This is a genomic window from Actinoplanes sp. NPDC004185 (assembly GCF_053603475.1).
On record NZ_JBSGFR010000004.1, the window covers coordinates 64,071 to 121,542 of the forward strand.

Genomic DNA, 57,472 nt, shown 5'->3' on the forward strand with positions numbered 1-57,472 from the left:
TCCGGGCTCCGGGCTCCGGGCTCCGGGCTCCGGGCTCCGGGCTCCGGGCTCCGGGCTCCGGGCTCCGGGCTCCGGGCTCCGGGCTCCGGGCTCCGGGCTCCGGCAATTGTGACAGTGCCTCTGTTTCACGTGGAACTGACGACTGCTTGCCGTCGGTCGCTTGGGCGGCCTCTGACTGCCCAGCCTTTAAGACACCGACCCGGGCTCAACGTCACGGCAGCCATGGCTCCTCCACGGAAGTCAGCCGAGATACGAACTCAAGCTCGACCTGAGACGTGACCCCAGGGCTGCGCGTGAAACGAACGCCACAGCGGGGGAGCGACATCGTTGAGATTTGGGTGGCCGGCGTCAGTGGCGTTGCCCTAGTCCTCAATACCAACACCGAAAGCTGTTGGCGCGACAACAGCACAGAGCACGGGTGGCCCGGAGTCGGATTAGCCCCGCCGCGCGAGAATCCAGGCATTGCCGCACAGTTTCACGTGAAACCTGGCGCTGCGGCTGCTCTGTTCTGCAGCTCCAGCTCGGAGCCCTCTGTCGACTGGAGCAGGCAAGGCGAGCCGTCGCCATTTGGCCGAGCCGCCCTTCGGCATAGCCCAGTCATTCGCCAGACGGGTGCCCAGCCTTGCCCGACAGCCGCCACGAGAGACGGAGCAATGACGGTCCTCCTGGCGTTCCGTGGCAATCTCATCACCGCGCTCGAGCCGCTCGGCTCTCAGCGATGCACAGCCTCCCAATGCGGTCCGACGGCTGGCATCCTGACCGCAATTGGCTAACCCGAGCGGTATGGATTGTTGGGCAAGCATCTCCGCGGTTCTCAAAGTTCTACCGACTTCATCAGCTCGTCGGCCAGACCGGTCCCTGGCTCACTCGAGTCCCGTTGGCCAGGACACCTGGCCCACCACAGATTGGTGCTTGAACAATCGCATGCCAGTCCGAAGCTGAACCGGCGCCCCACGACTACTCACCGGGGTTGAAGATCTGACTCGAGGTCGCGAGCGGGAACTGCCTCGCGTCGAAGCGCCTTAGCCTGTTTCACGTGAAACTAGCCAAGGCCCCATCCGCTCGCGCATCATCAACCCGCTTCTGCCGAAAGCCAGCGGAGTTGGCCTCGTCAGCAACCAACCCTCGCTTGGATCAAGAGGATGCCTTCATAGCTCACCCCGTCTCATCCCCAATCCTTCAAGGGCGTCGACTCTGCCGGGGCGGACTACGGCTGTCAGAACTGAAGTCGCTTCCGGCAGCCATTTCGGATCACGCCCAGCGCCTTCCTTCTCTAAAGATGCGCGACCCGGCATTGCTCATGGCGGGTCCTCGCTAGAGACCGGGCTTCCTCGCTGCGCGGACGACCCGAGTCGATCACGCTCCCTCAGGTCCACAATATTTGACGAAGTTAGACCCGCGAGCACTCTGTCTCTACGCCCTTCATTCCAGCGGCTCATCGACGCGATCACCTCAGACCCCAGCCACAGCACGACGTTCCGAGGGAAAGCTGCATCTCAGCACGGAGCCTGCGATCACAGGAGCACGTCGAAAGTTGGGCAGCGAGAGGGGCTGTCCGACCCACCGGCCGCGCCCCCGGAAACAGACGAAGGCGATGAACGGTCGCCAGCGCACCGACACCGAAGTTGAGCACCAGTGACTGTCGTGCTCAGCAGCCGGCATGGACTCGGGTCAAACCGCGGCCCGAGCCACGGCGCAACAGTTGTCCTCAAGCGCACGGAGGACCGGACCGAGACCAAGGTCCTGGCAAACAACGACGGCACCACACGGCCCAACTCGCTACACCTCGGCGAGCAGTCCGCACCTCGCTCGGCACAACCACCCGACCGGCGGCGAGGATCGATCCGCTCAAGCGATCCGAAGGGGAAAGACTTTCGCCGACACCTCCTGGACTTCCATGCGACGTCGCGGTTGGCCGAAATGGCCCTTGGGGCGACCGAGCCACACAGAGCTGCGGCACTCGAACATCGCCCGGCGTCCTTCGGAGGTGCTGAGCCGACAAGCCTGCGGCATTCCAAACATGAGCTGAAATCATGATCAGAGCCGAACGAGACGCCTGATCGAGACGGAGCCGCGAACCGGGGCGAATTGGGCGTCAGATTTCGCCCATCTCGAAGATCCACCCCAACCAAAAACCTCAGGAGAATGGCTCTGACAGAACCGATTCGTCCCTCCACGGCGGCTCCGAAGTCACCCTTAGTAACGAGTACGCTCCACCGAAGCCAGGACATGAAGAAGGCACGTGATCCGCCGAATCACGTGCCTTGCATTCCACAACCCCACAACCGCCACCCAGCCGTGGCGGCGAACGATCAGTCAGACTCGGCGCCTTCTTCTTCCACGCCGATCATCCCCACGATCCGCTCCAGGTCGTCAACCGTCGCGAACTCGATAGTGATCTTGCCCTTGTTCCGGCCGATGTCGACCTTGACCCGCGTATCGAACCGGTCTGACAGCCGGTCAGCCAGATCGTTCAGCGCCGGCGCGTGCACCTTCGCCCGACGCGTCGGCGCCGACTTCTTCACCGGCCCGTCCGCGATCGCCAGCGACACGAGCTCCTCGGTCGCGCGAACCGAAAGCCCTTCCGCCACGATCCGAAGCGCCAACTGCTCCTGCGCGTCGGAGTCCTCGAGCCCGAGCAATGCCCGAGCGTGCCCCGCGGACAGCACTCCAGCCGCGACCCGTCGCTGCACCGGCGCCGGCAGGTTCAACAGCCTTATGGTGTTCGATATCTGCGGGCGGCTCCGGCCGATTCGCCGAGCCAGCTCCTCGTGCGTGGCGCCGAACTCCTCGAGCAGCTGCTGGTACGCAGCCGCCTCTTCGAGCGGGTTCAGGTTGGCCCGGTGGATGTTCTCCAGCAGCGCATCCCGCAGCATCGCATCATCGCGAGTGTCGCGGATGATCGCGGGGATCGTCTCCTTGCCGACGGCCTGGGCGGCACGCCAGCGCCGTTCACCCATGACCAGTTCGTACCGGCCGCCGCCGACGTCCCGGACCACGATCGGCTGGAGGAAGCCGACCTCCTGGATGGAGGTCTTCAGCTCCTCGAGCGCTTCCTCATCGAAGACGTGCCGCGGCTGCTTCGCGTTCGGCTCGATCGCAGTGACCGGCAGCTCCGCAAAGCGAGCGCCGGGCACCGGAGCGAGACCACTGTCGTCCTCGGCTACCGGCGCCGACGCGGGCGGCTCAGCCGGCGCAGTGAACTGCGGCGGCGCAGTCGCCTCAGCAGCAGGCGGCGCCGAAGCCGGGGCTGAGGTAGGCGCCGGTGTCGGATCCGGAACAGCAGCCGGGGGAGGCGGCGGCGGCTCCTCGGTCGTCGTCGTGCCACCGGCCGCCGGGGGAGCGGTGGGAATCAATGCGCCGAGGCCACGCCCCAGGCCGCCCCGTGGACGGTTCTTCATGCCGCGCCTCCCGTGTTGACCCCGCGCATCGCGATTTCCAGAGCTGCCTCGAAGTAGCTCGTGGCGCCCCGCGAACCCGGATCGTAGGTCATCACGGACTGGCCGTAGCTCGGAGCCTCCGACACGCGGACGTTGCGCGGAATCACGGCCTCGAGCACCTTCGAGCCGAAGTGGTTCCGCACGTCCTGCTCAACCGCGTCCGCCAGGCGGGTCCGGCGGTCGTACATCGTCAGCAGGATGGTGGAGACGTCGAGAGTCGGGTTGAGGTGCTGACGCACCAGGTTGATGTTGTTGATGAGCTGGTTCAGGCCCTCCAGCGCGTAGTACTCGCACTGGATCGGGATGAGCACTTCCTGCGCCGCGCAGAGCGCGTTGACCGTCAGCAGGCCAAGCGATGGCGGGCAGTCGATGAAGACGTAGTCGAACTTCTCCGGGTGCCCGGCGATCGCGCGCTGCAGCCGCGACTCACGCGCCACCACCGACACGAGCTCGATCTCGGCGCCGGCCAGGTCGATGGTGGCCGGGACGCAGTACAGGTTCGGGATGCCCTCGACCGGCTGCGCCACCTCAGCGAGCGGCACGTTGTCGATCAGGCAGTCGTAGACGTCGGGCACGCCGGCGTGGTGGGGGACGTTCAGGCCGGTGGATGCGTTGCCCTGCGGGTCGAGGTCGACTACCAGTACGCGGTTGCCGTGCAGGGCCAGCGCCACCGCGAGGTTCACCGTCGTGGTCGTCTTGCCGACGCCGCCCTTCTGGTTCGCGACGCAGAGCACCCGCGGATGGTCGGGGCGCGGCATGTGGATCTCGCCGCTCGGGTTGAGGATCTGCACAGCTCGCAACGCTTCCATGGCGAGGGGCGGATCGTCCTCATCCCGGTCCGGCGTTTCACGTGAAACATGCTCGTCTGCCGCCGCGCCGTCCGCGGACGGCTGCGTCGCCACGGCCGTCGGCGCGGCCGGTGCCGCAGAGACAGGAGCCGACGACGGTACGGTCGCAGAACCGGAAACCGGCGCCGACGAAGGCCCCGACCGTGGCGCCGGAGCAGGGCGTCGAGGCTCCGACGCGCTGACCTCGGGCTCCGTCACCGGGGTGCCGTACACCTGCCCGCCGTTCCCCGTACGTGGTTGCGGCACGCCTTGCTCCCCACTGTCGAAGCTCACACTCAAGCTTCCGCTTCGATCCGAGCCGGCGTGTGGATCGGTTTCACGTGAAACACGGTCCCAGCCTGGGGCACCGTCCGGGCCCCTGCCATACTCATGCACCGTTTTGTCCCTGCCTGCTTGGATTGGGTCGGCACCGCGAGCGTGCGGTCCGGCAGGAAGCGGCGGGGCGTCTGACACTCCCACCGTCCGGTCCACACTATCGACGCGCGGCCAGCCTACGGCCGCCGGGCGAGCGTCGCCACGGTTGTCCGCCTGATGAGTTGATCCCAACAGCCCATCGGACGCCTCGAAGACCATGAATCCGGGCACCAACCGCATCTTCACCCTGTCGCCGGCGGTCCCAGCACCATTCTCGTCCAGTCCGGATACCTCTATTACATCGCGTCCCGCCCCGAACTGTGGTCCCCCAAGCGAGCGCACATAGTCCGCCGACGGTCCGGCGTGGGGCTCATCCAGAGCGCTCCCGTCAGCATGGGATAGGTCGCGGAGGACCGCCGCCGGGTCCTTCCCACCTCCTACGCCCGGCAAGATGCACACGGGATCGGGCGGCATGCTGATCGGGTTGGTCGACAAGGTCGGGGGCGTTAAAGAGGCACCCTCCGAGGAGGTACGACCTGTTGAGGATTCTCCGGGCGGAGAAGCAACGCCTAGATCAGAGGAAGAGCCCGGAGGCGCCGAGGAGTAGCCAGGGCGAGAAGTGCTCGCTCCAGAAGGAAGATGGGAAGTGCCCGCGTCCGCAGTCGAGTGAGCGACTCGACGACCACCCGGTGATCCTCCGGCGTACCGATCGGACACGAACGCGTCACCGGACCCGACGGCGTCGCCGGACCCGACGGCGTCACCCCTCGAGGAGCCGCCGGTCGAGGCAGTATCAGTCCCCGAGCCAAGACGAGAGGCGCCAACCGCCGAAGCCGAGCCACGACCAGAGCCCGCCGAGGCGACGCCGCCCGGGAGTGGACCAGCAGCAGAACCAACGCCCGGCCCACCAGAACCATCAGTAGGGGAACCAGCAACAGGCCGGCCCGTATCCGGGCCTCGCTGGGGTCGTGGGAGCTTTCCCGTTCGTTTCCGCACGCCCCGCCTGGCCATCTATCCCCTCCGCGATCTCCTTTTCCCGGAGCCGCGCCCACCGGCGGAGCGGCCCGGGTCGGCCGTCCTTCCGGACGGCCTCGGCCTTGGTGCCACGACGGCCCGCTCCCGCACGATCTCGACGACCGTGGTCGGCGGATCGATCAGTCCGGCTCCGCAGAGCCGGACGACCGGGTCGCCACCACCGAGCCGGCTGATCGCCTGGTGGTGTTCTGCCACCTCCTCGGCGGCCGAGGCGCCTTTGAGCGCCAGGAGCCGGCCGCCGACGGCGGCGAGGGGCAGGCACCAACCGGCGAGCCGGTCCAGTGGCGCGACCGCGCGTGCGGTGACGATGTCGGCGGCGGCGGGGGGCCCACCGGCGACGTCCTCAGCGCGGCCCCGGACGACTGTGACAGTCGGGTCGAGGCCGAGAGCGGTCACCGCTTCGGACAGGAAAGCGGTTCGTCGTGCCAGTGGCTCGACCAGCGTGATCGTGAGATCCGGCCTAGCCACTGCCAGCACGATACCGGGCAAACCGGCACCAGACCCGACGTCGGTTACTGAAGCACCTAACGGGATCATCTCGGACATAACGGCACAGTTGATCAGGTGCCGTTCCCAGACCCGCGGGGCCTCGCGCGGGCCGATCAGGCCCCGGACAACGCCGTCGGTGATGAGCAGCTCCGCATACCGCGTGGCCAGAGCGAGCCGGTCGCCGAAGGCGCTCTCGGCCGCCGCCGCGAAAGCAGGCGGAACGTCAGGAGAAGGGGAGACAGGCGCGGACGACGACGGCCCGGGCACCACAGCGCCCGGGCCGTCGTCACCCGCGCCGAAGCGTGGGTCGGTCATGTCAGCTCAGTCAGCCGGACGGACCACGATGCGGCGGCTGGGCTCGACGCCCTCCGACTCGCTCTGCACGCCGGGGATCGCGTTGACCACGTCGTGCACGCACTTGCGCTCGAAGGCCGACATCGGCTCCAGGCGTACGGGATCGCCGTGCTCTTTGACCTTTTCGACCGCGTTGCGGGCGACCGCCGTCAGTTCCTTGCGCCGGGTCGCCCGGTAGCCGCCGATGTCCAGCAGCAGCCGGCTCGGCGAGCCGGTGGCCCGGAAGATCGCCAGGCGGGTGAGCTCCTGGAGCGCCTCCAGCGTCGCGCCGCGCTGGCCCACGAGCGGTTGCAGCCGGCCGCCGACGACCTCGACCATCGGGCGGCCCGCCGACACGAGCTCGTCGATGTCACCGTCGTAATCGAGGATGTCGAGCAGGCCCTCCACGTAGTCGGCGGCGATCTCGCTCTGCCGGAACAGGTCGGAGTCCGAGGTGACGGTCTCCGACTTCTTGGTCTCCTCGGTACCGGCGGACTCCGCGGCAGTGGCGGAAGCGGTCTCCTCGGTGGACTGCTCTGCGCTGGGAGTGCTGGTGTCGGTCACGGTCTCATCTCCGTACTCACTCGGGCCGGACCTGCTCGGTCCGCTGTTTCCCGCGCCGGTGCCGCCTGGGAACGATCAGGTCGGCGCCGGCGCGAGGAGGTCTTTGTCGCCGCCCCGGCAGGGCCGCGCGCGGCCCGGGCGTGGCCCGGACCGCAGCTGCGTCATCCCTGTGGTTTGTTCGCGGGTCGCGCGCCCTTCTTGGGGTTCACCGGCTTGGCGCCGGGCTTCGGCGCGAGGGCCTTGGTGTCCACGACCGGGGTGCTCGGCTCCGGCTGGGCGGCCGGCTTGCGGCCGAACAGTCCACCGGTACGGCCGTTCTGCACCGGGTTCTGCGGGCCCTTGGCGCCGGCCTTGGCGCTGGTGGCACCGGCCGGACGGGCCGACGACGCGGTGGTCTTGGCGTTCGACATCTGCGGCGGCGGGAACTTGCGGAGCACCCACTGCTGCTGGGCCAGGCTGAACAGGTTGTTCGTGACCCAGTAGATGACCACGCCGATGGGGAACAGCGAGCCGGAGACGAGCAGCGACAGCGGGATGCCGTACAGCATCAGGCGCTGGATCATCTTCTGCTGCGGGTCCTCGGCCCAGCCGGTCTTGAGGATCATCTGGCGGCTGGTGAGGTACGTCGTCGCCATCATGGTGAGGACCAGGATGGCGGCGATGACCTTGACCACGGTGCCGTTCGACGCGCCGAGCCGGGCCAGGTCGGCCGCGGACGAGCCGAACTGGGCCGGGAGCGGCGCGGTGAACAGCGCCGAGTGGGTCGCCTCACGGAACTGCTCGGCGGTCCAGCCGTACAGGGTGGGGTTGGCGTTGTCCGGGTTGAGCCGGCGCAGCACGTGGAACAGGCCCAGGAAGACGGGGATCTGCAGGAACATCGGGAGGCAACCCATGAGCGGGTTGGCCTTCTCGACCTTGTACAGCTCCATCATTTCTTTCTGGAGCGTCTCCCGGTCGCCCTTGTGCTTCTCCTGCAGCTGCTTGACCTTGGGCTGCAGCGCCTGCATGGCGCGCTGGGACTTGATCTGCTTGACGAAGACGGGGAAGAGGATCACCCGCAGCGTCACGACCAGGAAGACGATCGACAGGATCCAGGACCAGTTGGTGCCCAGCACCCTGCCGTCGGAGACGCCGATCGCGTCCCAGAGGTCATGCCAGCGAAGAAGGATCCACGAGATCGCGATGTAGATCCAGTCGAGACTCAATTCATGCTCCAGTCACATCAGCAGGACGGTGACGGATCGGGTCAGGCACCGGATCGAACCCGCCAGGGTGGAAGGGGTGGCAGCGCGCCAGCCGCCAGATCGCCAGGGCGGTCCCTCGGGAAGCGCCGTGCACCGCGAGCGCCTCCTGGGCGTACGCGCTGCACGAGGGGTAGAACCGACAGCGGGCCGGCAGTGCCGGGCTCAGGTAACGACGGTACGCGACGATCCCCCACGTCAGCACCCGGGCGACCGGCCCGCGTGGCGTGCTCATCGCCGCCGCCGGCTCGACCGGGCCGCGGCCAGGGCGGCATCGAGGTCGGTCCCCAGCGTTTCGAAGGACGCCGACGCCGAGGCGGGCAGTGCGCGAACCACCAGCAAAGTGCCGTCCGGGAGATCGGCGAGGCGGGGCCGCACCAGGTGCCGCAGCCGCCGACGGACCTTGTTACGGGTCACCGCGTTGCCCACGGACTTGGACACGACAAAGCCGGCGCGCGCCGTGGAGGCTTGCGCCGGCTCATCGATAAGAAGGTGGACGACCACCGTGCTGCGCCCGGCCCTGCGCCCACCGCGAACCGCTGCGGCGAAGTCAGTGCTGCGCCTCAGTCGTTGCGCCGCGGCCAGCACGACTACCTGGACATCCGGCCGGACCAGCGTCGGCTCAGGCCGACAGCTTGTCGCGGCCCTTGGCGCGGCGGGTGGAGAGGATGGCGCGGCCGGCACGGGTACGCATGCGCAGCCGGAAACCGTGGGTCTTCGCGCGACGGCGGTTGTTCGGCTGGTAAGTGCGCTTGCTCACGTCAAAACTCCGTCTTCGTAGGGCACCCACGCGACCGTAGGCGTCCAGGGGGCATCAAAGCTGCAAGACGCCACTTTAGCAGAGCGCGGCGGAGCAACCGCCCGACCCTACGCAGCACCCCCGGGGTGGTCAACCATCGTGCGGTCGGCACGCCGACAGATCACTTCCCCGTACGGTGCTTCGTCACGCACGCTGGTCCGTCTGCGCACGGAGTGAATCTTTTCGTGCCAGGTCTGCCCCGGGGTGGGTACCGGCGGTTGATGCGGGTGCCGCCGCGCTGTTAGCGTGCCCGTTTGCTGGTCTGCACCGCTGACGCGTCGAGTCGGCCAAAACCGGACGAGCCGGTTAATCGTTCGCCAGGTGAGCCTGTTTTCCCGCGCGCCAGCACAGGCTCCGGGGGAGTCCGCCGACCAACCGGCCGGGGAGCGACCGCCGACGAGTGCACAGGTTGTGGATAACCTGTGGACAGCCGGTGGCGCCGTACATGTTCAGCACGTTGGATGTGCTGGGTTGGGGGTAGCCGGTCCGTGGCCCGTACGGGTGACGACTGGCAAGGGCGGCGGAAGCCGGACAAGGCCACCGGGAGACCGGTGGCGATGGGGGTGGCGCGGCGGTGGCCGATACGGTCGACCTTGGCGGGGTGTGGACCGCTGCGACGGACGAGCTGGCGGACGAGATCGCGTCCGCTCAGCAGCGTGCGTACCTGCGGCTCACCCGGCTGCGCGCCATAGTCGAGGACACCGCGCTGCTGTCCGTGCCGGACACGTACACCCGGGATGTGATCGAGTCGCGGCTGCGGCTGGCGATCACCGAGGCCCTGTCGCGCCGGCTCGGCCGGCCGATCCAGGTGGCCGTGACGGTCCGCCCGCCCGAGGACGGCACCGGCCGCCCGGGCACGGTCTACGGCACGCCGCCTCCCGAGCCGCCGACCCAGCCGCCCGCCCACTACGCGGACCAGCAGCAGCACTACGCCGAACAGCAGCCGCCGCGCTACGCGGAGCAGCAGCCGCCGGCCTACCCGGACCGCTATCCACAGCCCCCGTCCTTCGGTCACCAGGACAACTACGATCAGGGCTACGAGAAGTCGTACGAGCAGAGCTACGAATCGGCCGACGGACCGACCGGTTCCGCCCAGGCGCCGTTCCCGCGCGCCGTCCCGTCAGCCCGCGACTCCCGGGACGGCCAGGACGCCCTGTTCGCCGCGCCGCTCCCGATGCCGGTGCGCCCGGCGGAAGGCCCGAAGACAGCCGCCGAGGACCAGCAGGAGAAGCAGGCCCAGGCCCAGACCCGTACGGAAGCAGAGCCGCAGCGTCGCGAGGCCCCGCGCCAGATGCCGCACTTCGCCGAGACGCCGAACGAATCGACCGGCCGCCGGATCGCCACCGACCCGGCCCAGCTGCGCGACAACCAGCGCCGCCCGGACGAGCGCCCGACCATGCACAGCCAGGACCGCCGCGACGACACCCTGCAGATAAGGCACGGCGGCGACAACGGCCCGGGCCGCGCCCCGATGGACATGCGCGGCCAGGACCGCGACCGCCGGCCGGGCGGCAACGACGGCAACCGGCTGAACCCGAAATACATGTTCGAGACGTTCGTCATCGGCTCGTCCAACCGGTTCGCCCACGCGGCGTCGGTCGCGGTCGCCGAGTCCCCGGCGAAGGCCTACAACCCGCTGTTCATCTACGGCAGTTCCGGGCTGGGCAAGACGCACCTGCTGCACGCGATCGGCCACTACGCGACGACGCTCGGCCACGCCCGTTCGGTGCGCTACGTCTCGACCGAGGAATTCACCAACGACTTCATCAATTCCCTGCGTGACGACAAGACGCAGGCCTTCCAGCGCCGCTACCGCGACGTCGACATCCTGCTGATCGACGACATCCAGTTCCTGGAAAATCGCGAGCGCACCCAGGAAGAGTTCTTCCACACATTCAACACGCTGCACAACGCGAACAAGCAGATCGTGATCAGCTCGGACCGCTCCCCGCGCCAGCTGGCCACCCTCGAGGACCGGATGCGCACCCGCTTCGAATGGGGCCTGCTCGCCGACATCCAGCCGCCGGACCTGGAAACCCGCATCGCGATCCTGCAGAAGAAAGCCGCGCAGGAACGCATGTACGCCCCGGACGACGTCCTGGAATTCATCGCCTCCCGCGTCTCGAACTCGATCCGCGAACTCGAGGGCGCCCTCATCCGGGTCACCGCTTTCGCCAGCCTGACCCGGTCGTCGGTCCAGCTCTCACTGGCCGAAGAGGTCCTGCGCGACTTCATGCCGGACGGCGCCGGCCCGGAAATCACGGCAGACCAGATCATGGTGTCCACGGCGGACTACTTCGGCGTGAGCCTGGAAGACCTCCGCGGCCATTCCCGGTCGCGAGTGCTGGTCAACGCCCGCCAGGTAGCGATGTACCTCTGCCGCGAACTGACGGAGCTGTCCCTGCCGAGAATCGGCCAGGCCTTCGGCGGCCGCGACCACACCACGGTGATGCACGCGGACCGAAAAATCCGCCAGCACATGGCCGAGCGGCGATCCCTCTACAACCAGATCGCCGAGCTGACCAACCGCATCAAACAAAACACCTAGATCTTCTTTTTTTTCCGGTACGCGCAGCGGCTTTTACAACCGCAACATCGGCTCAAGCGACCACAGCAATCAGCCAGGACCACCTCAAGCCCGGCGATCCTCCGCCGGGCTGACCCGTCCGCCGACGGCCGTCCCCATTGGTCATCGCCGGGTGCGCACCATCTCGGCCGCCAAGTCTTCGCTGGGATGAGGAATCGTCCGGTGGTTCGACGAGCTCGCTGATCACCGTGGCGGACGAAGCGAAATGGCTCCGCAGCTGTCAGTCGCCCACGTCAGCTCAGCCATGTCCGCTCAGCCATGTCCGCTCAGCCAGGTCCGCTCAGCCGGGCGGTCGGCCTGGTCCAGTCGGCCTGGTTCGGTCGGCCTGGTCCAGTCGGCCTGGTCCAGTCGCACACGTCGGCCGGCCATGTTCGGGGCAGCTTGGTCCCGGTCGACCGCATTCGGCCGCCACATCCGGTCGACCACATCTGGCCGCCCACGTCCGGTCGGCAGATCTGGTCGACCCCGTCCAGTCGGCCAGCTCCGGCCGGCCACGGCCGGCCGCACAGGTCGGCCAGCCATGTCCGGTCAGTCTGGTCTCGGTCCACCGCATTCGGTCCGCCACATTCGCTCGGCCAGCTTCGGTCGGCGAGGTCCGGTCGGCCAGGTCGGGGAGTTACCTAGAAGGATCCCTCAGCCGCCGGGCGAACCCCTGCCACGACCGAGGACAGCGGATCTTTCGATCGGCGCCGTTCGCGCCGCCAAGCCAAAGCCGCCGCCAACTCGATCTGCATCAAGATCGAGATCGCCTCACCCAGCCGACGAAGGCGGTCACCCGGCCGAGCGCAGTCCAGACCACCGTGGCGTGAAACTCGCCGCGTCACCGGCCGACGACCTCGTATCGCGCAACAGAGCCCGCCGCCCTCATGCCAAGAAGGCCGAGCCGCACCCAACGCACGACTGACCGCGCCCCACCGCACGACTGACCGCGCCTTAACGGCGACGGAGCAGCCCCTCGCCCCCGTCACCGCGCAGGAGGTCCAGGGTCACGGCCTCACGGCGTACCCGCCGCGGACGACGGACCGCGCCCCTCGCGAATAACGCACCGCGCCATCGCGGATAACGGACCGCGCCCCCTCGCCGGACCAAGGACCCGCCACCCGCGGAGGTCTCGCCCGATCCTGCTTAGCCCTCGCCCGGCCCCGCGGGACATCCGCACCACCCGACCCCGCCCCCGGATCGGTCGGCTTATCCCCACCCCGTTCGTGTCAACGCCGCGACGAGACGGGATCGTGCCAACGTTATCCACAGCAGTTCACAGGCGTTCACAGGAAGTTATCCCCAGCGGTGGAAAACCTTCGGGGCCGTACCCCACAGATGTGGATGGGGCCTGGGGAAATCGATGTGGACAGACACACACCGTCACGGCTGTCCTCACAGGCTGTGGACGCGTGTGGATTTCCTGTTGAAGGTTCTGGGGACGACGAGCCGGTAGCGTTCCGGCGTTATCCCCAGGCCTGGGCACAAACCCGGTGGATAACCGGTGGACAGACGGTGGACAACGGTGGACAACCGGAGTCGGGTCGACGACTGTGGACGCAGACCGGGGTTTGTACCCTGGTTTCCCACATGTGAATCACCGGTGGATAACCCGCTGACCTGCGCAGACGGGAGTTCTCCACACTTTGCACAGGACCGATGAAGACGACTATGTCTTCTTCAGGGAAATCCAAAAAGCAATCATCAGCGTTGGGGAAGGTGTGGATGAGCCGCTCGGCGGTCCGAACCATCCCTGACTTACCCACAGCACCGGGGTCGGACGCATGCTGCGCCGACCCGCGCCATAGAGTTCAGTGGGCGCCATCAGCACATCCGATGCTGGTTCGCCGAGAAAGAGTGACGCGGAGGGCATGGCATGAAGTTCCGGGTGGAGCGAGACGCACTCGCCGACGCTGTGGCGTGGACGGCGAAGAGCCTGCCGAGCCGCCCGTCGGTGCCGGTGCTCGCCGGCGTCATGTTGCGGGTGACCGACGGCAGGTTGCACGTCTCCGGCTTCGACTACGAGGTCTCCAGCCAGGTGAGCGTGGAGGTGCAGGCCGACGCCGACGGCGCCGCCCTGGTCTCCGGCCGGCTGCTGGCTGAGATCACCAAGGCACTGCCGAACAAGCCGGCGGACATCGCCGCTGTCGGTGCGCATCTCGAGCTCGTCTGCGGCAGCGCGCGCTTCACGCTGCCGACGATGCCGGTCGAGGACTACCCGACCCTGCCGGAGATGCCGTCCAGCGCCGGCACGGTCGACGCGCAGACCTTCGCCTCGGCCGTCCAGCAGGTCGCCATCGCGGCCGGCCGCGACGAGACGCTGCCGATGATGACCGGCGTGCGGATCGAGCTGAACGGCACGTCGATGGCGATGCTGGCCACCGACCGCTACCGGCTCGCCATGCGTGAGCTCCAGTGGAGCCCCGACGACCCCGACATCAGCCTCAACGCGCTCGTCCCGGCGAAGACGCTGAACGACACCGCCAAGACGATGGGCCCGCTCGGCGGCGACGTCATCCTGGCCCTGGCGCAGGGCAACGCCGGCGAGGGCATGATCGGCTTCGCGGGCGGCACCCGGCGCACGACCAGCCGGCTGCTCGACGGCGCCAACTACCCGCCGGTCCGCTCCCTCTTCCCGGCCAGCCACAACGCCGAGGCCCGGGTCAGCGTCTCCTCGCTCGTCGAGGTGGTCCGCCGCGTCGCCCTGGTCGCCGAGCGCACCACCCCGGTGCTGCTCAGCTTCGGCGAGGACGGCCTGGTGGTCGAGGCCGGCGGCACCGAGGAGGCCCGGGCCAGCGAGGCCATGGAGGCCACCTTCACCGGCGAGCCGCTGACCATCGGCTTCAACCCGCAGTACCTGATCGACGGATTGCAGAACCTGGGCGCCCAGACCGCCGTACTCTCGTTCGTCGACGCGTTCAAGCCCGCTGTGATCTCCCCCGCGGCCGAAGACGGCGAAATCGTGCCGGGTTACCGCTATCTGATCATGCCGATCCGGGTAACCCGCTGATACTGGGCGGAAGAACCACTCATCTAGGGGGAACACCATGCAGCTCGGCCTTGTCGGTCTCGGCCGGATGGGCGGCAACATGCGCGGGCGGATCCGTTCCGCCGGGCACGAAGTCGTCGGCTACGACCGCAATCCGGACGTCTCCGACGTCGCCAGCATCGCCGAAATGGTCTCCAAGCTCGCTGCGCCGCGGGTGGTCTGGACGATGGTGCCGGCCGGTCAGATCACCGAGAGCACGATCGACGAACTGGGCGGACTGCTGTCCGCCGGGGACATCATCATCGACGGCGGTAACTCCAAGTTCACCGACGACCAGCCGCGGGCCGACCGGCTCGCGCCCAAGGGCATCGGTTACATGGACTGCGGCGTCTCGGGCGGCATCTGGGGCAACCAGAACGGCTACGCGCTGATGGTCGGCGGCTCGGAGGAGAACGTCGCCACCTGCATGCCGATCTTCGAGGCCCTCAAGCCCGCCGGCCCGTACGGCTTCGTGCACGCCGGCCCGGTCGGTGCCGGCCACTACACCAAGATGGTCCACAACGGCATCGAGTACGGCATGATGCAGGCCCTCGCCGAGGGCTGGGAGCTGCTCGAGGCCTCCGAGTACGTGGACAACGTGCCCGGCGCGATCAAGAGCTGGCGCGAGGGCAGCGTCGTCAAGTCCTGGCTGCTCGACCTGCTCGACCGGGCGCTGGACGGCGACCCCGAGCTGGCCAAGCTCAAGGGCTACGCCGAGGACACCGGTGAGGGCCGGTGGACCGTCGACGAGGCGGTCCGGCTGGCCGTTCCGCTGCACGTCATCGCGGCTTCGCTGTTCACCCGCTTCGAGTCGCGGCAGATCGACTCGCCCGCCATGAAGGCCGTCGCCGCTCTGCGCCAGCAGTTCGGCGGCCACGCCGTCGTCGGCTGAGCAGTCCAGGCGGCCTGGTCGCACGGCATAGGAGCTGAGCAGCCCAGGCGGCTTCGCCGCACTGCAAAGGAAACAGTGAGATGTACGTTCGCCGGGTCGAGTTGACCGACTTCCGTTCGTACGAGCGGGTGACGGTCGACTTCGACCCCGGCGTCGCGGTGCTCGTCGGCCAGAACGGCATGGGCAAGACCAACCTGATCGAAGCGCTGGGTTACGTGGCCACTCTGGACAGTCACCGGGTGGCCACCGACGCCCCGTTGGTCCGGGCCGGCGCGACCTCGGCGGTGATCCGCAGCGAGATCGTCCACGATGGTCGCGAGCTGCTGGTCGAGCTGGAGATCGTGCCCGGCCGGGCCAACCGGGCCAGGCTCAACAGGTCACCCGTACGCCGGTCCCGTGAGGTGCTCGGCGCGCTGCGGATGGTGTTGTTCGCGCCGGAGGATCTCGAGCTGGTCCGCGGCGATCCGGCCGAGCGCCGGCGCTACCTCGACGATCTGCTGGTGGCCCGGCTGCCCCGGTTCGCCGGGGTGCGCGCCGACTACGACCGGGTGGTCAAGCAGCGCAACGCCCTGCTCCGCACGGCGTACCTGACGCGCAAGGTCGGCGGGACGCGCGGGCAGGATCTGTCGACCCTCGCCGTCTGGGACCAGCACCTGGCGCATCACGGGGCCGAGTTGCTGGCCGGCCGGCTCGAGCTGGCCGCGGCTCTGGGTCCCCATCTGACCAAGGCCTACGACGCGGTGGCGGCCGGGCGGTCGACGGCCTCGATCGCGTACGCGTCGCGGCTCGGCGAATCGCTGGCGCCGGACCGCCCTCAGCTGGAGCAGGCGCTGCTCGCCTCGCTCGCCGAACGGCGGCAGAACGAGATCGAGCGCGGCGTCACCCTGGTCGGCCCGCACCGCGACGATCTTTCCCTCACCCTGGGCGAACTGCCCGCCAAGGGGTACGCGAGCCACGGCGAATCCTGGTCGTTCGCGCTGGCCCTGCGGCTGGCGGCGTACGACCTGCTGCGCGCCGACGGTATCGAGCCGGTGCTGGTCCTCGACGACGTCTTCGCGGAGCTGGACTCGGGCCGCCGGGAGCGGCTGGCGGCGCTGGTGTCGGACGCGACGCAGTTGCTGGTGACCTGCGCGGTGCCGGAGGATGTCCCGGCGACCCTGCAGGGGGCCCGCTACGACGTCGGACCAGGAACGGTGACCCGTGTCTGAGGCAACCCCGGAAAAGCCGCCAGCCGCGGCCAGGGACGCCGCAAGACGGGCCACCGGTGGCGGCAGCGGCGCAAAAGACGCGACAGGCCGCAAGCCGGCATCGAGCACCGGCGGAACCGGCCGCGCCGGGCCAGGCAGCGCGGCGCCCGCTTCCGACGGGCGGCCCGGTCCGGACAGCTCGACGAGCGCACCAGGAGTCGCGGCGGACGGCGGGACAGCAGTCGGACCGGAGCTCGCCCGCGCGGTCCTGGACGCCGCGCTGGCCCGGCGACGGGCCGCTCAACAGGCGCCGCGACGCCGTACCGGAAATGACGAAGGCACCGGCCGCCGGTTGCGCGGCTATTCCGGGCCCGGGCCGGATCCGCGGGATCCGCAGCTCTTCGGGGTGATGCTCGAGCGGATCATGAAGCAGCGCGGCTGGCAGAAGCCGGCCGCCGAGGCCAAGGTCTTCGGCGCCTGGGAAAAGGTCGTGGGACCGGACGTCGCCCAGCACAGCCGCCCGGTCAAGCTCGACGCCGGCGTGCTCACCGTGGAGGCCGAGTCGACCGCGTGGGCCACCCAGCTCCGCCTGCTCGCGGCCAACCTCCTCAAGCGCATCGCCGCCGAGGTCGGCCACAACGTGGTCACCAAGCTCAACATCCACGGCCCGGCGGCGCCGTCCTGGGCGAAGGGCCCGCGCCGGGTGCAGGGCCGCGGCCCGCGCGACACGTACGGCTGACAGCCCGGCTTCTCAGTAGTCGGCGAAGACGGCGAAGCCCCGCTCGGCGCAACGGCGGTAGAAGCCGGACAGCACCGCCAGCTCCGTACGGGCGAAGCTCCAGTGCGGTGCGTTGCCCGCCTCGTCCCGTAGCGCCGCCAGCCGCTGGTCCAGCCACCGCAGCTGCTGCTCGGCGAGGCGTCCACCGGCCACCGCGGCCCGCATCACGTTCGCCACGCTGTCGAAGGTGACCAGGTCGCCGTACGGCTGGTGACCCTCGACGAAGCGTTCCAGCCCGCCGGCGATCCAGGCGCAGCCGTCCGGGTCGATGACCGGGTCCTCGTCCTCCGCGGCCGCGTCGGTGGCGTAGAGGACGCCCTCGAGCCCCAGCAGCAGGTCGACGAGCTCCGTGTAGGCGGTCGCCCGTACCGTGCCGGTCTTGGCGATGTGCAGCGCGAGCGCGCCGGTGGGCGCGGCGATGTCCGGCGCGTCCGCGACGGCGCCGAAGTCGACGAACTCCGCGGGGGCGACCGGGTCGTAGAACCGGTTCGTCCGCGGCCAGTGCACGGCGACGTTGTCCAGCCCCTTGTCCAGCGCCATGGCGGGCTCACCTCTCCTCGAACTGCCGGGCTGCGGACCCGTCCGGCCGTGTACCGGGCCGCGCGGGCGAGGTTACGACACCGTCGCCTGCTGTCGTCAGGCAGTGTCGCAGCGCGTGGCCCCACCCGCGAGGAGGCGCGCCTCGCGGTCCGGGCGTCGAAAGGTTCGCCGTTGCGGGGGGCCCGCATTCCGTGTAGGGGGACTCGTGGGAGTGGCCCTCAATCGCGCTACGGCAATCTGAGGTACCCGGACGAGGGTGCCGGACCCTCTACAACTGGCTCCGACGGAGTAGAATCGACGGAGACCGGGAAAGTCCGCCCCGTGACGGCACTCCGTCACGCTACGCGATTTTTCCAGCCGATCACGATCCGCGGGTGACCGCGGCGACCGGCGCGCTCGGCTCCACCGGTGGTCCGCTTTCTTCCCGCGGCTCGTCGCCGGTGGCTCGCCCTGCCCGCCGGTGGCCGCCGGCCGCCCGCCAACCCCGTGACCAGCCCGCCTCGCGCGGGCCGGCGCGAGAAAGTGGCCGAGGGTGGCAGAGAACACGCAGGAATACGGTGCCGGTTCCATCACCGTGCTCGAAGGTCTCGAGGCGGTCCGCAAGCGCCCCGGTATGTACATCGGTTCCACGGGCGAGCGGGGCCTGCACCACCTGGTCTGGGAGGTTGTGGACAACGCCGTCGACGAGGCCCTCGCGGGCTACTGCGACACCATCGACGTCGTCCTGCTGCCGGACGGCGGGGTCTCCGTCACCGACAACGGCCGCGGTTTCCCGGTCGACCTGCACCCCAAGCTGAAGAAGCCCGGCGTCGAGGTCGCGCTGACGGTCCTGCACGCCGGTGGCAAGTTCGACGGCAAGGCGTACGCGGTCTCCGGCGGTCTGCACGGCGTCGGCGTCTCGGTGGTCAACGCCCTCTCCACCAAGATGTTCGTGGAGATCCACAAGTCGGGCAACGTCTACCGGCAGCACTACACCGCCTCCAAGCCCGGGCCGCTGGAGAAGGGCGAGTCGACCGAGCGCACCGGTTCGATGGTCCAGTTCTGGCCGGACCCGACCATCTTCGAGACGGTCGAGTTCGACTGGCAGACGATCTACCGGCGGATCCAGGAGTACGCCTTCCTCAACAAGGCCCTGACGATCAACCTGGTCGACCGGCGGCCCGAGTTCGTCGACGAGGAGGGCAAGGCCCGCGAGGTCACCTTCATGTACGAGAACGGCATCGCCGACTTCGTGCGCCACCTCAACCAGACCAAGGCCCCGATCCACAAGACGGTGATCGAGTTCGAGGCCGAGGCGAACGACGAGGGCATGGCCCTCGAGATCGCCATGCAGTGGAACGAGTCGTACGGCGAGTCGGTCTACACCTTCGCCAACACGATCAACACCCACGAGGGTGGCACCCACGAGGAAGGCTTCCGGGCCGCGCTGACCAGCATCGTCAACCGGTACGGCGCTGAGAAGAAGTTCCTCAAGGGCGACGAGAAGCTGTCGGGCGAAGACATTCGCGAGGGGCTCGCCGCGATCATCTCGGTGAAGCTGACCAATCCGCAGTTCGAGGGTCAGACCAAGACGAAGCTCGGCAACACCAACATGAAGAGCTTCGTCCAGAAGATCGCCAATGAGCAGATCGCCGACTGGTTCGACCGGAACCCGGCCGACGCGAAGCAGATCATCACCAAGGCCTCGCAGGCGGCCCGAGCCCGGATCGCCGCGCAGCAGGCCCGCAAGCTGGCCCGGCGCAAGTCGCTGCTGGAGTCCGGCTCGATGCCGGGCAAGCTGGCCGACTGCCAGTCGACCGACCCGCGGGTGTCCGAGCTGTTCATCGTCGAGGGTGACTCGGCCGGCGGCTCGGCCAAGCAGGGCCGCGACAGCCAGATCCAGGCGATCCTGCCGATCCGCGGCAAGATCCTCAACGTGGAGAAGGCCCGGATCGACCGGGTGCTGAAGAACAACGAGGTCCAGTCGCTGATCACGGCCCTGGGCACCGGCATCCACGAGGAGTTCGACGTCGCCAAGCTGCGCTACCACAAGGTGGTGCTGATGGCCGACGCCGACGTGGACGGCCAGCACATCCAGACGCTGCTGCTCACCCTGCTGTTCCGCTTCATGCGGCCGCTGGTCGAGCTGGGCCACGTCTACCTGGCCGCACCGCCGCTCTACAAGATCAAGTGGAACAAGCGCGGCGACGACGCCCAGTACGCCTACTCCGACCGGGAGCGGGACGGCCTGATCGAGCTGCGCCAGCAGAAGAAGCCGAACGCCAAGCCCGACGACATCCAGCGGTTCAAGGGTCTCGGCGAGATGAACTTCCGCGAGCTGTGGGACACGACGATGGACCCGGGCTCCCGCACGCTGAAGCAGGTGACTCTCGACGACGCCGCCACCGCGGACGAGCTGTTCAGCGTCCTGATGGGTGAGGACGTCGAGGCGCGGCGCTCGTTCATCCAGCGCAACGCCAAGGACGTGCGGTTCCTCGACATCTGAGGTACGGGTGAGCGGCGTCACTCAACGCCGCTCACCTCGGGTTATGCACAGCGAATCACCGCTTTCCACAACGTTATCCACAGCGAAATGCGTAGCCTGACGCCGTTTGTCGGGTTTGACTGTTAGTAAGGGTTAACTGTGACGGATACTCCCGAGACCCCCGCCGAGGAACCCCAGGACGTGCCCGGCGGCGGAGTGAGCCAGCGGGTCGAGCCGGTCGGCCTCGAAGTCGAGATGCAGCGCTCGTACCTCGACTACGCGATGAGCGTCATCGTCGGGCGGGCGCTGCCGGACGTGCGGGACGGCCTCAAGCCGGTGCACCGCAAGATCCTGTACGCGATGTACGACGCCGGCTTCCGCCCCGACCGCGGCTACGTCAAGTGCGCCCGCGTCGTCGGCGACGTCATGGGTAACTACCACCCGCACGGTGACTCCTCGATCTACGACGCCCTGGTCCGGATGGGCCAGCCGTGGTCGCTGCGCTACCCGCTGATCGACGGCAACGGCAACTTCGGCTCGCCGGGCAACGACCCGCCGGCGGCCATGCGCTACACCGAGTCGAAGCTCTCGCCGCTCGCCATGGAGATGCTGCGGGACATCGACGAGGACACCGTCGACATGCAGGACAACTACGACGGCCGGGCCAAGGAGCCCACGATCCTGCCCGCGCGGTTCCCGAACCTGCTGGTCAACGGCTCCGAGGGCATCGCGGTCGGGATGGCCACCAAGATCCCGCCGCACAACCTGCGGGAGATCGCCGCCGCCGTCCAGTGGTACCTGGACAACCCGGAGGCCGACGAGGCCACCACCCTCGAGGCGATCCTGGGCATCGTCAAGGGACCCGACTTCCCGACCCGCGGCCTGATCGTCGGCCAGCAGGCGATTCAGGACGCCTACCGCACCGGCCGTGGTTCGATCCGGATGCGCGCGGTCGTCGAGGTCGAGGAGGACGCCCGGGGCCGGCCGTGCCTGGTCGTCACCGAGCTGCCGTACCAGGTGAACCCCGACAACCTGGCCGAACGGGTAGCCGAGCTGGTCAAGGAGGGCAAACTCACCGGGATCGCCGACATCCGCGACGAGTCGTCCGGGCGTACCGGAATGCGGTTGATCCTGGTCCTGAAGCGCGACGCGGTCGCGAAGGTCGTGCTGAACAACCTCTACAAGCACACCCAGCTGCAGGAGACCTTCGGCGCCAACATGCTGGCGCTGGTCGACGGGGTGCCCCGCACGCTCAACCTGGCCCAGTTCATCCGGCACTACGTCGACCACCAGATCGACGTCATCCGCCGGCGCACGGCCTACCGCCTGCGTAAGGCCGAGGAGCGCGCGCACATCCTGCGCGGCCTGGTCAAGGCGCTGGACATGCTCGACGAGGTGATCGCCCTGATCCGGCGCTCGCCGACGGTCGAGGATTCCCGCCAGGGCCTGATGCAGCTGCTCGACGTCGACGAGATCCAGGCCACCGCGATCCTGGACATGCAGCTGCGGCGCCTGGCGGCGCTGGAGCGGCAGAAGATCATCGACGAGCTGGCCCGCATCGAGATCGAGATCGCCGACCTCAAGGACATCCTGGCCAAGCCGGAGCGGCAGCGGGCGATCGTCTCCGAGGAGCTGGCCGAGATCGTGGCCCGCTTCGGCGACGACCGCAAGACCCAGATCATCCCGTTCGACGGCGAGGTCTCGATGGAGGACCTCATCGCGCGCGAGGACGTTGTGGTGACGATCACACGAACTGGTTACGCGAAGCGCACGAAGGTGGACCTGTACCGCTCGCAGAAGCGCGGCGGCAAGGGCGTGAGCGGCGCATCCTTGCGGCAGGACGACATCGTCAGCCACTTCTTCGTGATCTCCACGCACTCGTGGATCCTGTTCTTCACCAACAAGGGCCGGGTCTACCGCGCGAAGGCCTACGAGCTGCCCGAGGCGAACCGCGTCGCGAAGGGCCAGCACGTCGCCAACCTGCTCGCTTTCCTCCCGGACGAGCACATCGCGCAGGTCATCCAGATCCCGGACTACCAGGTCGAGCCCTACCTTGTGCTCGCCACCAAGAATGGCCTCGTGAAGAAGACCCGCCTCGAGGAATTTGACTCCAACCGCAGCGGTGGCATCATCGCCATCAACCTGCGGGAGGATGACGAATTGGTGGGCGCCACGCTGGCCGCGCCGGAGAACGACCTGCTCCTGGTCTCGAAGAAGGCTCAGGCCATCCGGTTCAACGCGACCGACGAGGCGCTGCGACCGATGGGGCGGGCGACCTCGGGCGTGATCGGCATGCGCTTCAGCGAGGCGGACGAACTCCTCGCGATGGAGGTGGTTCGTGAGGGCATGGACGTTTTGGTCGCGACCAACGGCGGGTATGCGAAGCGGACGCCGATCGAGGAGTATCCGGTGCAGGGCCGGGGCGGCAAGGGTGTGCTGACGGCCAAGATCACGGAGCGTCGTGGCGGGCTCGTCGGAGCGCTCGTGATCGACCCGGAGGATGAACTATTTGCCATCACCAGCAATGGTGGTGTCATCCGGACTCCCGTGAAGCCTGTACGGCGCACGCGGGATCGGAACACAATGGGGGTCAAGCTGATGGACCTCCCAGAAGGTGTAACCATCGTGGCGCTTGCTCGCAATGCCGACGAGCCTGACGAACAGGACTAGTTGATGCCGGAGACACAGGCGAAGTCGGGGGGCCCGGGATCCTCGGCATCTCCGGTCGACGCGGAGCCGAAGAAGGACGGCGCCGCACCGACCGGACGCGAGGGAGCCGGCCGCGCGGCGGTACCCGCCGATGCCCCGTCCCAGCCGAAGTTCACCCGTGCGCCGGGCATGGCCCCGCCGCCGGGTGAACCGCCCGCCGACAGTGACGGTCAGGCCGACCAGAAGCGACCGCCGGCCGCCCCGGCGGGCCCTTCGGTCGCCAAGGGCTCGGCCACGGTGCCGATCGTCACCAAGGGCAAGAGCGGCGGGTCCGCAGCAGCGCCACAGGGCGCGCAGGCCGGGCGCACGGGGGTTCAGCCCCCGGCGAAGCCCGGTGCCGCGCCCCAGCGCCCCGCTGAGGCCCCCAAACGCCCGACGGGTAACGCGGCCGCCAGCGGTTCGGCCGCTGTCGGTGCCGCACGGGTCACCGAGGCGGTCCGGTCCGCGCGCTCGACGGTGACGTCGGCCGCGGCGCGTGGCCCGCGCCGGGCCCGGCTGAACCTCAAGCGGATCGACCCCTGGTCCGTGATGAAGTTCGCCTTCGCCGTGTCCGTGGTCCTGTTCATCGTCGTGGTCGTGGCCACCTCGGTGCTGTACCTGTCGCTGGACGCTATGGGCGTCTGGCAGACGGTCAACAACAGCCTGCAGAGCCTGGTGAACACCACCGGCGGCGCCGAGGCCGCGACGGCCGGCGGTGGCTTTCGCATCACCGCCTGGGGCGTCATCGGCACGTCGATGCTGATCGGCGCGGTGAACGTGGTGCTCTTCACCGCACTGGCCACGCTGGGCGCGTTCATCTACAACGTGTGTGCCGACCTGGTCGGCGGCGTCGAGCTGACGCTCGCCGAGCGCGACTGATCCACCCCGATCGTGGTTGCGGCCGCCGTGTCAGCACGGCGGCCGCCCCCAATTTTGGGTAGCGCCACGGGGTACGGTAATCTTCGTGTCGCTGTCACGGGGCTATAGCTCAGTCGGTTAGAGCGCAGAGCTGATAACTCTGAGGTCGCTGGTTCGATTCCAGCTAGCCCCACCAAGCATCACCCTCCCGCCGCAGATGTAAGGGGATCCAGCCATGCTGAAGAAGCTCCTGATCGTTGCCGGCGTCGTCGGCGCGGCGGCCCTGGTCGTCAAGAGGGTCAAGGCCTCCAGCGACGAGCGCGCCCTGTGGCACGAGGCGACGACGGCGCCCGACCTGCGCTGAAGCCCCACCTACCGGGGGCCCTAGCTCAACTGGCAGAGCACCGCCTTTGCAAGGCGGGGGTTAGGGGTTCAAGTCCCCTGGGCTCCACAAAGCCGGACTCACCAGGCCCAACGAAATTCCAAGATCGTTGGATGACGGTGCATCAACCGCGCCGCGAGTAATCCCACGTTCAGGGGTCGGTTGCGGCGTGAGTCCCAGCGATGGTCGTGCGCGAGGATGAGCGGATGGATGACCTCGTCAGGTTCCTCCAGGCCCGTGTCGATGAGGACGAGCACAGGTACGCCTACGTGGGCCACACGTTCGGTGGCGATGCCCTCCTGGACAGCCACCTCCATGCCGGTTACCGCGAGGAGTGGCAGCCGTAGGCGCGGGTGGCGATCTTGGCGAAGCCGTTGCCGCCGTAGCTGCTCTCCAGGACCGTCCAGCGGATCACCGCCGGCTCGGACCAGTCGTAGCGGGCGACCGCCCAGAACGGTGAGCCTGGGGTGTTCTCCCGGGCGATCGCCCAGGTGTTGCGGAGCGCGTACTTCTTCGCGTCCAGGGTGCGATTCCAGATCTGCGGCCGGCGGTCGGTGAAGTCCGTGAGGGCGCCGCGCACTTGCTCGGGCGAGGCCTTCGTCGCCAGGTCGAAGTGCATTCTGTGACCCGAGCACCACCACGCGTGAGCGTCCATCGGGCAGAGGTTCCCGGCAGGTCACTCGAGCGGAGGCACGCGCTTCCGCCATCGGTGGTGGCGCCAGGCGGCGGCTGCGGCGGCCACAGCGAACAGCAGGGCGGCTGCGCCCTTCCAAGCACGCTCGAACCACCACCGGTTCTCGCCGAACGCCGCGTCGCCGGCCATCATCAACCAGATCCCGATCCACGCCCACTGCCAGCCCCGTGGCCGGGAGAACCTGTCGGGCCGGTCGGTAAGGCCGACGTGGACGGTTGCCGCGGCACCGCCGACCACGACGAGCGGAATTCCGAAGCGCCAGACGACGTCCCACAGCGACACGAGGCGATCATGGCATCTGGACCGTGCGCATCGACAGAGCCGTTCGGTGAGGTGGCGGCCAGGTCCGCCCGTCGGCGCTATCGCGTGCCGGTCCGGCTGACCATCGCGTCGGTCTCGGGGTCGGGCATGAGCTCCCGCACCTCCTGCGCGCAGCGGCGACTGGCTCCAGTTATCGGGTCATCCCCAACTTCCCCCAGATATGACGAAGCGCGGGAAGCCTGTCAGCCGGCCGGTTCCCAGATGAGGATCTGGCGGTGATGGTGGAAGCCGTTGCGCAGGTAGAAGTCGACTGCGCGGCGGCCCGAGTGGACGGTCACGTGCTCCAGGCCGCGGTGACGGGCCTCGGCCAGGATCGCGGCCATCAACGCGGCTCCGATGCCGCGGTTGCGGTGCTCTTCGCGGACCATGACCGACTGGACGTCGCCGTACCGGCGATCCGGCGACTCGTGGCCGGGCACCCGCTCCGCGACGTGCAACCAGGCGGAGCCGACCACGGCACCGTCGACCTCGGCGACGAACGGCAGGTGGGTGTCCGCGTGGGCCGTCACCCAGCCGGCGAACGCCGCAAGCTCGTCCGGTCCCATGTCCCGCAGCTCCGCGAGCGCAGCCACATCCGCCGCGCCGCCCATCCGCACAATCACCCGGCGAAGTTTACGAGGACCGGGAGCCCCGCCCAGTGGGGCGGATACCGCGTGAAAGAGTCAAGAGCCGTTCGGTTGTTGCGGTGGGTCGGGGCATCCGGTCAATATCCACATGTGACGATGCGCACACGAGAGTGGTTGACGACTGGCGAGGCGGCTGTGCTGCTGCGTTCGTCGCGGGCGCATGTGGTTGACCTCTGCCTGCGGGGGCTGTTGCCGTACGTGACGATCAGCTCGCGGCGGCGCATCCGCCGCTGCGACGTCGAGGCCCTGATCCAGCCGCGGATGGACCGGGACCAGCTGGAGACGCTGTGGCTGCACCGGGCCGTCGCCGGCCGGCTGGTCCGCAATCCCGGGGCGGTGCTGGCCGCCGCGGCGATCAACCTGCGCCGGCTCCGGCGGATCCACCCCGAGGGCCGGGCGTGGGAGTGGCTGGACCGGTGGGACGCCGTGCTGGACCAGGGGGTCGAGGCCGTGCTGGAGGCGCTGACCTCGTCGGCCGCCTACGCCGTCGAGCTGCGGAAGACGTCGCCGTTCGCCGGGATTCTGCCGGAGAGCGAACGGCGGGCGGTGGTGGCGGCATTCGCGGAGAGCCGCCGGGACCACGCCCGGTCGATGCCGCCGGAGAAGTTCGAGCGGGTGCTGCGCAGCGTCTGACTGACTCGTGCGTCACAGCCTCTTCTGACCGAAGGTTGCCGGGTGAATAGTTAGCCGTACTAAGATCCTGTCGGCATCCGGGAGGTTCGATGCCTTCTTCCACCGCCGCCCAGCTGCGCGAACTGCTGGAAGACCTGCTGCAGTCGGCCTTGCCGGTCCGCCTCCGCGCCTGGGACGGATCCGAGACCGGCCCCACAGGTACGCCGATCCTGTTCATCCGGAACAGACGCGCCCTCCGCCGGCTCATCTGGCGGCCCGACGAGCTCGGCCTGGCCCGGGCGTACGTTTCCGGCGACCTCGACGTGGTGGGTGACCTCTACGACGCGCTCGGCCGGCTCGCCGGGCTGATCTTCCGCGGTGCCGACGTCCACGGGCTGCCCAAGCGTGCTGTCGCCGCCGACCTCGTACGCCTCGGTCTGCTCGGACCGCAGCCCAAGCCGCCAGCGGAGGAGATCGCGATGCGCGGCTCCCGGCACAGCCGGGGTCGCGACCGCCAGGCGATCAGCCACCACTACGACGCCGGCAACGACTTCTACCGGCTCGTGCTCGGCGAGACCATGGTCTACTCCTGCGCCTACTGGACCAGCACGGACCCCGGCTACCAGCTGGCCGACGCGCAGCGCGACAAGCTCGACCTGATCTGCCGCAAGCTGGAGCTGGGACCGGGCATGCGGCTGCTGGACGTCGGCTGCGGCTGGGGTGGGCTCGCCCTGCACGCGGCCCGCGAGTACGGCGTCGACGTCGTCGGCATCACGCTGTCGGCCGAGCAGGCCGACCACGCCCGCAAGCAGGTGGCCGAGGCCGGGCTGACCGCGCACGTGGAGATCCGGATCCAGGACTACCGCGACATCGACGACGGCCCGTTCGACGCCATCTCCAGCGTGGGCATGGCTGAACACGTCGGCACCGGCCCGTACGCCGAGTACGCCGCCATCCTGTTCCGGCAGCTCAGACCAGGTGGACGGCTGCTCAACCACCAGATCGCCGCCCTGCACCCGGCACCCCCGGCCGAACGGAAGCGGCGCTCGTTCATCGACGGGTACGTCTTCCCGGACGGGGAGCTGGCGCCGCTGGGCACGACGGTGTCGCTGCTGGAGGGGGCCGGTTTCGAGGTTCGGGACGTGCAGGCGCTGCGTGAGCACTACGCGCGGACGCTGCGGGCCTGGGTCGCCAACCTCGAAGCGAACTGGTCGACGGCCGTGCGGCTGGCGGGGGCGGGACGGGCCCGGGTCTGGCGGTTGTACATGGCGGCTTCGGCGATGTCGTTCGAGCAGGCGCGGATCGGGGTCAACCAGGTGTTGTGCGTGCGGGCGCGCCGGGACGGCACCAGCCACATGCCGCCGACCCGCAGAGAGTGGTTGGGTGCATCGATGTGACCGTTGCCACGGCAAGGTGCTGTCCGGATCGGTCGGCCACCGAGAAAGCGCCGGTCGGAGGGGTCGGCCGGGTCCGGAAAGAGACGTCCGTGCACTGGCCGGCGACCTCACCGTCGGTTGCCCGTGACCATACGGCCACGGTCTGACAGTTAGCCTTCATTCGTGAGTGGACGGAAGCGAGCCGCGGCCATCATCGTGCGGGACGGCCGGGTATTGATGGTGCACGAGCGCAGCCTGCGTGACGGCAACCGGGAATGGTGGACGCTGCCCGGCGGCGGCATCGACCCGGGCGAGACCGCCGAGGATGCGGTACGCCGCGAGGTGCTCGAAGAGGTCGGCCTGGTGGTCAAGGAAGCGCGGTACCTGCTGGACACGCCGTACCCGTCGGGGATGACGTCGGTCTTCGCGGTGACCGTGGCGGACGGTGAGCCGCAGCTCGGGGCGCACGTCGGCGGTCCGCTGCCGGTCGGGCTGGACTGGGTGCCACTGCCCGACGTACGCCCGGACGGGCCCGGCCTGCCGATCCCGCCGATGATCGTCGCGCTGCCGGTGGACTGACCCGGTTTACTGGTCGGCCTGGGCGGTCGCGGTTTCGGTGGCCGGCAACGTGATCGTGCGACGGCGTTCGAGGACGAAGTAGGCGCAGCTCAGCGCGTACCCCAGAGTCAGCAGGGCTCCCACGGCCCGGACCGTGATCGGCGCGACGGCCAGGAGCGTCATGCTCAGCGCGCCCACCGCCCAGCAGGCGAGCAACGCAGTGTTGATCGTGTCCTGGGCGGCCCAGCCGCCGAGGCCGCGGCGGCGCGCCTGCCGCTGGATCTCCGTCAGGAGCGCGTGGCCCATCCCGAGAGCGAGCAGGCCGAGCAGCACGGTGGAGAAGACGGAGTGGGCGCCGCCGGCCACTGCCGCGACGGCCGTGCCGCCGGTCAGCAGAGCGAGACCGCTGACGGTCCCTACCCGTGCACTGCGTCTCTCCTCCACACCCACTGACAGTCGGCAAGATCTCGCCCGGCCTGAGGAGCGGGGTGACTTTCTGGTTATCAGAGGGCGGTTCGGGGGAGGATGTCCGACGTGATCGGAACCCTGAAGCTCGAACCCGCGATGTCCCGGCTCGACCTGCTCGCGGCGCCGGTCGCGGCCGCGCTGGAGGTGTGGCCGGCGGAGGCGCCCATCGACGGGGACCAGGTGCTGGTCGCGCCCATCGACGCGGACCTGGCCGATACGGCCGCCTTCTGCGAGGCGTACGGCGTGACGCTCGGGGAGTCGGCCAACTGCGTGATCGTGGCGGGCCGCCGCGGCGAGATCACCCGGTACGCGGCCTGCGTCGTCCTGGCGACCACCCGCGCCGACGTGAACGGGATCGTGCGCCGGCACCTGGACGTCCGCAAGGCGAGCTTCGCGCCGATGGACGACGCGGTGCGGCTCACGGGCATGGAGTACGGGGGCATCACGCCGATCGGGCTGCCGCAGTCGTGGCCGGTGCTGGTCGACGCGCGGGTTGTCGCGACGCCGCACGTGATCATCGGTTCGGGAGTGCGGCACAGCAAGATCGCCATCGCGGGGCCGGCGCTGGGCGCGCTGCCCGGCGCGGAGGTCATCGACGGGCTCGCCCGCGAGATCTGACCCCGCGTGATTCAGGCGCGCTGGCTGGTTGGCGGACTCGCCTGTGATGTGATCCGGGCGCGCTGAGTTGTAGGCGCACTTGCGCGCGGGAGCCGGCTGGGCCGTGATTCTGGCGCGCAGGCTGGTCGGCGGGCTCAGCCGCGAGGCCTCACCGGAATGATCCTGGCGAGCAGGGTGGTCGATGAGCTTGGACCGGGCGGGGAATTGAGTGGACCGCTTGACGCCGTCCTGGTTCGGTCAGAGGCGTGAGGGATATCCGGCCGACGCGGCCCGCCGACCTGGCCGTCATCCAGCGGATCGAGCACGCCGCCGGCGAGCTCTTCCGTGCCATCGGCATGGACGACATAGCCGACGATCCCGACCCCACCATCGAGGTCCTGACCGACTATCAGCGTGCCGGTCTCGCCTGGGTGGCGGTCGATCCCGACGACCACCCGATCGCCTTCATCCTGGTCAAGCGGATCGACGGCAATGCGCACATCGAGCAGGTCAGCGTCCATCCCGACCACGCCCACCAGCGGATCGGCCGCACCCTCATCGACCACGTCGAACGCTGGGCCGCAGGCCGGGACCTACCCGCCCTCACCCTGACGACCTTCCGCGATGTGCAGTGGAACGGCCCGTACTACGAGCGGCTCGGCTTCACCGTGCTGCCGGGTGCCGAGCAAAGGCCCGAGCTGCAAGCCCTGATGATCGAGGAAGCCGCCCATGGCCTGGACCCCGAGAAGCGCATCGCCATGATCCGTGCCATCCATAACGATCAATAACGTTTCACGTGAAACGGTGAGCGGCCCGCTCATCGAGCGGGATCGACGGCCTCTCGCCGGGCGATCTCCTCCAGGGCCGACCGCAACGCCGCCGGCTCCTGCGCGCCCTGGATGACGAACCTCCGGTCGACCACGTAGGTCGGCACGCTGGTGATCCCCAGCTCGCGCGCCTCGGCCAGATCGGCGTTGACCGCATCCGTGCCGGCCGGCGAGGCCAGATAGGCGAACGCCGCCCGCGCGTCGAGCCCGATCGACCCGGCCAGCTGGGCCAGCTCGGCATGCGAGCCGAGGTCGGCCCCCAGCGCGAAGTGCGCGTGCTGCAAGGTTTCGATCATGTTGAGCTGCAGCTCCTGCGCCGCCGCCCAGGCCACGAGCCGGTGCGCGTCGAACGTGTTGGCCGCCACCGCCCGGTCGTAGTCGAGCGCCAGCGCCTCACCGCGGACGATCGCCGTCACGTGCGCGATCATCTGGTCGACCTCCCGCGGGTCGCCGACCTTGGCTGTCATGGCCTGCCTGATCGGCAACGGCGCCGGGACCGGCGCGGGGTCGAGCTGGTACGCCCGGAACGTCATCGACGCGCCACCGGGGAAACCGAGCAGCACCGCCTCCAGCCGGCGCTTGCCCAGATAGCACCAGGGGCAGACGAGGTCGTACCAGATCTCTATGTTCAAGATTGTTCAATCCGGTCAGGGGTGGCGGCGGGACGGTCGGAGGAGGCCTGCTCGCGGATCTGCCGCTTGAGCCGCCCGAGGATCGCCGTGCCTCCGCGGATCCGCAGCGGGCTGATCGCCGTGGCCAGCCCCATCCGGTTGTAGAGGTCGTCCGGCACCGCCAGGATCTCGCTGGTCGACGCGCCCTCCAGGCCCTCGGCGAGGATGCCCGCGAAGGCCCGCGTCGTCGGCGCTTCGGGCGGGCAGTCGAAGTAGGTGCGGACCGTGTCGTCGGGCTGCACCTCGGCGCGCAGGAAGAACTGCGTCTGGCATTCCGGCACCTGCTCCATGCCCTCGTGGCCTCGGAGGGAGTCGGGCAGCGGGGGCACCGCGTCGGAGAACTCCAGCAGCATCTCCAGCACCACGTCGCGCGGCGCGGAGGCGAAGTCGTCCACGATCTCGGCCAGTTTGGCAGGCATGTCGCTCACGGCTCCGACCTTACGTCGAGGGGGTCAGGCCGCGGCCGAGGTCGGCACGAGGGCCAGATCACTGAGGCTGATGATGCCCACCACGTTGCGGTCCGCGTCGCAGACCAGCAGCCGCCGGACGCCACGCTCGCGCATCGCGTGGATGGCCTCGTCCACTCCGGCCGACTGCTCGATCATGATCAGCTCGTGGGTGGCGATCGAGGCCAGGGTCGTCGACTTCGGCGGCCGGCCGTCGGCGATGGCCCGCACCACGATGTCGCGATCGGTGACCAGCCCGGAGATGGTCGGGCCGTCGGTCACCACGACATCGCCGATGGACTGGTCACGCATCGCCTGCGCCGCCTCGTCCAGCATGGTGTCGCCCGGCAGGTAGACCACCCGCCTGGTCATGACCTCAGCGACCGTGGTCCTCGCCATGGGTGGTGACCTCCCCGTTCTCATGTCACTCGTGTCTCGCCCGTACCCGTGCTATCCGATCGTTACACGCACCACGTCGGCGATCGGTACATCGTGTCGCTCGTTGGTGCGGCGGTCGCGGACCTCGGCGTACCCCTCGGCCAGCCGGCGGCCGACCACCACGACGCGCCGGATGCCGATCAGCTCGGCGTCGGTGAACTTCACGCCGGCCGACAGCTGCGGCCGGTCGTCGACCAGCACCCGCAGGCCCTGGTCGGTCAGCTCCGCGGCCAGGGCCAGGGCGGCGTCGCTCTGCCCGTCCTTGCCGGCCGCGATGACGTGCACGTCGGCCGGGGCGACCTCGTCCGGCCAGAGCAGGCCGCGGTCGTCGTGGTGCTGCTCGGCGACGGCGGCAACCGCACGGGAGACCCCGATGCCGTAGCTGCCCATGGTCGGGCGCACCGGCTTGCCGTCCGCGCCGAGCACGTCGACCGAGAAGACGTCGGTGTAGCGGCGGCCGAGCTGGAAGATGTGCCCGATCTCGATGCCGCGCCGGATGGCCAGCTCGCCCTCGCCGCAGGCCGGGCAGCTGTCGCCGGCGCGGACCTCGGCCGCCTCGATCGTGCCGTCGGGGGTGAAGTCGCGGCCGGCGACCACCGAGGTCGCGTGCCGGCCGGGCTCGTTGGCGCCGGTGAGCCAGGCCGTGCCGGGGGCCACCCGGGGGTCGGCGAGATAGCGCACGTCGAGGCCCTGCGGACCGATGTAGCCCTTGACCAGGTCGGGCCGGGCGGCGAAGTCGTCGAACATGGTGGCGGTCGCCGGGCTCAGGGCCGCGTTGAGGCGCTTGAGGTCGACCTCGCGGTCACCCGGCACGCCGATGACCAGCAGGCTGTCCTCCTGGCCGGGGTGATGCACGGTGACGACGACGTTCTTGAGGGTGTCGGCCGCGGTCCAGTCGGTGCGGCCGTCGAGAGCTTCCTTGTTGGCCAGCTCGACGAGTGCGGCGATCGTCGGGGTCTCTGGAGTGTCGTGGACGGTCAGAGGGAGGTGCTCGCGCTCCGGGACAGCGGGGACCGGGGTCACCACGGCTTCGGTGTTAGCCGCGTAACCACAGGTGGTGCAGGCCACGAACGTGTCCTCGCCCACCTCGGAGGTGGCCAGGAACTCCTCCGAGGCCGAGCCGCCCATCGCCCCGGACATCGCCGACACGATGGTGTGGTCGAGGCCGAGGCGGTCGAAGATGCGCTGGTACGCCGCGCGGTGCCGGGCGTACGACTCGGCCAGGCCGGCATCGGAGAGGTCGAACGAATACGCGTCCTTCATCAGGAACTCGCGGCCGCGCAGCAGACCGGCGCGCGGGCGGGCCTCGTCGCGGAACTTGGTCTGCACCTGGAACAGGATCAGCGGGAAGTCCCGGTAGGAGCTGGTCATGTCCTGCACCAGCAGGGCGAACATCTCCTCGTGGGTGGGCGCCAGCAGGAAGTCCGCGCCGCGGCGGTCCTTGAGCTTGAACAGATCGTCGCCGTACTCGGTCCAGCGGCCGGTCACGTCGTACGGCTCGCGGGGGAGCAGGGCCGGGAAGGACACCTCCTGGCCGCCGATCGCTGCCATCTCCTCGCGGACGATCGCGGTGATCCGGTCCAGCACGAGCTTGCCGAGCGGCAGCCAGGTGTAGCCGCCCGGAGCCGAGCGCCGGATGTAACCGGCCCGCAGCAGCAGCCGGTGACTCGGCACCTCCGCCTCGGCCGGCTCCTCGCGCAGGGTCTTGAGCAGCATCCTGGACATCCGCAGCAGCATGCGACGAAGCCTAGAAGCCACCACCGACAGGAATCATCCGGTTATCCGGTGTCGCCAGCGTCACGCTGACGGGCGGCCGGGCCGGTGCAAAACTGGCTGAAGCGGCCGCACGGAACGGGGGAAGTGGCCATGAGCTGGAACAACTTCGTGGCGCTGGGCGACAGCTTCACCGAGGGCATGGACGATTCGTACCCGGACGGCACCTATCGCGGGTGGGCCGATCTGGTGGCCGCCCGGCTCGCCGTCGACGCCGGCCCCGGCTTCGGTTACGCCAACCTCGCCGTCCGCGGCAACGTGCTCGACCAGGTCCTCACCGAGCAGCTCGGCCCCGCGCTGGCCATGCGGCCCAGCCTGGTGAGCTTCGCGGCGGGGGGCAACGACATCCTGCGCCGGCGGGTCGACGCGTACGGGCTGGTCCAGCGGATCGATCCGGCGATCGCGCAGCTGCGGGCGGCTGGGGCCGACGTGATCCTGTTCCGGTTCGCGGACGTCACTGTCCACCTGCCCGGCCAGCGCATCGTCGGGCCCCGGGCCGCCGCCCTCAACGACGGCGCCCGAGAGCTGGCCGACCGGCACGGCGCCATCCTGATCGACCTCTTCGCCGACGACGCCTTCCACAATCCGCTGCTGTGGAGCTCTGACCGCCTGCACCTGTCCGCGGCCGGGCACCGCCGGGTCGCCGCCCACGTGCTCGACGCCCTCGGTGTCGGTGTCGACGAGGAGTGGCTGCTCGTGCCGCCGATGCCGGCGCCCACCCCGTGGTTGCTGGCCCGCGGGGCCGACCTGCGCTGGGCCGGGCAGCACCTCGCACCCTGGATCAAACGGCGGCTCGCCGGCGCCTCCTCCGGTGATCTCGTGACGGCTAAGCGTCCCGAGCTGCGTCCCATCGAAGCGATAGCGTGAGTGACATGTCAGTAGAGAACGATCCGGCGCCGGCCCTGCAGGCGTACGCCCACCCCGACAAGCTGGTCACCACCGAGTGGCTCGCCGCCCACCTGGACACCCCCGGACTCGTGGTCGTCGAGTCCGACGAGGATGTGCTGCTCTACGAGAGCGGTCACATCCCCGGCTCGGTCAAGGTCGACTGGCATCTCGAGCTCAACGACCAGCTCACCCGGGACTATCTCGACCCGGCCGCGTTCGCCGCGATGTGCGAGGCCAAGGGCATCGGCCGGGACGACACGATCGTGTTCTACGGCGACAACTTCAACTGGTGGGCGGCGTACGCCCTGTGGGTCTTCAGCCTGTTCGGGCACCGCGACGTGCGCCTGCTCGACGGCGGCCGGCAGAAGTGGGTGGCCGAGGGCCGCGAGCTGACCCGCGACCGCACCGAGCGCGCCCCGGCGACCTATCCGGTGCCGCAGCGCGAGGACGGCCCGCTGCGCGCGTTCCGGGACCAGGTCATGGCCCACATCTCGAGCGGTCGCCCGCTGGTCGACGTGCGGTCCCCGCAGGAATACACGGGCGAGCTGACCCACATGGCGGCGTACCCGCAGGAGGGTGCGCTGCGCGGCGGGCACATCCCCGGTGCGCTCAGCAAGCCGTGGAAGTCGGCGGCCAACGAGGACGGCACCTTCAAGCCGGCCGACGAGCTCACCAAGATCTACCGGGACGAGCTGGGGCTGGAGACCGGTGATGACGTGATCGCGTACTGCCGGATCGGCGAGCGGTCCAGCCACACCTGGTTCGTGCTGCACCACCTGCTCGGCTATCCGCAGGTCCGCAACTACGACGGCTCCTGGACCGAGTGGGGCAACCTCGTGCGCGCTCCCATCGCCAAGGGCGCCGAGCCGGGCGGTCTCTCCTGACGGTCCGCGTGGCGGCCGCCGCCTAGATTCGGCGGCATGGGAGCAGCCTGGCGGGATCACAGCGCCACGATCCTCGCCACGTTGCTGCTCCTGCCGCCGGCCGCCGTCGCTGCGTACCGGTGGCGGCGCCGGAGCCGGTCCCGGCGCGAAGCTCTCGCCGAGGTCGGTCTGCTCTGCTGGACGCTGCCGTTCATCGGCATGCTCTTCACCCCGCAGGGCACGCCGCGGTCGATCGACCTCGTGCCGCTGCACGACCTGCCGTCCTGGTTCTCCGGGGATCCGGGCACGGCGGTCGCGCAGTTCGCCGGCAACCTGGCGGTCCTGGCCGGGGTCGGTTTCTTCCTGCCCATCCGGTTCAGCTGGGCTGCCTCGCTGCTGTGCGTCATGGCGATCGCCGCGGTCAGTGCGGTCGTGATCGAGGCCCTGCAGTGGGTGCTGGCCATCGGCCGGGTCTCCAGCGTGGACGACGTGATCGTCAACACGGCCGGTGCGGTGCTCGCGGCCGCCTGTTCGGGCCGGTGGTGGGTCACGGAAAAGGCGGACACCGAAGGTCAGACCGTGCCGGTACCCTGAGCGCCTCAGCGCCGAGGGGGAGGGCGACGAACCGACGTGAGCAACACCTTTCAAGTCGACCTGCGGGGCATCGTCGACCTGCTCAGCCATCATCTCTATGCCAGCCCGCGGGTCTACGTGCGCGAGCTCTTGCAGAACGCGGTCGACGCGATCACCGCGCTGCGGCCGGACGCGGCCGGTGACACCCCGCGGATCAGCATCGAGTCCGCCGGCACGACCGGTGACGGCACCCTGCGCATCGCCGACAACGGCATCGGTCTCACCGAGGCGCAGGTGCACGAGCTGCTGGCCACCATCGGGCGCAGCTCCAAGCGCGACGAGCTCGGCTTCGCCCGGCACGAGTTCCTCGGCCAGTTCGGCATCGGCCTGCTGTCCTGCTTCCTCGTCGCCGACGAGATCCGCGTGCACACCCGCCATGCCGACGCGCCGCCGGTGCTGTGGACGGGGTACGCCGACGGTCGCTACGACGTACGGCCCGGGCCGGAGCGGGAGCCCGGCACGTCGGTGACCCTGATCCCGCGCCGCGGTTCCGAGATGTTCCTGGCCGGCCCCACGGTCACCCAGCTCGCCACCCTCTACGGCTCGCTGCTGCCGGTCGGCGTGACGGTGGACGGCACCACCGTCACCGTCGGCGAGGTCCCCTGGGCCGCCGGTCGCCGGGCCGCGATCTCGTACGCGGAACGCACCCTCGGCTTCACCCCCTTCGACGTGATCGAGCTCGACGTCCCCGAGGCCGGGCTCACCGGCGCCGCGTTCGTGCTGCCCACCCCGGTCAACCCGGCCACCCGCGGCGGTCACCGGGTCTACCTCAAGCGCATGCTGCTGGCCGAGGCCGTCGAGGGCCTGCTGCCGGAGTGGGCCTTCTTCGCCCGCTGCGTGGTCGACAGCACCGAGCTGCGCCCGACCGCCAGCCGCGAGGCCCTCTACGACGACAGTCTGCTGGTCGCCACCCGCGAGGCCATCGCCGACCAGCTGCGGGGCTGGCTGGTCCGGCTCGCGTCGACCGACCCGCGCCGGCTGGCCGAGTTCCTGCGCATCCACCACCTCGGGGTCAAGGCGCTCGCCCTGCACGACGACGAGATGCTGCGCCTGGTCGAGCAGTGGTGGCCGATGGAGACCAACACCGGCCAGATGACTCTGGCCGAGTTCCGCAGCCGGCACGGCCTCATCCGGTACGCGGCCACGACCGACGAGTTCCGCCAGCTCGCCGCCGTCGCCGCCGCCCAGGACGTGGGGCTGATCAACGGTGGCTACACCTACGACGCCGAGATCGTCGAGCGGTTGCCGCAGCTCGACCGGGCCATCAAGGTCGAGCGGCTGGAGCCGACCGACCTGGCGACCCGCTTCGACGCCCTGGACGCCGCCACCGAGCTTCGGCTGCGCCCGTTCCTGTCGGCCGCCCAGCGCCGGCTCGACCGGCTCGGCTGCGAGGTGGTCGTGCGCACCTTCGAGCCGGCCAACCTGCCCGCGCTCTTCCTGGTCAGCCGGGCGGCGCACTTCCACGAGGAGTTCACCGCCACCCGGGAGAAGGCCGACGAGCTGTGGGGCGGTGTGCTCGATGCGCTCGCCGACAGCGACCCGCCGGACCGCCCGCAGCTGGTCCTGAACCACCGCAACCCGCTGGTCCGCCGGGTGACCGCGATCGGGGACGCCGACCTGACGGCGCTGGCCGTCGAGGCTCTGTACGGCCAGGCGCTGCTGCTCGGCTACCACCCGATCCGGCCCGCGGACGCGGCCCTGCTCAACACGTCGTTCCTCGGCCTGCTGGGTCGGGCGGTCCCGGGGGAGGCGCAGTGAGCCGGTCCGCCGAGGAGCTGTGGGGGCTGCTCCAGGAGGCCCACCGGATGCCGTACGGGGCCGCGCAGATCGCCGTCATCGAGCAGGTGATCCGGCACGCCGACGCGCTCGGCGACCGTGAGCTGGGCTATCAGGCGCGCATCCTGGCCACGACGGCGTACACGTACGGCGGTGAGGTGGCGAAGTCGTTCGTCACCTTCTCCTGGTGCCTGAGCGACTTCGACCGCGACCCGGCGCCCTTCCACGCCCGCACCGAGCAGGACCTGCTGTGGCACTTCAAATACATGGTGTCGGCGCTGACCAAGTTCCCCGAGGTGCCGCTGGCCCGCACCTACGCCGTGCTGGACGACATGGAACGCCGTTACCTGGAGGCCGGCCACAGCCTGCAGGCGGTCCACAAGCATCGGTACGTGGTGGCCCGGCACGTCGGCCTGGAGGACGAGGCCGACCGGCTCTACGAGCGGTGGAACACCACGCCCCGCGACGATCTCTCCGACTGTGCCGGCTGTGACCCGTCGGCGCAGGTCACCTATCTCTCCAGCCGGGGCCGCGACGAGGAGGCGGTGGCTCTGGCCGAGCCGGTGCTGGCCGGGCGGCTGAGCTGCACCGAGCAGCCGCAGACCATCCTCAGCGGCCTGATGGTGCCCTATCTGCGCACCGGCCGGCTGGAGGAGGCGGCCGACGCTCACCGCCGGTCGTACAGATTGATGCGCGGCAACCTCGCCGATCTGTGGGAGATCGGTGACCACATCGCGTTCTGTGCGCGGACCGGCAACGAGAACCGTGGGCTGGAGATCCTGCAACGGCACATCGACTGGCTGGAGCGGGCGCCGTCGCCGGCCGCGGGCATGAATTTCGCCGCGTCGTCGGCTCTGTTGCTGCGCCGGCTCGTCGCCCTGGGCCACGGCAAGACGATCGTGCACCGCCGGGACAAGGACGACGTCACCGCCGAGGATCTCGCCGAGGAGCTGGCGGCGTTCGCCACCGCTCTGTCGCTGCGTTTCGACGCGCGTAACGGCACCACGGCGCAGAGCCGGCTGATCGCCGCGGAGATCGCCGCGCAGCCCTACGACGTGGTCCTGCCGTTGTCGGCGTCGGCCCGGCGACGTCCGGCTCCGGCACTGCAGCCGTTGCCCAAGCTTGCCGAGCCGGTCGACATCCCGGCCGACGCGGACGCCGACACGCTGCTCGGCCTGGCCGAGGAGCACGAGCTGCAGGACCGCGACGACGAGGCCGACGCGGTCCTGGCCGTGTACGACGCCAAGTTCGGCAAAGGCGAGGATGTGGTGGCCTCGGCCGACGGTGATCCCGCGGTGATGCAGCGCGCGGCCCGCCGGGCGATGTTGCTCGGCAGCCAGCTGTGGCGCGCCGACGACCAGGACGGCACGGGGGTTGTGTGGCGCCGGGCGATCGACCTGTTCACCGCGGCCGGCTCGGAGGGCGACGCCTCGGTGGCCCGGGGCCGGCTCGGCGTCTCGGTGGCGCTGGCCGGTCGGGCCGACGAGGGCCGGGCGCTGATCGAGCCGGACACCGCCTATCAGGAGGAGCACGGTGACGCCCGGCAGCGGGCGGCCGCCTGGTCCCGGCTGGCGTTGATCAATCTGGTCCAGGACCGCCCCGAGGAGGCCAACGAGGCGCACGACCGGTCGGAGCTGGCCGCCGCCGAGACCGACGATCCCCGCCTGCGGGCCTTCTATCTGGCCCGGCGCGCTTCGAACCGGGCCGCCGCCGGCCGTCACGAGGAGGCCCTGGCGGCCGCGGCCGAGGCGCGCGCCTACTTCCAGGAGCACGGTCCGGCGCTGCGGCTGGCCGACGCGGCCGCCCTGTTCGGCCAGCTCACCAATGATCCGGAGGAGGCCGCTGCGGCGTTCGGTGAGGTCCTGGCCGCGGGCGAGCCGGCCGCCGCGCTCACCGCGCGGCTCGGCCGGGGCCGGGCCCTGGTCCACCTCGACCGGCTCGGTGAGGCGATCGACGATCTGGTCGAGGCGGTCGCGCTCTGCGCCGAGCAGGACCTGGACGAGGGCGGGGCGTTCATCCGGCAGGAGCTGGCGGACGCATACCGGCAGGCCGGGAGGATCGTGGAGGCGGCCGAGGTCGCCGAGGAGGCGCTCGCGGGGCTCGAACGGCTCGGCCACGACGAGGCCGCCGACAACACCCGGTTCCTGCTGGCCGGGCTCTATCGCCAGCTCGGTGACAACACCGGCTCGCTCGCGCTCTACGAGGAGCTGGTCGGGCGGCTGGCCGACAATCCGGCCGGTCGTGGTCAGATCCGGGAGAACGCCGGGGATCTGTTGTTCCGGCTGGACCGGGACGCCGAGGCCGCGGAGTGGTTCGGTGCCGGGGCCGAGGATCTGCGGGTGGCCGGCGATCCGCTCGGTGAGCTGCGGTTGCTGCGCCGCCGGGTGATGGCCCTGCACTGGGCGGACGACGTGGCCGCGGCCGAGGAGACGTTCCGGCTGGCCGAGCGCAAGCACGTCGGCCTGCCCGCCGAGGTGGGCGATGAGCCGGGCGCGGTGTGGGAGCGGGCGATGCTGGGGTTCGAGATGGCCCGGCTGCTGCTGGCCCGGGGCCGCGCGGCCGAGGCTGTGCCGTACGTCACCGGTGCGCCGGAGCGGCTGCGCGAGGTGGGCTCGGCCGGCGAGGCCGACCAGGTCGCGACGCTGCTGGGGGAGGCACTGCTGCGCGCCGGACACCCGCAGCAGGCCGAGGATCTGCTCTGGCCGGTGCTCGGTGAGATGGCCCAGGATGCGCCGCAGCGGCAGGTCACGGCCCGGGTGCTGGCCGAGGCGCTGGAGGCCGGGGGCAACCTCGAGCAGGCCGCGCGGCTGCGTCGCACCGAAGGAGTGGAGGAGGACTAATCGGCTGAACGGCCGTTAAGGCCTCGGCTTGACAGCGGGTTAGAGTTGCCAGGTGACGGTAGATCAGCAGCAGCGTCCGGGCCCGCCGGCCCCCCGCCGGCGCTCGCGCCGGGACGAGATCCTCGAGATCGCGGTCGGCCTCTTCGCCGCACGCGGATATCACGGTGTCTCAATGGATGACATCGGCTCCGCCGCCGGCGTGACCGGCCCGGCCCTCTATCACCACTTCGCCGGTAAAGAGGCCATGCTGGTGGCCGCGCTGATCCCGGTCAGCGAGGGCCTGCTGCACGGCGGCAAGGAACGCGTCGGCCGGCACCCCCAGGACGCGCACGCCGCCCTCACCGACCTGATCGAGTTCCACGTGGAGTTCGCGCTGGCCAATCCCGCGGTCATCGCCCTGCACCTGCACGAGCTCGACCGCCTCCCCGAGGAGCCGCGCCGGCAGATCCGCCGCCTGCAGCGCCTGTACGTCGAGGAGTGGGTCACCGTGCTGGCCACGCTGCGCCCCGAGCTGGAGCCGGGGGAGGCCCGGGTGCTGGCCCACTCCGCGTTCGGCCTGATGAACTCGACGCCGTTCCTCGGCGGTGAGGTCGACCGCCGCCGCCGGGCCGTGCTGCTGCGCGAGGCGACGGTGCACGCCCTCATCGGCCGCTGACTAGACGGGTCGCGGACAGCCCGGCACTGCGAGTGGCCGGCCGCCGAGACGGCCGGGAAGCACGAGGGAAAAGAGCGAGATGATCGAGTCGCTGCTCATCGCCAACCGGGGCGAGATCGCCCGCCGGATCATCCGGACCGCCCGGCGGCTGGGGATCCGGTCGATCGCGGTCCATTCGGAGGCGGACGCGGGGATGCCGTTCGTCGTCGAGGCGGACGAGGCGGTATGCGTGGGACCGGCCAACCCGGCCCAGAGCTACCGCAACACCGAGGCGATCCTGGAGGCCGCCAAGTCGACAGGGGCGCAGGCCGTGCATCCCGGCTACGGCTTCCTGAGCGAGAACGCCGAGTTCGCCCGTACGGTCGAGGCCAACGGCCTGGTGTGGGTCGGCCCCTCGGCCGACGCGATCACCGCGATGGGCGACAAGATCAACGCTCGCAACCTGATGGCGGACGCCGGGGTGCCGGTCGCGCCCGGCACCCATGACCCGGCCGCGACCGTCGAGGCGGCGATCGAGGCCGCGACGACCATCGGCTATCCGGTGATGGTCAAGGCCGCCGCGGGCGGTGGCGGCATGGGCATGGCGGTCGCCGAGGACGAGGACGGCCTGCGCACCGAGTACGACAAGGTCCGCGCGTTCGCCGAGCGGATGTTCGGTGACGGCTCGGTGCTGATCGAGCGCTACTTCCCCCGGGTGCGCCACGTCGAGGTGCAGATCCTGGGCCTGGCCGACGGCCGGGTGGTGGCCCTGAGCGAGCGGGAGTGCTCGGTGCAGCGCCGCAACCAGAAGCTGGTCGAGGAGGCGCCCTCTCCGGCCGTGTCACCGGAGCTGCGCGCACGTTTCCTGGCTGCCGCGGTCAAGGCGGGCGAGGCGGTGGGTTACCGCAACGCCGGCACCGTCGAATGCCTGCTCGACCCCACCACCGGCGAGTTCTTCTTCCTGGAGATGAACACCCGGCTGCAGGTCGAGCACCCGATCACCGAGCTGATCCACGGCATCGACCTGGTCGAGGAGCAGCTGCGGATCGCGTCCGGGGCGGCGCCGACCTTCGATCCGGCGACCATCCACGCCACCACCGGCCACGCGATCGAGCTGCGGATCAACGCGGAGGACCCGAAGCGGTTCCTGCCCGGCCCGGGCCAGGTCACGACCTGGGTGGAGCCCACCGGTGACGGCGTGCGCGTCGACGCCGGCTACGGCCCGGGGACGACCGTCACGCCGTTCTACGACTCGCTGATGGCCAAGCTGATCGTGCTGGGCACCGACCGGGCGGACGCGCTGGCCAAGGCGCGGGCCGCGGTGGCCGGGTTCGAGATCGCCGGCCCCAAGCACAACCTGCCGTTCTTCGCCGAGCTGCTGGAGCACGACGAGTTCCTGTCCGGTGACTACGACACCGGCATCGTCGCCCGGATGCGCCCGGCCAAGGTCAAGAAGGGGTAGCGCTGATGGACACCGTCTCGATCCGCGAGGTCGCTCCGCGCGACGGCCTGCAGAACGAGGAGCCGATCCCGACCGGCAACAAGGTCCGGCTGATCGACGCCCTCTCCGGCACCGGCGTGCGCCGGATCGAGGCGGTGTCCTTCGTGCACCCGAAGGCCATCCCGCAGATGGCCGACGCCGACGAGGTGTGGGCGCAAGCCTGGCACAACCCCGACGTCCGATACTCCGCGCTGATCCCCAACACCCGGGGCGCCGAGCGGGCGATCGCCGCCGGGTTCCGGGAGATCGAGGTGGTGGTGTCGGCCAGCGACACCCACAACCGGCGCAACCTGAACCGCTCGACCGACGAGTCGCTCGACGACATCACCGGCCTCATCCCGCTGATCCACGCGGCCGGCGCCAAGCTCGAGGTCATCGTGGCCACCAGTTTCGGCTGCCCCTTCGAGGGCGACATCGACCCCGAGCGGGTCGCGTCCATCGTGGAGCGGGTCCGCGCCGACGGCGCCGACCGCATCGCGTTCGGCGACACGACCGGCATGGCGACTCCGCGCCGGGTCCGTGACCTGCTCACCGAGGTACGCCCGGACCTGCTGCACTTCCACAACACCAGGGGTACGGGGCTGGCCAACGTGCTGACCGCTCTGGAGCTGGGCGTCACCGAGTTCGACGCGAGCGTGGGCGGGATCGGCGGCTGCCCGTACGCGCCGGGCGCCTCGGGCAACATCGCCACCGAGGAGCTCGTGCACATGCTCGAGGACATGGGAATCCGTACCGGAATCGACCTGGACAAGCTGATCGCGGTGGCGGAACTCGCCGAGGACCTGCTGGGTCGCACACTCCCGTCGGGTGTTCTTCGGGCCGGGCCGCGCACCAGATTGGTCTGATCCGGATTCTCTTTACCGTTCTTTCGCTTCCGGTGCGACGCGATCAATTTTCCGGAATGCCTGCGTGACCCTCGCTGTGCCGCTTCGTTACCAATACCGAGTGGCCGATATCGCCCTGTTCCTTCGGGCGGGCAGTCGGCCCAGGAGGAGTCACGAGCCGACGAACAGGGGCAGGACAATGACGGGACGGGTGGTCGAGCGCGATGCGCGTACGGCGTACCGCTCCGCGTCGGTCCGGCCCGCCGGTGTCTCCGCGCTCATGCCGCCCCACAGCCAGGGGGCGGAGCGGCGCAAGGAGCACCGCGCAGGACGCACCGGATCCCGGTGGGGCCTGCGTGCACTGGTCGTCGGCGGTCTGGCCGGCGCGGCCTGGCTGCTCACCGGCGCTGCCGCGCACGCCGCGGACCGTGATCCGGCGGGTGAGGGACTGTCCCTCGGCTCGTCGCTGATCGGTTCTGTGGTGCACGGCGAGAGCCACAGCGTCCCGGTGGTGGACCGGGTCCTCAAGGCGGCCGTCAAGCCGCTGGATTCCGATCACCACCGACGTCTCGCCGCCGCGGTGGCGCTCCCGGGCCTCATGGGAACGCCGGCCCCGGCCACGAAGAGCAGCAACGACGCGGATCCCTTCCTGGGCGGGGTCGACAGCGTCGTCCGGGAGTTGACCGCCCCACTTCGCCTTTCCGGTGAAGCGGTGGACACCCGGAAACTCGTCCCGGTCACCGATGTCCGGGAGCCCGAGCCGCCGCGGGCGGGGAGTGCGCCGGCGCTGCCGGTGCGGCACTCCGCGACGCGGGTGAGCGGCTCCGAGGTCTCGGGGACCGACGTCTCCGAGGTGGACGCCGAACCGTCCGATGAGGACCTGATCGGTGCCGGCGAGATCGTCGCCGACCAGGTCAGCAAGGTCGGCGAGGTCGTGGACAGGGACGAGGAGGTACCGGCGGCCGAGCGTCAGCCCGACCGGCGGGACCAGGTGGGAAAGACCGTCGCCCGGCAGCACACCTTCGCTGCCGACCGGCACCGGGCCGCCGCCACGGCGGCCGAGCCGGAGACGGTCAGCGACACACCCGGCGGTGACGGACCCGCGCCTCTGCGGGTTCACCTCGGGGCAGCGAACGGCGTTCCGGCCTCCGGGCCGTCAACTGCGACGGAGGGCGGCTCTGCGGCCTTCCTTCCGGCCAAGGTCGCGGACAGCACGGTGGCGTGCCACCGGCTGCCCATCGCGGCCGATGTCGAGGTCCGGCGCCATGACGCCGAGGCACCGACCGTCTCACCTGACTAGTACCGGCACCGGCCGGCATCTCCGTCAACCGCGGTACGTCAGCGGATGCGGTGTGCCCGCACCACGGGCCTGATTCCCCAACCGCTTGCGAACAGGCGGCGAATCACCTCGGGGCCCAGCTGACGGTACGCCACCGCTCTGCAATGCGTCACCCGTAATGGGCGCACGTCGACAGGCGGGGTCAGGGCAGTCCATGAAAAACGCTCGTGGCACCGCTGCGCCCGAAAGCACCGATCAATTGAATACGCGTCTCACCATTTTCTGACAATTCTGAAAGGCATCTTCTTTCCATGAAGACTTGGGTTCGTAAGACTCTCAGCGTCGGTGTCCTGGCGGCCGGCGCCCTGCTGTTCGCCCCCGGCGCAGCGCAGGCCGACGTCTCGCAGGACAGCTCCGGCAACGTCGGCATCCTCAACGGCACGCAGGTGTTCGCCCCGATCGCCGTGCCGCTGAACGTGGTCGGCAACTCGATCGGCGTGGCCGGCGAGGCCAACTCGGCCGGCTCGGGCATCAACTTCGTCGAGAGCGGCCAGCACCGCAAGCGTGGTGGCAAGAACGGCCGTCACGTCTCGCAGAACACCTCGGGCAACTTCGGCATCGCCAACGGGACCCAGGCGTACCTGCCGATCTCCGTGCCGGTGAACGTGGTCGGCAACTCCGCCGCCGTGCTGGGCCTGGCCAACGCTTCCGGCGCCGGTGTGAACCACGTCGAGAGCACCAAGGTCGAGCACGGCAAGGGTGGCCGGGGCGGCCGCGGCGCCGACCAGAACTCCTCCGGCAACTTCGGGGTTCTGAACGGCACGCAGGTCTACGCGCCGATCGACGTCCCGATCAACCTGTGCGGCAACGCGCTCAGCATCCTGGGCCTGGCCCAGTCGCAGGCGGCGTGCGTCAACAATGTCGGTGGCGGCCACCGCCGCGAGTCCACCTCGCAGGACACCTCGGGCAACTACGGCGTGCTGAACGGCACCCAGGTCTACGCCCCGATCTCCGCGCCGCTGAACATCGCCGGCAACTCGATCGGTGTCGCCGGCGAGGCCAACTCGGCCGCCGTCGCGAAGAACGAGTCGGCCCGTGGCCACGACTTCTCGCAGGACTCGTCCCGCAACGTGGGCATCCTGAACGGCACGCAGCTCGCGGCGCCGATCAGCATCCCGATCAACGTCTGCGGCAACTCGCTCGCCGTCCTCGGCCTGGCGAACTCGGCGGCGGCGTGCGCCAACGACGTCGACGTCGACGGTGACCGCGGTCACGGCCACGGCCACAACGGCAACGGCGGCGACAACGGCCACGGCCACGGCCACAACGGCAACGGTGGCGACAACGGCGACAAGGACGACGACGACTACGTGGCCGGCGACGGTGACGACAAGGGCAACGGCTACGGCGACAAGGACGACGACGACGTCGCGGGCGACGGCGGCAGCAAGGGCGACAACTACGGCAAGCCGGCTCGCAAGAGCACCCAGGAGGCGGGCGCCGTGGACGGCCTCACCCAGAACCTGAGCAACGCGGGTGGCCTGAACGTCGGTGGCCTCAGCGTCCTCGACACCCTCGGCAAGTAAGTAGTTGCGATGAGGCCCGGGTCACGCCGGTCCCGGGCGTGACCCGAGCGACGCCCCTGGGCGTCGGGCAGTAAACCGGCGCTCCTCCACAGCGCCGGTCGCACGAAACGGACGGGAGTCCCCGCTACCTGCGGGGGCTCCCGTTCGGCGTGTCTGGTCTCCGTCCCCGGAATGCGTTAGCCTAACGATCGTTCAGGGACGAACGAAGGGGATCAGGTGGCACTCGATGAGGACGCGCTCGCACAGGCGCGCAAGCGGGCGATGGCCGGCGGCGCCGAGCGCTATCACGCCGCCAACGCCGCCAAGGGCAAGCTCTTCGCCCGCGAGCGGATCGCGCTGCTCGTCGATGACGGCTCCTTCGTCGAGGACGGGCTCTACGCCAACAGCCTGGCTGACGGACTGCCCGCAGACGGGGTGATCACCGGAAACGCCCGGATCGGCGGGCGCGAGGTGTGCGTGATGGCCAACGACTCGACCGTCAAGGCCGGCTCCTGGGGCGCTCGTACGGTCGAGAAGATCATCCGGATCATCGAGCGGGCGTACGAGTACGGCGTACCCATGGTCTATCTGGTCGATTCCGCGGGCGCGCGGATCACCGACCAGGTCGACCTGTTCCCCGGCCCGCGCGGGGCCGGCAAGATCTTCCACACCCAGGTCCGGGCCTCCGGCTCGATCCCGCAGGTCTGCGCCCTGTTCGGCCCCTCGGCCGCGGGCGGGGCCTACATCCCGGCCTTCTGTGACGTGGTCGCGATGGTCGAGGGCAACGCGAGCATGTATCTCGGCTCCGACCGGATGGTCGAGATGGTCACCGGGGAGAAGACGACGCTCGAGGCGATGGGCGGCGCCCGGGTGCACTGCGCCGAGTCCGGGGTCGGGCACTTCCTCTGCAAGACCGAGCAGGACGCGCTCGACGTGGTCCGCTCGTATCTTTCCTATCTGCCGGCGAACTGGACGCAGCAGCCGCCGGTGGCCGAGGCGCAGGAGCCCGCGGCGGTCGACCTCGCCGCGCTGGTCCCGGTCAGCGAGCGCCAGGCCTTCGACATGCGCCGGTACGTGAAGGGCATCGTCGACAAGGGTTCCTTCTTCGAGATCCACGCGCTGTGGGCCCGGGAGCTGACAGTCGGCTTCGCCCGGCTCGACGGCCAGGTCATCGGCGTGGTCGGCAACAACTCGATGTTCAAGGGCGGCGTGCTGTTCGTCGACTCGGCCGACAAGGCCAGCCGTTTCGTCCAGCTCTGCGACGCCTTCAACGTGCCGCTGCTGTTCCTGTCGGACGTGCCCGGCTTCATGGTCGGCAGCGCGGTCGAGAAGCAGGGCATCATCCGGCACGGCGCCAAGATGATCAGTGCGATCTCCGAGGCCACCGTGCCCAAGATCTGCGTCGTGGTGCGCAAGGCCTACGGCGCGGGCCTGTACGCGATGGCCGGTCCCGGCTTCGACCCGGAGGCGACCATCGCCCTGCCCACCGCCAAGATCGCGGTGATGGGCGCGGAGGCGGCCGTGAACGCCGTCTACGCCAACAAGATCGCGGCGTTGCCCGAGGACGAGCGGGCGGCCTTCGTGGCCGAGCGCCGGGCCGAGTACGAGCGCGACATCGACATCCTGCGGCTGGCCAGCGAGCTGGTCATCGACACCATCGTGGAGCCCGCCGACCTGCGCGGCGAGCTCGTCCGCCGGTTCGCCGCCGCGCGCGGCAAGGACCGCGGATTCTCCCGGCGCCGGCACGGCGTCACCCCGGTCTAGAAAGGACCCGTCATGGTTGACTTCCGGCTCAGCGAGGAGCAGGAGGCGCTGGTCATCAGCGTGCGGGAGTTCGCCCGCGAGCAGGTGGCACCGGTCATCGCCGAGCACTACGAGAAGAAGACGTTCCCCTACGAAGTGATCCGGCAGATGGGCAAGATGGGCCTCTTCGGCCTGCCCTTCGCCGAGGAGCACGGTGGCATGGGCGGTGACTACTTCGCGCTCTGCCTGGCCCTGGAGGAGCTGGCCCGGGTCGACAGCAGCGTGGCGATCACCCTGGAGGCGGGCGTCTCGCTGGGTGCGATGCCGATCTACCGCTTCGGTACGGACGCCCAGAAGGCCGAGTGGCTGCCCCGGCTGACCAGCGGTGAGGCGCTGGCGGCGTTCGGGCTCACCGAGCCGGGCACGGGCTCCGACGCCGGCGCCACCACCACCCGCGCGGTGCTGGACGAGCGGACGAACGAGTGGGTGATCAACGGCTCCAAGGCGTTCATCACCAACTCCGGCACCGACATCACCTGCTTGGTCACGGTGATGGCCGCGACCGGCACGAAGGCGGACGGCAGCAAGGAGCTGTCCACCATCATCGTGCCGTCGGGCACTCCCGGCTTCACCGTCGCGCCCGGCTACTCCAAGGTCGGCTGGTGTGCCTCCGACACCCACGAGCTGGCCTTCGACGACGTCCGGGTGCCGGCGGCCAACCTGCTCGGCGAGCGGGGCCGGGGCTTCGCGCAGTTCCTGCGCATCCTGGACGAGGGCCGGATCGCCATCGCGGCGCTCTCGGTCGGCCTGGCCCAGGGCTGCGTCGACGAATCGGTCAAGTACGCCAAGGAACGCCAGGCGTTCGGCCGGCCGATCGGCAACTACCAGGCCGTCCAGTTCATGATCGCGGACATGGAGATGCGCGCGCACACCGCGCGGATCGCGTACTACGAGGCCGCGGCCCGGATGCTGGCCGGCGAGGACTTCAAGCACCAAGCGGCGCTGGCCAAGCTGTACGCGAGCGAGGCCGCGATGGACAACGCCCGGTACGCGACCCAGGTGCACGGCGGCTACGGCTTCATGAACGAGTCCGCGGTGGGCCGCTTCTACCGCGACGCGAAGATCCTGGAGATCGGTGAGGGTACGTCCGAAGTGCAACGCATGATCATCGCCCGCGGCCTCGGACTGTAGATCTTGGACTCCCGGTCGGTTTCTGCGGCAAATCCGACGGCGGGAGCGTCGGTTACTCGACACATTGCATGCTGAAGTCGGCATCCATCGATCTGGGTGCCTAGGTTCGAGACATGACGTCCGATCACGGGGCGGACCAGGATGGTCCGGGATTCGACGCCGTGCTGCGCAGTTACCGGCTGCGGGCGAAGCTGACCCAGGACGAGCTGGCCGCTCGGGCCGGGGTCGGTGTGCGGACGGTGCGTGACCTCGAACGGGGTCGCGCCTCCAGACCGCAGCGGACCACGGTGGAACTGCTCGCGGCCGCACTCGGCCTGGCCGGCGCGGACAGGCTCGCCTTCCTGGCTGCCGCGCGCGGTCACCAGGCCGGTGCGTCCGCGCAGCCGCGCTACGTACGCCTGCCGCCGGCCGGTGATCTGATCGGCCGCGACGGTGATGTCGCCGAGCTGGTCACCCGCCTCTCCCCGGCCCGCGACGACGGACCGCGGGGCGTCACGCTGGTCGGCCTGGCCGGGGTGGGCAAGACCAGCCTCGCGCTCACCGTGGCGCACCGGGTCGCTCCCGCCCATCCGGGCGGTGTCGCCGGCATCGTCGTCACCGACGGCTCCACCGCCGGCGAGGTGCTCGGCAGCGTCGCCGCGGTCTTCGGAGTGGGCCGGGCCGACGATCTCGCGCCGCGGTTCGCCGGCCGGTCCGCGCTGCTGCTCGTCGACGCGGTCGACCGCGCGTCGGAGGCTGTCGCCGAGGCCCTGAGCCGGCTGCTGCGCCAGCACCGGACGCTGCGTTTCCTGGCCACCGGCCGGCACCCGGTCGGCCTGCCCAGCGAGCGGGTCTGGCCGGTCGCGCCGCTGGTCGCGCCGCCGGAGGACGCCGGGCCGGAGCTCGCCGAGGTGGCCGGCTATCCGGCGGTGGCGCTCTTCCTCGACCGGCTGGCCCGGGTCCGCGGCGGCCCGGTCGAGCCGGACGAGGTGGCGTCGCTGTCCGCGCTGGTCCGCCGGCTCGGCGGGCTGCCGATCGCGCTGGAGCTGGCCGCCGCCCGCGGCCGGGTGCTCACCGTCGCCGAGATCCTGGACCGGTACGGCGACCGCGTCCTGGACCTGTCCGGCCGGCCCGCACCCGGTGCCGTGGTCTCCGTCCGGGAGGCCGTCGCCGCCAGCTACCGCCTGCTCGCGCCGGACGAGCAGCGGGCCCTGCACCGCCTCGCGACCTTCCGCAACCGCTGGTCGCTGGACCTGGCCGAGGCGGTGATCGCGGACGGCTCGGCCACCGACGCGGTGCACCTGCTGGACCGGCTGCTGGAGCTGGGCCTGCTCAGCGCCCGTGGCGCCCGCGCCTTCCGGTTCCGCCTGCTGGACGTCGTCGGCGACTTCGCCCTGGAACGGGCCGCCGCCGACGGTGACCTGCCCGCGGCGCGGCACCGGCACGCCGAGGTGCTGGCCGACCTGGCTCAGGAGATCGCGCCCGACCTCAAGGGCGGCCGGCTGGCCGAGGCCGCCGCCCGGCTGGACGACGTCGCCGGTGACCTGGGGGCCGCGCTGACTTTCGCGGCCCGCGAGCATCCGCACATCGCGTTGCGGCTCGCGGCCGCGCTGCCCCGGTGGTGGCGCTTCCGCGGGCGCGACGTCACCGGCCGGCAGTGGCTGCGCCGGCTGCTGGCCGACCCCCGTACGGCGGACGCCGATCTGCTGGTCCGGGCCTGGGCCAAGGTCGGGCTGGCCCAGCTGGCTCTCGAGCACGGCTCGGGCACCGAGGAGATCGGCTCCGCCGAGGCCGCACTGGCCGACTTCGCGGCGCTGGGTGACGTGCCGGGGCAGCTCACCGCGCACACCCAGCTGGCGGCCCTGTGGATGACGGCCGGGGGATACGAGCGGGCTCGCGGGCACGGCGCCGCCGCGCTGGAGCTGGCCCGCAGCAGCGGCCACACCCGTGACATGGCGGTCGCCGAGAACAACCTCACCTGGCATGAGATCCGCGAAGGGGATCTGGGCGCCGCCCGGGACCGGCTCGCCGAGGTGGACCGGCTGGCCAGCCGGTGCGGGGAGCACCGGCTGCGGGCGGTGGCCGCGGCGAACCTCGCTGAGGTCGAGCGGCTGGACGGCCGTTTCGAGCAGGCCGCCCGGCTGGGCCGGGACGCGATGGCGGAGCTGGAGGACGTCGGTGATCCGGGCCACCGTCGCCGGGTGCTCGCGACGGTGGGTCTGGCGCTGGCCGAGAGCGGCCGGGTCGCCGAGGCGCTCGATGTGCTGGCCGAGCTGCGCGGGCCCGAACCGCAAGCGCCGGCCGACGGGCCGGCGGCGATCGTGGAGGCGGCGATCGCCCTGCGGCAGGGCGAGGAGAAGCGGGCGGCGGAGAGTTTCGCGGCTGCCGCCGAGGCGTACGCCGGTGGCCACGATCCCCGTGACACGGTCGAGGCGCTGGTCGGTCTGGTGCGAAGCACTCCGGATGCGGAGCGCCGGCAGGAGGCGGTGGCCAGGCTCGCCGCGATCTGCCGTACGGGTGGGATCACGCTGCTGCCCCGGGAGCGTGACCTGCTCGGACCGGAAGCGCGGCGTGAGCTGGAAGAGCAGCTCTGAAGTGGGCCGGAGTGTGCCAGGGCGTGGACGGCCGGCGCTTGTGTGCCCCCCACACGCCGGCCGTCCCAACGCCCCGGTCACGCGGCGTGAACGAAGGCACCCCCGTTTGCCCAGCCTTCGGCCTCGGCCGCGCCGCGTCCCCCTGCGGAGATCACCCTAACCGGCCGCACCAGGGGATTTGCGGATTTAAGCGGCTTATGTCGAGGCGCTGACGGGCTTCTGCCGGTACTTCTGCCGGTTACTGCCCCGTTCGGCTCAGTGGCCCGGCACGGCCGGTAAGGCCTCTTCCGAGCTGCCGGCGGTCGCGCACGGGTTGACCGCGTCGCGGATGGTCCGCAACGACTCCAGCATCTGCGCCAGCTGATCGGGAGTGAGCTGGTCGATGAACCACCGCTGCACCAGCTCCAGGTGGCCGGGCAGGATCTCGTCGAGCCGGGCCAGGCCGGCGTCGGTGATCACCGCGAAAGAGCTGCGGCGGTCGCTCGGACAGGCTTCGCGGCGGATCAGGCCGCCGCGGTCCATCCGGTCGACGACCCGGGTCACCCCGCTGGTGGACAGGGAGGTCTGGCCGGCGAGGTCGGTCATCCGCAAGCGGTTCTGCGGCGATCGGGCAAGGCGCATCAGCACCTCGAACTCGACCGGGGAGACCCGGTGCTGCTCGAACTGCGCGGCGAAACGGCTGCTCAACCCGGTGAACGCCTCGGCGAAGAGGCCGACGGCGGTGAACCGGGAGTCATCAAAATCGGTACCCACGTGAGCCAGCTTACCAGCGGTCTCTTGACAGGGGGAATATTGCTTGGCATATAGTTGCTCCGTCAGACAACAACCTGGCTCTGCCTTCGAGAGGAAATGTCATGACCGACGTCGCCAGCACCCGCGAGTTCGAGGGCCTGCAGATCCCGGCCGCCGGCACCTACCAGCTGGACGCCGCGCACAAGCGGGTCGGCTTCGTGGTGCGTCACCTGATGGTCAGCAAGGTCCGCGGCAACTTCGCCGAGGCGGACGCGACCATCACCATCGCCGAGGACCCGCTGCAGTCCTCGGTCACCGCTTCGATCGTCACCGCGAGCGTGCAGACCGGCAATGTCGACCGGGACAACCACCTGCGCACCGGCGACTTCTTCGAGGCCGAGAAGTACCCGGCGATCACCTTCCGCAGCACCGGCATCAAGTCGCACTCCGGCGCCGAGTTCGTGCTCGACGGTGAGCTCACCATCAAGGACGTCACCAAGCCCGTCGAGCTCGTCGTCGAGTTCGAGGGTGCGACCACCAGCCCGTACGGTCAGCAGGTCTTCGGTTTCAGCGCGACGACCGAGATCGACCGCGAGGACTGGGGCCTGACCTACAACATGGCGCTCGAGTCCGGCGGCGTCATGATCGGCAAGAAGGTCAAGATCGAGATCGAGGGCGAGGCCATCCGCCAGGTCTGACATCCACCGATCCGCAGCGAAGCGCCGTCCGTCCGGGCGGCGCTTCGCCGTGTCCGGCCCCCTGACTGGCGGCATCACCGGCCGAGTGCGAGGGTAAACGTTGCGCTGCCGCGTGCTTACCCAGAGCTGATGTGTGTCCGATTCGTCCCTGGCCTTGGTTAGCGGGTGCACATACCGTGAGAGCGTCACGCGAACGTGCCAGGAGGAACGATGGGTAAGGACCTCTCCGGGGTCGTCTTCTCGCAGGACGACCGGGTCCACTATCGGCAGAAGGTCCGGCGCTGCCTCGACGTGCTGGCTCTGATGCTGGACGACTTCGCCTTCGACGCGGAGAGCCCGATGACGGGCCTCGAGATCGAGCTCAACCTCATGGACGCGGACGCCGAACCGGCGATGCGCAACGCCGAGATCCTGGCCAACCTGGCCGACCCGACGTTCCAGACCGAGCTCGGCCAGTTCAACCTCGAGCTCAACGCCCGCCCCCGGCTGATCACCGGCAACGGCTTCGCCGACTACGAGGAAGACCTCGTCGAAAGCCTGAGCCGAGCCGAGGACCGGGCGAAGAAGGCCGACAGCACCATCGTGCTCATCGGCAGCCTGCCCACCCTGCAACCCCGGCACCTGGTGCTGGCGAACCTCTCGGCCAACGAGCGGTACCGCGCCCTCAACGACCAGATCGTCGGCGCCCGCGGCGAGCAGTTCAGCGTCGACATCCGCGGCGTCGAACGCCTGCAGACGGCGAACGACTCGATCGCGCCCGAGGCGGCCTGCACCAGCGTGCAGTTCCACCTGCAGGTGCCACCGGACCAGTTCGCGGCGTACTGGAACGCGGCCCAGGCGGTGGCCGGGATCCAGGTGGCGGTGGGGGCCAACTCGCCGTACCTGCACGGCCGGCAGCTCTGGGCCGAGACCCGGATCGCGCTGTTCGAGCAGGCCACCGACACCCGGCCGGACGAGCTGAAAGCCCAAGGGGTACGCCCGAGAGTGTGGTTCGGCGAACGGTGGATCACCTCGGTGTTCGACCTGTTCGAGGAGAACGTCCGGTACTTCCCGCCGCTGCTGCCGATCATGGACGAGGAGGACCCGGTGGCGGTCCTCGAAGCCGGCGGTGTGCCCTGCCTCGGAGAGTTACGCCTGCACAACGGCACGGTCTACCGCTGGAACCGCCCGGTCTACGACGTGATGAACGGCCGCCCCCACCTGCGAGTGGAGAACCGGGTGCTGCCGGCCGGCCCGACCGTGGTCGACATGCTGGCGAACGCGGCCTTCTACTTCGGCCTGGTCCGGCAACTGGCCGAGGAGGATCGCCCGATCTGGACGCAACTCTCCTTCGGCGCGGCGGAGGACAACTTCCACGCCGCGGCCCGCCGCGGCATCGAAACGACGATGTACTGGCCGGGCGCCGGGGAGACGCAGGTGACCGAGCTGGTGCTCGACATTCTGCTGGCCAAGGCCCATGCGGGGCTCGACCTGTTCGGCGTGCACCCGGCGCACCGCGATCGGCTGCTCGGCATCATCGAGGCCCGCTGCCGCACCGGCCGCAACGGTGCGACGTGGCAGACGGAAGCGGTGTGGTCGGCGGAACACCGCCGTGGTCTGGACCGGCAGGGGGCGTTGCACGACATGTTGCTCCGGTACAGCTCCCTGCAGCAGACGAACGAGCCGGTGCACACCTGGCCGGTCGAATAGCTCAGCGGGTCTGGTCCTCACCGGCACGACGGCCCGGCCGGCGCCGGGAATCCTGCACGGGCAGCTCGGCGGTGTCGCCGTCGTCGATCAGCCCGGCGTCTCCGGAGGATGCGCTTTTCGCATCAGCGTCCTTCAAGCCGGCGTCCTTCGGGACAGTGTCCTTTGAGCCGGCGTCCTTCGTTGCGGCCGGCTTCGTGGCAGCCGCCGGCTTGGCCGGCGTTGCGGCGCGGCTGCCGGTTGCTCGCGCTTGCCGGGGAGCGGAAGGCTGCGAGGTGGCGCGCGCTGGAGTCGCCTTTGTGGACTTCGCGGGGGTCTTCTGCGCAGGGGGCGTTTTATCGGAACTGGCGGTATCCGGTGGTCCAGCCTTCGAATCTGGGCCCGGGGAGGCGGCGGTCCTGGGAGCTGGGGGGCGGGTTTCACCCGATTGAGCGTCGTTGATCTTCGCGATCGGGGGAGAGGCGGGCGGCGGGGCGACCGTCGATCGGGTGTCGGACCGGCCCGGGGTGGACGAGGCGGCCGGTCGTGCGCCGCCATCAACCGAGGGAACTCCCGATCTGGGGGAGCCAGCCGGCCGCGACCGACCGCGGGCGGGGGCCGCGACCGACGGGGAGCCGGACTGAGCCGGCGCCGCGGCCGAAGGAGATGCCACGGAGGGCGAGGCGGTCGCAGAAGCGGGGGCCGAGGCGGTGGCAGAAGAGGGGGCCGAGGCGGTTGCGGAAGCGGGGGCTTTGGCCCGGCCGGTGGCGATCGCCGAGGGGTCGATCGCTGAATCGCCGTCACGCTGCGTTGCCTTGCCACGCCGGAACCGGTCCATGAAGGACCGCCGTTGGCGGGGCTCCGCATCGGCCGGCGGAGGGGTGGGTGCGGGCTCCGGAGTTCTTGAGGCGTCCGATTCGGCCCGGCCCTCCGACCGTCCCTTCGGCGCAGACCTGGGCGACGGGACAACCGCGGCGCCGGACCCGACGGATTCCGAACGGGCGCCGCCGGGTCGCGGGGATCCGGCGGTGGCGGGCCGGGCGCCGGCTGACCTAGCGCCCACAGGCTTGGCGGTTTCAGATCCGGCGGCGAGTTCAGCATCTGTGGGCACGGAGTCGGCCGTCTTGGCGCTGACTGCGCCGCCGCCGCGGGACCTCGAGCTACGAGCACTCGCTGCGTCGCCAGGGGCTGCTGGCAAGGCCCCATCCCCCGAAGCGGATCCGGCCATCCGGCGGGCAGCGCCGCGCTGACCCAACGCGACTGTGAGCGCCGACCCCGCCAACCCGGCCAGCACCGCATAAGGCGCAATCAGATAGGCCGACTGCAACGGACCTGGAGTGCCGGTCAGCTGCGGGGCCAGCACGAAGAAAGCCGCCGCCACCAGCAGCGGCCCGACCGCCCCGGACGACGCAGCACCCACCCCCAGGTCACCGCGGCGAACCGCCGGCAGCACGCCGATGACCCCCACCACCAGCGCCGCGAGCAAGGTCAGCAGCGCGCTCGGCCAGTAGATCGTGCCGTACTGGGCGTCGGGGGAGTCCGGGGAGAAGAACTGCCAGCTCGACAGGTAGGTCGCCGAGGGGCGGTGCCAGATCGTGGCCACGACCGCTGCCACGGCCAGGGACCACAGCCAGGCTGCCGTCGCGATCAGGTTCGCCGCCACCGGTCTGGAGACCACCGCCCAGTACGCGATGGCCAGGCCCACGAGCACGCCGATCACCGCGTACCCGCCCGCGATCGTCTGGGGTGAGAACGTGTCCGTCCGTACCGCTGCCCGGGCCGGGAGCGCGATCAGCGCGACCGTCAGCAGGGCGCCGACCGCCGCGGACGCCGCCAGCGCGAAGCGCCAGGGCCCGCCGTCGCCGCGGCCGAGCCGGCTCGCGATGACCGCGCCGAACACGGTCGCGCTCGCCGAGATCCAGGTCGCCCAGCCGAGACTGCCCAGCCAGACGCTGTCGTCGACCGCCACCGCCGGCCACACCACCACGCCCAGGCCGTAGCCGAGGCCGAGCTGGGCGGCGCCCGTCCCCGCGGCCACTCCGGCCGCGGCTGCCACTCGCGCTGTCCAGCCCTTGTCGGCCATGCCGGGCACTGTAGCCGCCGGTGACGATGCCTGCGAATCAATGAGTTGATGCGCCAAGATTGGTTAGGTTGGCGGCAGAGGACGCCCGAAC

49 protein-coding genes and 2 tRNA genes are annotated in these 57,472 nt (G+C 70.1%); 31 read left to right on the forward strand and 20 right to left on the reverse strand.

Annotated features, from left to right (window positions below):
* Positions 1–2,312: 2,312 nt before the first annotated feature.
* The 8 genes from ACWEOZ_RS05530 to rpmH form a co-directional block, all read right to left on the reverse strand.
* Positions 2,313–3,401 carry a ParB/RepB/Spo0J family partition protein gene (locus ACWEOZ_RS05530; protein WP_451909555.1) on the reverse strand — a complete coding sequence of 363 codons (1,089 nt, stop codon included), beginning with the start codon at positions 3,399–3,401 and terminating at the stop codon, positions 2,313–2,315.
* On the reverse strand, positions 3,398–4,663 hold the full coding sequence (locus ACWEOZ_RS05535) for a ParA family protein (RefSeq protein WP_451909556.1): 1,266 nt from the start codon (positions 4,661–4,663) through the stop codon (positions 3,398–3,400). Before ACWEOZ_RS05535 ends, ACWEOZ_RS05530 begins: the two co-directional genes overlap by 4 nt.
* 990 nt (positions 4,664–5,653) lie before the next feature.
* A complete protein-coding gene (rsmG, locus tag ACWEOZ_RS05540) occupies positions 5,654–6,481 on the reverse strand; it encodes a 16S rRNA (guanine(527)-N(7))-methyltransferase RsmG (RefSeq protein ID WP_451909557.1) in 828 nt (275 codons plus the stop codon).
* A 6-nt stretch (positions 6,482–6,487) separates the two neighbouring features.
* The gene (locus ACWEOZ_RS05545; RefSeq protein WP_360546674.1) at positions 6,488–7,063 is read right to left on the reverse strand and encodes a Jag family protein; all 576 of its coding nucleotides are present in this window, start codon (positions 7,061–7,063) and stop codon (positions 6,488–6,490) included.
* Between the two features lie 161 nt (positions 7,064–7,224).
* Positions 7,225–8,268 carry a membrane protein insertase YidC gene (yidC, locus tag ACWEOZ_RS05550; protein WP_451909558.1) on the reverse strand — a complete coding sequence of 348 codons (1,044 nt, stop codon included), beginning with the start codon at positions 8,266–8,268 and terminating at the stop codon, positions 7,225–7,227.
* Position 8,269: 1 nt separating this feature from the next.
* Positions 8,270–8,539, reverse strand: coding sequence for a membrane protein insertion efficiency factor YidD (gene yidD / locus ACWEOZ_RS05555; protein WP_451909559.1), 270 nt, complete (start codon positions 8,537–8,539; stop codon positions 8,270–8,272).
* Entirely contained in the window at positions 8,536–8,892 is a 357-nt protein-coding gene (rnpA, locus tag ACWEOZ_RS05560; protein ID WP_451909560.1) for a ribonuclease P protein component, read from the reverse strand. The genes yidD and rnpA overlap by 4 nt, the downstream gene beginning before the upstream one ends.
* A 34-nt stretch (positions 8,893–8,926) precedes the next feature.
* Positions 8,927–9,064 carry a 50S ribosomal protein L34 gene (gene rpmH, locus ACWEOZ_RS05565; RefSeq protein ID WP_125812322.1) on the reverse strand — a complete coding sequence of 46 codons (138 nt, stop codon included), beginning with the start codon at positions 9,062–9,064 and terminating at the stop codon, positions 8,927–8,929.
* 613 nt (positions 9,065–9,677) lie between these two features.
* Between rpmH and dnaA the strand changes: the two genes are divergently transcribed.
* The 5 genes from dnaA to ACWEOZ_RS05590 all read left to right on the forward strand — a co-directional run bounded on the left by dnaA (position 9,678) and on the right by ACWEOZ_RS05590 (position 17,515).
* Positions 9,678–11,651 (forward strand): chromosomal replication initiator protein DnaA, encoded by a 1,974-nt coding sequence (dnaA, locus tag ACWEOZ_RS05570; RefSeq protein ID WP_451909561.1) that lies wholly within the window; start codon positions 9,678–9,680, stop codon positions 11,649–11,651.
* Between the two features lie 1,894 nt (positions 11,652–13,545).
* Entirely contained in the window at positions 13,546–14,679 is a 1,134-nt protein-coding gene (gene dnaN / locus ACWEOZ_RS05575; RefSeq protein WP_451909562.1) for a DNA polymerase III subunit beta, read from the forward strand.
* Between the two features lie 37 nt (positions 14,680–14,716).
* The gene (gnd, locus tag ACWEOZ_RS05580; protein WP_451909563.1) at positions 14,717–15,589 is read left to right on the forward strand and encodes a phosphogluconate dehydrogenase (NAD(+)-dependent, decarboxylating); all 873 of its coding nucleotides are present in this window, start codon (positions 14,717–14,719) and stop codon (positions 15,587–15,589) included.
* Between the two features lie 80 nt (positions 15,590–15,669).
* Complete coding sequence (gene recF, locus ACWEOZ_RS05585) at positions 15,670–16,797, forward strand: DNA replication/repair protein RecF (RefSeq protein ID WP_451909564.1); 1,128 nt, start codon at positions 15,670–15,672, stop codon at positions 16,795–16,797.
* A gap of 247 nt (positions 16,798–17,044) precedes the next feature.
* The gene (locus ACWEOZ_RS05590; RefSeq protein ID WP_451909719.1) at positions 17,045–17,515 is read left to right on the forward strand and encodes a DUF721 domain-containing protein; all 471 of its coding nucleotides are present in this window, start codon (positions 17,045–17,047) and stop codon (positions 17,513–17,515) included.
* 12 nt (positions 17,516–17,527) lie between these two features.
* On the opposite strand, the gene ACWEOZ_RS05595 is transcribed toward ACWEOZ_RS05590, so the two are convergent.
* Positions 17,528–18,094 carry a hypothetical protein gene (locus ACWEOZ_RS05595; protein WP_360546693.1) on the reverse strand — a complete coding sequence of 189 codons (567 nt, stop codon included), beginning with the start codon at positions 18,092–18,094 and terminating at the stop codon, positions 17,528–17,530.
* 532 nt (positions 18,095–18,626) lie between these two features.
* On the opposite strand from ACWEOZ_RS05595, the gene gyrB reads away from it, so the two are divergent.
* From gyrB to ACWEOZ_RS05625, 6 genes are all read left to right on the forward strand, one after another.
* Positions 18,627–20,579, forward strand: a complete 1,953-nt coding sequence (gene gyrB, locus ACWEOZ_RS05600) for a DNA topoisomerase (ATP-hydrolyzing) subunit B (protein ID WP_451909565.1) — start codon at positions 18,627–18,629, stop codon at positions 20,577–20,579.
* Between the two features lie 138 nt (positions 20,580–20,717).
* The gene (gene gyrA, locus ACWEOZ_RS05605; RefSeq protein ID WP_360546697.1) at positions 20,718–23,228 is read left to right on the forward strand and encodes a DNA gyrase subunit A; all 2,511 of its coding nucleotides are present in this window, start codon (positions 20,718–20,720) and stop codon (positions 23,226–23,228) included.
* 3 nt (positions 23,229–23,231) lie between these two features.
* The gene (locus ACWEOZ_RS05610) at positions 23,232–24,125 is read left to right on the forward strand and encodes a DUF3566 domain-containing protein (protein WP_451909566.1); all 894 of its coding nucleotides are present in this window, start codon (positions 23,232–23,234) and stop codon (positions 24,123–24,125) included.
* Positions 24,126–24,223: 98 nt separating this feature from the next.
* A tRNA-Ile gene (locus tag ACWEOZ_RS05615) sits at positions 24,224–24,300 on the forward strand.
* 39 nt (positions 24,301–24,339) lie between these two features.
* Positions 24,340–24,468, forward strand: a complete 129-nt coding sequence (locus ACWEOZ_RS05620) for a DLW-39 family protein (protein WP_360546700.1) — start codon at positions 24,340–24,342, stop codon at positions 24,466–24,468.
* Between the two features lie 14 nt (positions 24,469–24,482).
* Positions 24,483–24,555 (forward strand) — tRNA-Ala (locus ACWEOZ_RS05625).
* Positions 24,556–24,566: 11 nt separating this feature from the next.
* Here the strand turns inward: ACWEOZ_RS05625 and ACWEOZ_RS05630 are convergent.
* The 4 genes from ACWEOZ_RS05630 to ACWEOZ_RS05645 form a co-directional block, all read right to left on the reverse strand.
* On the reverse strand, positions 24,567–24,803 hold the full coding sequence (locus tag ACWEOZ_RS05630) for a hypothetical protein (protein WP_451909567.1): 237 nt from the start codon (positions 24,801–24,803) through the stop codon (positions 24,567–24,569).
* Positions 24,804–24,808: 5 nt separating this feature from the next.
* Positions 24,809–25,105, reverse strand: a complete 297-nt coding sequence (locus ACWEOZ_RS05635) for a hypothetical protein (protein WP_451909568.1) — start codon at positions 25,103–25,105, stop codon at positions 24,809–24,811.
* Positions 25,106–25,162: 57 nt separating this feature from the next.
* Positions 25,163–25,462 carry a hypothetical protein gene (locus ACWEOZ_RS05640; RefSeq protein ID WP_451909569.1) on the reverse strand — a complete coding sequence of 100 codons (300 nt, stop codon included), beginning with the start codon at positions 25,460–25,462 and terminating at the stop codon, positions 25,163–25,165.
* A gap of 221 nt (positions 25,463–25,683) precedes the next feature.
* Positions 25,684–26,103, reverse strand: coding sequence for a GNAT family N-acetyltransferase (locus ACWEOZ_RS05645; protein WP_451909570.1), 420 nt, complete (start codon positions 26,101–26,103; stop codon positions 25,684–25,686).
* Between the two features lie 138 nt (positions 26,104–26,241).
* Here ACWEOZ_RS05645 and ACWEOZ_RS05650 point away from each other — a divergent pair, with 138 nt between their 5' ends.
* From ACWEOZ_RS05650 to ACWEOZ_RS05660, 3 genes are all read left to right on the forward strand, one after another.
* Positions 26,242–26,760: a helix-turn-helix domain-containing protein gene (locus ACWEOZ_RS05650; protein ID WP_451909571.1), complete on the forward strand. Its 519-nt coding sequence runs from the start codon at positions 26,242–26,244 to the stop codon at positions 26,758–26,760.
* 89 nt (positions 26,761–26,849) lie between these two features.
* Complete coding sequence (locus ACWEOZ_RS05655; RefSeq protein WP_451909572.1) at positions 26,850–28,136, forward strand: class I SAM-dependent methyltransferase; 1,287 nt, start codon at positions 26,850–26,852, stop codon at positions 28,134–28,136.
* Positions 28,137–28,298: 162 nt separating this feature from the next.
* Positions 28,299–28,694, forward strand: a complete 396-nt coding sequence (locus ACWEOZ_RS05660; protein ID WP_360814312.1) for an NUDIX hydrolase — start codon at positions 28,299–28,301, stop codon at positions 28,692–28,694.
* A gap of 6 nt (positions 28,695–28,700) precedes the next feature.
* Here ACWEOZ_RS05660 and ACWEOZ_RS05665 read toward each other — a convergent pair whose 3' ends face one another.
* Positions 28,701–29,117, reverse strand: a complete 417-nt coding sequence (locus ACWEOZ_RS05665; protein ID WP_451909573.1) for a hypothetical protein — start codon at positions 29,115–29,117, stop codon at positions 28,701–28,703.
* 93 nt (positions 29,118–29,210) lie between these two features.
* Between ACWEOZ_RS05665 and ACWEOZ_RS05670 the strand changes: the two genes are divergently transcribed.
* Together ACWEOZ_RS05670 and ACWEOZ_RS05675 are read left to right on the forward strand one after the other, a co-directional pair.
* Positions 29,211–29,759, forward strand: coding sequence for a YbaK/EbsC family protein (locus tag ACWEOZ_RS05670; RefSeq protein ID WP_451909720.1), 549 nt, complete (start codon positions 29,211–29,213; stop codon positions 29,757–29,759).
* 335 nt (positions 29,760–30,094) lie between these two features.
* Positions 30,095–30,526, forward strand: coding sequence for a GNAT family N-acetyltransferase (locus tag ACWEOZ_RS05675; RefSeq protein WP_451909574.1), 432 nt, complete (start codon positions 30,095–30,097; stop codon positions 30,524–30,526).
* A gap of 29 nt (positions 30,527–30,555) precedes the next feature.
* Here ACWEOZ_RS05675 and ACWEOZ_RS05680 read toward each other — a convergent pair whose 3' ends face one another.
* Genes ACWEOZ_RS05680 through ACWEOZ_RS05695 form a run of 4 tightly spaced genes read right to left on the reverse strand, consistent with a single transcriptional unit; the run spans position 30,556 to position 33,857 of the window.
* Positions 30,556–31,197, reverse strand: a complete 642-nt coding sequence (locus tag ACWEOZ_RS05680; protein ID WP_451909575.1) for a DsbA family oxidoreductase — start codon at positions 31,195–31,197, stop codon at positions 30,556–30,558.
* Complete coding sequence (locus tag ACWEOZ_RS05685) at positions 31,194–31,664, reverse strand: SufE family protein (protein ID WP_451909576.1); 471 nt, start codon at positions 31,662–31,664, stop codon at positions 31,194–31,196. The genes ACWEOZ_RS05680 and ACWEOZ_RS05685 overlap by 4 nt, the downstream gene beginning before the upstream one ends.
* Before the next feature lie 24 nt (positions 31,665–31,688).
* Positions 31,689–32,081 (reverse strand): CBS domain-containing protein, encoded by a 393-nt coding sequence (locus ACWEOZ_RS05690; protein WP_451909577.1) that lies wholly within the window; start codon positions 32,079–32,081, stop codon positions 31,689–31,691.
* A 51-nt stretch (positions 32,082–32,132) separates the two neighbouring features.
* Positions 32,133–33,857 (reverse strand): proline--tRNA ligase, encoded by a 1,725-nt coding sequence (locus ACWEOZ_RS05695; protein ID WP_451909578.1) that lies wholly within the window; start codon positions 33,855–33,857, stop codon positions 32,133–32,135.
* A gap of 129 nt (positions 33,858–33,986) precedes the next feature.
* Between ACWEOZ_RS05695 and ACWEOZ_RS05700 the strand changes: the two genes are divergently transcribed.
* The 13 genes from ACWEOZ_RS05700 to ACWEOZ_RS05760 all read left to right on the forward strand — a co-directional run bounded on the left by ACWEOZ_RS05700 (position 33,987) and on the right by ACWEOZ_RS05760 (position 52,203).
* Positions 33,987–34,760 carry an SGNH/GDSL hydrolase family protein gene (locus ACWEOZ_RS05700; RefSeq protein WP_451909579.1) on the forward strand — a complete coding sequence of 258 codons (774 nt, stop codon included), beginning with the start codon at positions 33,987–33,989 and terminating at the stop codon, positions 34,758–34,760.
* A 5-nt stretch (positions 34,761–34,765) separates the two neighbouring features.
* Entirely contained in the window at positions 34,766–35,665 is a 900-nt protein-coding gene (locus ACWEOZ_RS05705; RefSeq protein WP_451909580.1) for a sulfurtransferase, read from the forward strand.
* Positions 35,666–35,701: 36 nt separating this feature from the next.
* Positions 35,702–36,238 (forward strand): VanZ family protein, encoded by a 537-nt coding sequence (locus ACWEOZ_RS05710; RefSeq protein WP_451909581.1) that lies wholly within the window; start codon positions 35,702–35,704, stop codon positions 36,236–36,238.
* A 36-nt stretch (positions 36,239–36,274) separates the two neighbouring features.
* On the forward strand, positions 36,275–38,035 hold the full coding sequence (locus ACWEOZ_RS05715) for an HSP90 family protein (RefSeq protein ID WP_451909582.1): 1,761 nt from the start codon (positions 36,275–36,277) through the stop codon (positions 38,033–38,035).
* A complete protein-coding gene (locus ACWEOZ_RS05720) occupies positions 38,032–40,893 on the forward strand; it encodes a tetratricopeptide repeat protein (protein WP_451909583.1) in 2,862 nt (953 codons plus the stop codon). The genes ACWEOZ_RS05715 and ACWEOZ_RS05720 overlap by 4 nt, the downstream gene beginning before the upstream one ends.
* A 52-nt stretch (positions 40,894–40,945) precedes the next feature.
* The gene (locus tag ACWEOZ_RS05725; protein WP_451909584.1) at positions 40,946–41,548 is read left to right on the forward strand and encodes a TetR/AcrR family transcriptional regulator; all 603 of its coding nucleotides are present in this window, start codon (positions 40,946–40,948) and stop codon (positions 41,546–41,548) included.
* A 79-nt stretch (positions 41,549–41,627) separates the two neighbouring features.
* Complete coding sequence (locus ACWEOZ_RS05730; protein WP_451909585.1) at positions 41,628–42,989, forward strand: acetyl-CoA carboxylase biotin carboxylase subunit; 1,362 nt, start codon at positions 41,628–41,630, stop codon at positions 42,987–42,989.
* A 5-nt stretch (positions 42,990–42,994) separates the two neighbouring features.
* Positions 42,995–43,873, forward strand: a complete 879-nt coding sequence (locus ACWEOZ_RS05735; protein ID WP_451909586.1) for a hydroxymethylglutaryl-CoA lyase — start codon at positions 42,995–42,997, stop codon at positions 43,871–43,873.
* A 178-nt stretch (positions 43,874–44,051) separates the two neighbouring features.
* Positions 44,052–45,152, forward strand: coding sequence for a hypothetical protein (locus ACWEOZ_RS05740; RefSeq protein ID WP_451909587.1), 1,101 nt, complete (start codon positions 44,052–44,054; stop codon positions 45,150–45,152).
* Between the two features lie 290 nt (positions 45,153–45,442).
* A complete protein-coding gene (locus ACWEOZ_RS05745) occupies positions 45,443–46,717 on the forward strand; it encodes a chaplin family protein (RefSeq protein ID WP_451909588.1) in 1,275 nt (424 codons plus the stop codon).
* 216 nt (positions 46,718–46,933) lie between these two features.
* Positions 46,934–48,460, forward strand: a complete 1,527-nt coding sequence (locus ACWEOZ_RS05750; RefSeq protein WP_451909589.1) for an acyl-CoA carboxylase subunit beta — start codon at positions 46,934–46,936, stop codon at positions 48,458–48,460.
* Positions 48,461–48,472: 12 nt separating this feature from the next.
* Positions 48,473–49,630: an acyl-CoA dehydrogenase family protein gene (locus ACWEOZ_RS05755; RefSeq protein WP_451909590.1), complete on the forward strand. Its 1,158-nt coding sequence runs from the start codon at positions 48,473–48,475 to the stop codon at positions 49,628–49,630.
* 113 nt (positions 49,631–49,743) lie between these two features.
* Positions 49,744–52,203, forward strand: a complete 2,460-nt coding sequence (locus ACWEOZ_RS05760) for an ATP-binding protein (protein WP_451909591.1) — start codon at positions 49,744–49,746, stop codon at positions 52,201–52,203.
* 255 nt (positions 52,204–52,458) lie between these two features.
* On the opposite strand, the gene ACWEOZ_RS05765 is transcribed toward ACWEOZ_RS05760, so the two are convergent.
* Positions 52,459–52,956, reverse strand: a complete 498-nt coding sequence (locus tag ACWEOZ_RS05765; RefSeq protein WP_451909592.1) for a MarR family winged helix-turn-helix transcriptional regulator — start codon at positions 52,954–52,956, stop codon at positions 52,459–52,461.
* A gap of 101 nt (positions 52,957–53,057) precedes the next feature.
* Here ACWEOZ_RS05765 and ACWEOZ_RS05770 point away from each other — a divergent pair, with 101 nt between their 5' ends.
* A complete protein-coding gene (locus ACWEOZ_RS05770; protein WP_451909593.1) occupies positions 53,058–53,633 on the forward strand; it encodes a YceI family protein in 576 nt (191 codons plus the stop codon).
* A 210-nt stretch (positions 53,634–53,843) separates the two neighbouring features.
* Positions 53,844–55,322 carry a glutamate--cysteine ligase gene (locus ACWEOZ_RS05775; protein WP_451909594.1) on the forward strand — a complete coding sequence of 493 codons (1,479 nt, stop codon included), beginning with the start codon at positions 53,844–53,846 and terminating at the stop codon, positions 55,320–55,322.
* 1 nt (position 55,323) lies between these two features.
* Here the strand turns inward: ACWEOZ_RS05775 and ACWEOZ_RS05780 are convergent, their stop codons facing one another.
* Positions 55,324–57,381, reverse strand: a complete 2,058-nt coding sequence (locus ACWEOZ_RS05780; protein ID WP_451909595.1) for a Hansenula MRAKII killer toxin-resistant protein 1 — start codon at positions 57,379–57,381, stop codon at positions 55,324–55,326.
* Between the last annotated feature and the right edge of the window lie 91 nt (positions 57,382–57,472).

Excerpts from the sequence above, each read along its gene's own strand:
- ACWEOZ_RS05530 (WP_451909555.1), bottom strand. The coding sequence starts at position 3,401 with ATGAAGAACCGTCCACGGGGCGGCCTGGGGCGTGGCCTCGGCGCATTG.
- rsmG (WP_451909557.1), bottom strand. The coding sequence starts at position 6,481 with ATGACCGACCCACGCTTCGGCGCGGGTGACGACGGCCCGGGCGCTGTG.
- yidD (WP_451909559.1), bottom strand. The coding sequence starts at position 8,539 with ATGAGCACGCCACGCGGGCCGGTCGCCCGGGTGCTGACGTGGGGGATC.
- dnaN (WP_451909562.1), top strand. The coding sequence starts at position 13,546 with ATGAAGTTCCGGGTGGAGCGAGACGCACTCGCCGACGCTGTGGCGTGG.
- gnd (WP_451909563.1), top strand. The coding sequence starts at position 14,717 with ATGCAGCTCGGCCTTGTCGGTCTCGGCCGGATGGGCGGCAACATGCGC.
- recF (WP_451909564.1), top strand. The coding sequence starts at position 15,670 with ATGTACGTTCGCCGGGTCGAGTTGACCGACTTCCGTTCGTACGAGCGG.
- ACWEOZ_RS05595 (WP_360546693.1), bottom strand. The coding sequence starts at position 18,094 with ATGGCGCTGGACAAGGGGCTGGACAACGTCGCCGTGCACTGGCCGCGG.
- ACWEOZ_RS05610 (WP_451909566.1), top strand. The coding sequence starts at position 23,232 with ATGCCGGAGACACAGGCGAAGTCGGGGGGCCCGGGATCCTCGGCATCT.
- ACWEOZ_RS05620 (WP_360546700.1), top strand. The coding sequence starts at position 24,340 with ATGCTGAAGAAGCTCCTGATCGTTGCCGGCGTCGTCGGCGCGGCGGCC.
- ACWEOZ_RS05630 (WP_451909567.1), bottom strand. The coding sequence starts at position 24,803 with ATGGAGGTGGCTGTCCAGGAGGGCATCGCCACCGAACGTGTGGCCCAC.
- ACWEOZ_RS05635 (WP_451909568.1), bottom strand. The coding sequence starts at position 25,105 with ATGCACTTCGACCTGGCGACGAAGGCCTCGCCCGAGCAAGTGCGCGGC.
- ACWEOZ_RS05655 (WP_451909572.1), top strand. The coding sequence starts at position 26,850 with ATGCCTTCTTCCACCGCCGCCCAGCTGCGCGAACTGCTGGAAGACCTG.
- ACWEOZ_RS05675 (WP_451909574.1), top strand. The coding sequence starts at position 30,095 with ATGGACGACATAGCCGACGATCCCGACCCCACCATCGAGGTCCTGACC.
- ACWEOZ_RS05690 (WP_451909577.1), bottom strand. The coding sequence starts at position 32,081 with ATGGCGAGGACCACGGTCGCTGAGGTCATGACCAGGCGGGTGGTCTAC.
- ACWEOZ_RS05695 (WP_451909578.1), bottom strand. The coding sequence starts at position 33,857 with ATGCTGCTGCGGATGTCCAGGATGCTGCTCAAGACCCTGCGCGAGGAG.
- ACWEOZ_RS05700 (WP_451909579.1), top strand. The coding sequence starts at position 33,987 with ATGAGCTGGAACAACTTCGTGGCGCTGGGCGACAGCTTCACCGAGGGC.
- ACWEOZ_RS05705 (WP_451909580.1), top strand. The coding sequence starts at position 34,766 with ATGTCAGTAGAGAACGATCCGGCGCCGGCCCTGCAGGCGTACGCCCAC.
- ACWEOZ_RS05710 (WP_451909581.1), top strand. The coding sequence starts at position 35,702 with ATGGGAGCAGCCTGGCGGGATCACAGCGCCACGATCCTCGCCACGTTG.
- ACWEOZ_RS05730 (WP_451909585.1), top strand. The coding sequence starts at position 41,628 with ATGATCGAGTCGCTGCTCATCGCCAACCGGGGCGAGATCGCCCGCCGG.
- ACWEOZ_RS05735 (WP_451909586.1), top strand. The coding sequence starts at position 42,995 with ATGGACACCGTCTCGATCCGCGAGGTCGCTCCGCGCGACGGCCTGCAG.
- ACWEOZ_RS05740 (WP_451909587.1), top strand. The coding sequence starts at position 44,052 with ATGACGGGACGGGTGGTCGAGCGCGATGCGCGTACGGCGTACCGCTCC.
- ACWEOZ_RS05745 (WP_451909588.1), top strand. The coding sequence starts at position 45,443 with ATGAAGACTTGGGTTCGTAAGACTCTCAGCGTCGGTGTCCTGGCGGCC.
- ACWEOZ_RS05755 (WP_451909590.1), top strand. The coding sequence starts at position 48,473 with ATGGTTGACTTCCGGCTCAGCGAGGAGCAGGAGGCGCTGGTCATCAGC.
- ACWEOZ_RS05760 (WP_451909591.1), top strand. The coding sequence starts at position 49,744 with ATGACGTCCGATCACGGGGCGGACCAGGATGGTCCGGGATTCGACGCC.
- ACWEOZ_RS05770 (WP_451909593.1), top strand. The coding sequence starts at position 53,058 with ATGACCGACGTCGCCAGCACCCGCGAGTTCGAGGGCCTGCAGATCCCG.
- ACWEOZ_RS05775 (WP_451909594.1), top strand. The coding sequence starts at position 53,844 with ATGGGTAAGGACCTCTCCGGGGTCGTCTTCTCGCAGGACGACCGGGTC.
- ACWEOZ_RS05780 (WP_451909595.1), bottom strand. The coding sequence starts at position 57,381 with ATGGCCGACAAGGGCTGGACAGCGCGAGTGGCAGCCGCGGCCGGAGTG.